Source organism: Acinetobacter sp. 70_2, assembly GCF_056736115.1.
This window is the reverse complement of sequence record NZ_JBWZIP010000015.1, coordinates 1,786,155-1,843,825: the sequence shown is the minus strand read 5'-3', so window position 1 is coordinate 1,843,825 and position 57,671 is coordinate 1,786,155. Positions and strand designations below refer to the sequence as shown.

General features: G+C 36.8%; 53 protein-coding genes, 2 tRNA genes and 2 pseudogenes (2 of these 57 cut by a window edge). 35 read left to right on the top strand and 22 right to left on the bottom strand.

Annotation, left to right across the window (positions count from 1 at the left end; genetic code table 11):
- On the top strand, positions 1-7,395 hold the 3' portion of the coding sequence (locus AC1PJ9_RS17770; protein WP_311087969.1) for a putative Ig domain-containing protein. The gene continues 1,080 nt to the left of window position 1, outside the view; only the last 7,395 of its 8,475 coding nucleotides appear in the window; the start codon falls outside the window, past its left edge; the stop codon is at positions 7,393-7,395.
- A 129-nt stretch (positions 7,396-7,524) separates the two neighbouring features.
- On the opposite strand, the gene trmB is transcribed toward AC1PJ9_RS17770, so the two are convergent.
- Complete coding sequence (gene trmB / locus AC1PJ9_RS17765) at positions 7,525-8,241, bottom strand: tRNA (guanosine(46)-N7)-methyltransferase TrmB (RefSeq protein ID WP_019457446.1); 717 nt, start codon at positions 8,239-8,241, stop codon at positions 7,525-7,527.
- 145 nt (positions 8,242-8,386) lie between these two features.
- On the opposite strand from trmB, the gene AC1PJ9_RS17760 reads away from it, so the two are divergent.
- On the top strand, positions 8,387-10,825 hold the full coding sequence (locus AC1PJ9_RS17760; protein WP_311087968.1) for an ExeM/NucH family extracellular endonuclease: 2,439 nt from the start codon (positions 8,387-8,389) through the stop codon (positions 10,823-10,825).
- A 208-nt stretch (positions 10,826-11,033) separates the two neighbouring features.
- Positions 11,034-11,645 carry a glutathione binding-like protein gene (locus AC1PJ9_RS17755; protein ID WP_000781338.1) on the top strand — a complete coding sequence of 204 codons (612 nt, stop codon included), beginning with the start codon at positions 11,034-11,036 and terminating at the stop codon, positions 11,643-11,645.
- A 62-nt stretch (positions 11,646-11,707) separates the two neighbouring features.
- Here AC1PJ9_RS17755 and AC1PJ9_RS17750 read toward each other — a convergent pair whose 3' ends face one another.
- Together AC1PJ9_RS17750 and ahpF are read right to left on the bottom strand one after the other, a co-directional pair.
- Positions 11,708-12,052 carry a hypothetical protein gene (locus AC1PJ9_RS17750; protein WP_191108487.1) on the bottom strand — a complete coding sequence of 115 codons (345 nt, stop codon included), beginning with the start codon at positions 12,050-12,052 and terminating at the stop codon, positions 11,708-11,710.
- Positions 12,053-12,225: 173 nt separating this feature from the next.
- Positions 12,226-13,791 carry an alkyl hydroperoxide reductase subunit F gene (gene ahpF / locus AC1PJ9_RS17745; RefSeq protein ID WP_005069727.1) on the bottom strand — a complete coding sequence of 522 codons (1,566 nt, stop codon included), beginning with the start codon at positions 13,789-13,791 and terminating at the stop codon, positions 12,226-12,228.
- 255 nt (positions 13,792-14,046) lie between these two features.
- On the opposite strand from ahpF, the gene AC1PJ9_RS17740 reads away from it, so the two are divergent.
- Positions 14,047-14,265: a DUF1653 domain-containing protein gene (locus AC1PJ9_RS17740; RefSeq protein WP_004702746.1), complete on the top strand. Its 219-nt coding sequence runs from the start codon at positions 14,047-14,049 to the stop codon at positions 14,263-14,265.
- Positions 14,266-14,310: 45 nt separating this feature from the next.
- Entirely contained in the window at positions 14,311-14,898 is a 588-nt protein-coding gene (locus AC1PJ9_RS17735; protein ID WP_311071850.1) for an O-methyltransferase, read from the top strand.
- A gap of 62 nt (positions 14,899-14,960) precedes the next feature.
- On the opposite strand, the gene AC1PJ9_RS17730 is transcribed toward AC1PJ9_RS17735, so the two are convergent.
- A complete protein-coding gene (locus AC1PJ9_RS17730; RefSeq protein WP_311071848.1) occupies positions 14,961-15,176 on the bottom strand; it encodes a KTSC domain-containing protein in 216 nt (71 codons plus the stop codon).
- Positions 15,177-15,368: 192 nt separating this feature from the next.
- Complete coding sequence (ahpC, locus tag AC1PJ9_RS17725) at positions 15,369-15,932, bottom strand: alkyl hydroperoxide reductase subunit C (RefSeq protein ID WP_003652649.1); 564 nt, start codon at positions 15,930-15,932, stop codon at positions 15,369-15,371.
- 352 nt (positions 15,933-16,284) lie between these two features.
- Here ahpC and hrpA point away from each other — a divergent pair, with 352 nt between their 5' ends.
- Both hrpA and AC1PJ9_RS17715 read left to right on the top strand, forming a co-directional pair.
- Positions 16,285-20,142, top strand: a complete 3,858-nt coding sequence (gene hrpA / locus AC1PJ9_RS17720) for an ATP-dependent RNA helicase HrpA (RefSeq protein ID WP_311087967.1) — start codon at positions 16,285-16,287, stop codon at positions 20,140-20,142.
- Between the two features lie 95 nt (positions 20,143-20,237).
- Positions 20,238-21,344, top strand: coding sequence for a beta-ketoacyl-ACP synthase III (locus AC1PJ9_RS17715; protein ID WP_199964929.1), 1,107 nt, complete (start codon positions 20,238-20,240; stop codon positions 21,342-21,344).
- 100 nt (positions 21,345-21,444) lie between these two features.
- Here the strand turns inward: AC1PJ9_RS17715 and AC1PJ9_RS17710 are convergent, their stop codons facing one another.
- The 7 genes and pseudogenes from AC1PJ9_RS17710 to benA all read right to left on the bottom strand — a co-directional run bounded on the left by AC1PJ9_RS17710 (position 21,445) and on the right by benA (position 29,605).
- Positions 21,445-22,701, bottom strand: a complete 1,257-nt coding sequence (locus AC1PJ9_RS17710; protein WP_311087966.1) for an OprD family outer membrane porin — start codon at positions 22,699-22,701, stop codon at positions 21,445-21,447.
- A gap of 45 nt (positions 22,702-22,746) precedes the next feature.
- Positions 22,747-24,105 (bottom strand): aromatic acid/H+ symport family MFS transporter, encoded by a 1,359-nt coding sequence (locus AC1PJ9_RS17705; RefSeq protein WP_311087965.1) that lies wholly within the window; start codon positions 24,103-24,105, stop codon positions 22,747-22,749.
- A 477-nt stretch (positions 24,106-24,582) separates the two neighbouring features.
- A complete protein-coding gene (gene benE / locus AC1PJ9_RS17700) occupies positions 24,583-25,776 on the bottom strand; it encodes a benzoate/H(+) symporter BenE (RefSeq protein ID WP_077168210.1) in 1,194 nt (397 codons plus the stop codon).
- 57 nt (positions 25,777-25,833) lie between these two features.
- Complete coding sequence (locus tag AC1PJ9_RS17695) at positions 25,834-26,619, bottom strand: 1,6-dihydroxycyclohexa-2,4-diene-1-carboxylate dehydrogenase (RefSeq protein ID WP_311087964.1); 786 nt, start codon at positions 26,617-26,619, stop codon at positions 25,834-25,836.
- An 18-nt stretch (positions 26,620-26,637) separates the two neighbouring features.
- Positions 26,638-27,654, bottom strand: a complete 1,017-nt coding sequence (gene benC / locus AC1PJ9_RS17690; RefSeq protein ID WP_311087963.1) for a benzoate 1,2-dioxygenase electron transfer component BenC — start codon at positions 27,652-27,654, stop codon at positions 26,638-26,640.
- Positions 27,655-27,706: 52 nt separating this feature from the next.
- Positions 27,707-28,226: pseudogene (gene benB, locus AC1PJ9_RS17685) on the bottom strand (benzoate 1,2-dioxygenase small subunit).
- The gene (gene benA, locus AC1PJ9_RS17680) at positions 28,223-29,605 is read right to left on the bottom strand and encodes a benzoate 1,2-dioxygenase large subunit (RefSeq protein ID WP_001137399.1); all 1,383 of its coding nucleotides are present in this window, start codon (positions 29,603-29,605) and stop codon (positions 28,223-28,225) included. Before benA ends, benB begins: the two are co-directional and overlap by 4 nt.
- A 104-nt stretch (positions 29,606-29,709) precedes the next feature.
- Between benA and AC1PJ9_RS17675 the strand changes: the two are divergent.
- Together AC1PJ9_RS17675 and AC1PJ9_RS17670 are read left to right on the top strand one after the other, a co-directional pair.
- A pseudogene (locus AC1PJ9_RS17675) lies at positions 29,710-29,839 on the top strand (hypothetical protein).
- 44 nt (positions 29,840-29,883) lie between these two features.
- Positions 29,884-30,843 (top strand): LysR family transcriptional regulator, encoded by a 960-nt coding sequence (locus AC1PJ9_RS17670; RefSeq protein WP_000423280.1) that lies wholly within the window; start codon positions 29,884-29,886, stop codon positions 30,841-30,843.
- Between the two features lie 47 nt (positions 30,844-30,890).
- Here AC1PJ9_RS17670 and AC1PJ9_RS17665 read toward each other — a convergent pair whose 3' ends face one another.
- Complete coding sequence (locus AC1PJ9_RS17665; RefSeq protein WP_078210158.1) at positions 30,891-31,091, bottom strand: heavy-metal-associated domain-containing protein; 201 nt, start codon at positions 31,089-31,091, stop codon at positions 30,891-30,893.
- 166 nt (positions 31,092-31,257) lie between these two features.
- Here AC1PJ9_RS17665 and AC1PJ9_RS17660 point away from each other — a divergent pair, with 166 nt between their 5' ends.
- The 3 genes from AC1PJ9_RS17660 to AC1PJ9_RS17650 all read left to right on the top strand — a co-directional run bounded on the left by AC1PJ9_RS17660 (position 31,258) and on the right by AC1PJ9_RS17650 (position 34,641).
- Positions 31,258-33,729, top strand: a complete 2,472-nt coding sequence (locus AC1PJ9_RS17660) for a heavy metal translocating P-type ATPase (protein ID WP_311087962.1) — start codon at positions 31,258-31,260, stop codon at positions 33,727-33,729.
- Between the two features lie 75 nt (positions 33,730-33,804).
- Positions 33,805-34,206 carry a Cu(I)-responsive transcriptional regulator gene (gene cueR / locus AC1PJ9_RS17655; protein ID WP_005070253.1) on the top strand — a complete coding sequence of 134 codons (402 nt, stop codon included), beginning with the start codon at positions 33,805-33,807 and terminating at the stop codon, positions 34,204-34,206.
- Positions 34,207-34,233: 27 nt separating this feature from the next.
- Positions 34,234-34,641 (top strand): GFA family protein, encoded by a 408-nt coding sequence (locus AC1PJ9_RS17650; RefSeq protein ID WP_311087961.1) that lies wholly within the window; start codon positions 34,234-34,236, stop codon positions 34,639-34,641.
- A 600-nt stretch (positions 34,642-35,241) separates the two neighbouring features.
- On the opposite strand, the gene AC1PJ9_RS17645 is transcribed toward AC1PJ9_RS17650, so the two are convergent.
- Positions 35,242-35,598, bottom strand: a complete 357-nt coding sequence (locus AC1PJ9_RS17645) for a four-helix bundle copper-binding protein (RefSeq protein ID WP_263613310.1) — start codon at positions 35,596-35,598, stop codon at positions 35,242-35,244.
- Positions 35,599-36,076: 478 nt separating this feature from the next.
- The gene (locus AC1PJ9_RS17640) at positions 36,077-36,406 is read right to left on the bottom strand and encodes a hypothetical protein (protein WP_016805181.1); all 330 of its coding nucleotides are present in this window, start codon (positions 36,404-36,406) and stop codon (positions 36,077-36,079) included.
- Positions 36,407-36,857: 451 nt separating this feature from the next.
- Between AC1PJ9_RS17640 and AC1PJ9_RS17635 the strand changes: the two genes are divergently transcribed.
- Together AC1PJ9_RS17635 and AC1PJ9_RS17630 are read left to right on the top strand one after the other, a co-directional pair.
- Positions 36,858-37,451: a LysE family translocator gene (locus AC1PJ9_RS17635; protein ID WP_016804773.1), complete on the top strand. Its 594-nt coding sequence runs from the start codon at positions 36,858-36,860 to the stop codon at positions 37,449-37,451.
- A gap of 47 nt (positions 37,452-37,498) precedes the next feature.
- A complete protein-coding gene (locus AC1PJ9_RS17630; RefSeq protein WP_311071823.1) occupies positions 37,499-37,717 on the top strand; it encodes a hypothetical protein in 219 nt (72 codons plus the stop codon).
- A gap of 241 nt (positions 37,718-37,958) precedes the next feature.
- Here AC1PJ9_RS17630 and xseB read toward each other — a convergent pair whose 3' ends face one another.
- Positions 37,959-38,153: an exodeoxyribonuclease VII small subunit gene (gene xseB, locus AC1PJ9_RS17625; protein ID WP_311087960.1), complete on the bottom strand. Its 195-nt coding sequence runs from the start codon at positions 38,151-38,153 to the stop codon at positions 37,959-37,961.
- A complete protein-coding gene (xseA, locus tag AC1PJ9_RS17620) occupies positions 38,146-39,408 on the bottom strand; it encodes an exodeoxyribonuclease VII large subunit (RefSeq protein WP_311087959.1) in 1,263 nt (420 codons plus the stop codon). The genes xseB and xseA overlap by 8 nt, the downstream gene beginning before the upstream one ends.
- 256 nt (positions 39,409-39,664) lie before the next feature.
- On the opposite strand from xseA, the gene AC1PJ9_RS17615 reads away from it, so the two are divergent.
- A tRNA-Met gene (locus tag AC1PJ9_RS17615) sits at positions 39,665-39,741 on the top strand.
- Between the two features lie 179 nt (positions 39,742-39,920).
- Complete coding sequence (locus tag AC1PJ9_RS17610) at positions 39,921-40,151, top strand: hypothetical protein (protein ID WP_025465682.1); 231 nt, start codon at positions 39,921-39,923, stop codon at positions 40,149-40,151.
- Positions 40,152-40,302: 151 nt separating this feature from the next.
- Here AC1PJ9_RS17610 and AC1PJ9_RS17605 read toward each other — a convergent pair whose 3' ends face one another.
- The gene (locus tag AC1PJ9_RS17605) at positions 40,303-40,974 is read right to left on the bottom strand and encodes an XRE family transcriptional regulator (RefSeq protein ID WP_002048763.1); all 672 of its coding nucleotides are present in this window, start codon (positions 40,972-40,974) and stop codon (positions 40,303-40,305) included.
- Between the two features lie 306 nt (positions 40,975-41,280).
- On the opposite strand from AC1PJ9_RS17605, the gene AC1PJ9_RS17600 reads away from it, so the two are divergent.
- The 3 genes from AC1PJ9_RS17600 to AC1PJ9_RS17590 all read left to right on the top strand — a co-directional run bounded on the left by AC1PJ9_RS17600 (position 41,281) and on the right by AC1PJ9_RS17590 (position 42,536).
- Positions 41,281-41,529: a hypothetical protein gene (locus tag AC1PJ9_RS17600; RefSeq protein WP_263613316.1), complete on the top strand. Its 249-nt coding sequence runs from the start codon at positions 41,281-41,283 to the stop codon at positions 41,527-41,529.
- Between the two features lie 95 nt (positions 41,530-41,624).
- Positions 41,625-41,954, top strand: coding sequence for a hypothetical protein (locus AC1PJ9_RS17595; protein ID WP_371508595.1), 330 nt, complete (start codon positions 41,625-41,627; stop codon positions 41,952-41,954).
- Positions 41,955-41,990: 36 nt separating this feature from the next.
- The gene (locus tag AC1PJ9_RS17590) at positions 41,991-42,536 is read left to right on the top strand and encodes a glycoside hydrolase family 108 protein (RefSeq protein WP_263613318.1); all 546 of its coding nucleotides are present in this window, start codon (positions 41,991-41,993) and stop codon (positions 42,534-42,536) included.
- A gap of 90 nt (positions 42,537-42,626) precedes the next feature.
- Here AC1PJ9_RS17590 and AC1PJ9_RS17585 read toward each other — a convergent pair whose 3' ends face one another.
- Positions 42,627-43,244 (bottom strand): LysE family translocator, encoded by a 618-nt coding sequence (locus AC1PJ9_RS17585; RefSeq protein WP_311087958.1) that lies wholly within the window; start codon positions 43,242-43,244, stop codon positions 42,627-42,629.
- A 518-nt stretch (positions 43,245-43,762) separates the two neighbouring features.
- Here AC1PJ9_RS17585 and AC1PJ9_RS17580 point away from each other — a divergent pair.
- From AC1PJ9_RS17580 to AC1PJ9_RS17570, 3 genes are all read left to right on the top strand, one after another.
- A complete protein-coding gene (locus AC1PJ9_RS17580; protein ID WP_236753953.1) occupies positions 43,763-43,978 on the top strand; it encodes a cold-shock protein in 216 nt (71 codons plus the stop codon).
- Between the two features lie 203 nt (positions 43,979-44,181).
- A complete protein-coding gene (locus AC1PJ9_RS17575; RefSeq protein WP_263613320.1) occupies positions 44,182-44,415 on the top strand; it encodes a hypothetical protein in 234 nt (77 codons plus the stop codon).
- A gap of 271 nt (positions 44,416-44,686) precedes the next feature.
- Positions 44,687-45,511, top strand: a complete 825-nt coding sequence (locus tag AC1PJ9_RS17570) for a pyrroline-5-carboxylate reductase family protein (protein WP_311087957.1) — start codon at positions 44,687-44,689, stop codon at positions 45,509-45,511.
- A gap of 150 nt (positions 45,512-45,661) precedes the next feature.
- On the opposite strand, the gene AC1PJ9_RS17565 is transcribed toward AC1PJ9_RS17570, so the two are convergent.
- Positions 45,662-45,781 (bottom strand): hypothetical protein, encoded by a 120-nt coding sequence (locus AC1PJ9_RS17565; RefSeq protein WP_263613322.1) that lies wholly within the window; start codon positions 45,779-45,781, stop codon positions 45,662-45,664.
- A 485-nt stretch (positions 45,782-46,266) separates the two neighbouring features.
- Between AC1PJ9_RS17565 and AC1PJ9_RS17560 the strand changes: the two genes are divergently transcribed.
- The 9 genes from AC1PJ9_RS17560 to AC1PJ9_RS17520 all read left to right on the top strand — a co-directional run bounded on the left by AC1PJ9_RS17560 (position 46,267) and on the right by AC1PJ9_RS17520 (position 53,626).
- Positions 46,267-46,725: a hypothetical protein gene (locus tag AC1PJ9_RS17560; protein ID WP_263613323.1), complete on the top strand. Its 459-nt coding sequence runs from the start codon at positions 46,267-46,269 to the stop codon at positions 46,723-46,725.
- Positions 46,726-47,007: 282 nt separating this feature from the next.
- On the top strand, positions 47,008-47,352 hold the full coding sequence (locus AC1PJ9_RS17555; RefSeq protein WP_002048765.1) for a hypothetical protein: 345 nt from the start codon (positions 47,008-47,010) through the stop codon (positions 47,350-47,352).
- Positions 47,353-47,448: 96 nt separating this feature from the next.
- A complete protein-coding gene (locus tag AC1PJ9_RS17550) occupies positions 47,449-48,555 on the top strand; it encodes a minor capsid protein (RefSeq protein WP_263613324.1) in 1,107 nt (368 codons plus the stop codon).
- Positions 48,556-48,640: 85 nt separating this feature from the next.
- Complete coding sequence (locus AC1PJ9_RS17545) at positions 48,641-48,964, top strand: hypothetical protein (RefSeq protein ID WP_233930160.1); 324 nt, start codon at positions 48,641-48,643, stop codon at positions 48,962-48,964.
- A gap of 340 nt (positions 48,965-49,304) precedes the next feature.
- Positions 49,305-50,069 (top strand): COG4705 family protein, encoded by a 765-nt coding sequence (locus tag AC1PJ9_RS17540; RefSeq protein WP_263613325.1) that lies wholly within the window; start codon positions 49,305-49,307, stop codon positions 50,067-50,069.
- A gap of 1,134 nt (positions 50,070-51,203) precedes the next feature.
- Positions 51,204-51,722 (top strand): antA/AntB antirepressor family protein, encoded by a 519-nt coding sequence (locus tag AC1PJ9_RS17535; RefSeq protein WP_263613326.1) that lies wholly within the window; start codon positions 51,204-51,206, stop codon positions 51,720-51,722.
- Between the two features lie 86 nt (positions 51,723-51,808).
- Entirely contained in the window at positions 51,809-52,378 is a 570-nt protein-coding gene (locus tag AC1PJ9_RS17530; protein ID WP_263613327.1) for a hypothetical protein, read from the top strand.
- A gap of 76 nt (positions 52,379-52,454) precedes the next feature.
- Positions 52,455-52,790 (top strand): hypothetical protein, encoded by a 336-nt coding sequence (locus AC1PJ9_RS17525; RefSeq protein WP_163119961.1) that lies wholly within the window; start codon positions 52,455-52,457, stop codon positions 52,788-52,790.
- Between the two features lie 83 nt (positions 52,791-52,873).
- A complete protein-coding gene (locus AC1PJ9_RS17520) occupies positions 52,874-53,626 on the top strand; it encodes a hypothetical protein (protein ID WP_263613328.1) in 753 nt (250 codons plus the stop codon).
- Positions 53,627-53,716: 90 nt separating this feature from the next.
- On the opposite strand, the gene AC1PJ9_RS17515 is transcribed toward AC1PJ9_RS17520, so the two are convergent.
- Positions 53,717-53,792, bottom strand: a tRNA-Gly gene (locus tag AC1PJ9_RS17515).
- Positions 53,793-53,855: 63 nt separating this feature from the next.
- Positions 53,856-55,277: a cysteine--tRNA ligase gene (gene cysS, locus AC1PJ9_RS17510; RefSeq protein ID WP_311087956.1), complete on the bottom strand. Its 1,422-nt coding sequence runs from the start codon at positions 55,275-55,277 to the stop codon at positions 53,856-53,858.
- 214 nt (positions 55,278-55,491) lie between these two features.
- Here cysS and AC1PJ9_RS17505 point away from each other — a divergent pair, with 214 nt between their 5' ends.
- The 4 genes in view from AC1PJ9_RS17505 to lptA are tightly spaced (at most 37 nt apart) and all read left to right on the top strand, a layout consistent with a single transcriptional unit that may run on beyond the window.
- Positions 55,492-56,469, top strand: a complete 978-nt coding sequence (locus tag AC1PJ9_RS17505; protein WP_039248373.1) for a KpsF/GutQ family sugar-phosphate isomerase — start codon at positions 55,492-55,494, stop codon at positions 56,467-56,469.
- 3 nt (positions 56,470-56,472) lie between these two features.
- A complete protein-coding gene (locus AC1PJ9_RS17500) occupies positions 56,473-57,012 on the top strand; it encodes a KdsC family phosphatase (RefSeq protein ID WP_004709751.1) in 540 nt (179 codons plus the stop codon).
- Between the two features lie 37 nt (positions 57,013-57,049).
- A complete protein-coding gene (lptC, locus tag AC1PJ9_RS17495; protein ID WP_263613331.1) occupies positions 57,050-57,598 on the top strand; it encodes an LPS export ABC transporter periplasmic protein LptC in 549 nt (182 codons plus the stop codon).
- A protein-coding gene (lptA, locus tag AC1PJ9_RS17490; protein ID WP_263613332.1) for a lipopolysaccharide transport periplasmic protein LptA crosses the window boundary here: on the top strand, positions 57,582-57,671 show its 5' portion. 459 nt of this gene lie beyond the right edge of the window; only the first 90 of its 549 coding nucleotides appear in the window; the start codon lies at positions 57,582-57,584; its stop codon lies off the right edge, out of view. Before lptC ends, lptA begins: the two co-directional genes overlap by 17 nt.

Below are 57,671 nucleotides of genomic sequence, written 5' to 3'. Positions count from 1 at the left end.
GATGATATTTTAGTTGATGAGAAAGGTGATGATACTTATATTTTTGATGGAAAATATGGATACGATACCATCTATGATTTAGATGGTAATGGTCAAATAAAAATAGATGGTGTGGCTATATCTGTTGGTGAAAAAATTAATAATAAACTTTGGAAAAGTGCTGATGGACAATACACGATAGCGTTAGTCGATGATTTCGATGGTGTAACGACAACACAAAAAATAGTAATTAGTAAAGAAAATGATAATAAAAGTATTACTGTAAAATACTTTAATAATGGTGAGTTAGGCCTCAATTTTGGTGATTTAGAGAATAATAGTACTCCACCATCTGATACCTCGATTTATGCCTTTGGAACAGACGGTAATAATATTATTTTTGGTGAACGTTATGTGGCAAGTTTTGCAGGAAATGACTTTATTCATTCTACTAATGAAAATGCTGTCATTATTGCCGGTGATGGTAATGACTTAATTTCTACAGGCCAAGGGGATGATGTTATTTATGCTGGAGTAACTACATCAGAACAAGATAATAATATTATATTTTCTGGAATTGGTAGAGATCAGGTTTATGGAGGTGCTGGTAATGATATTATTATGACCTCAAATAGATTGGATGCAGTAAAAGAACCCTTATTAAATCAAATTGGAAATGCAAATAGTGGGGCCACAGAGTTAAATAAAGAATATAATATTTTAAACTTTAATTTTGAACTGGATTTAGATAAGAATAATAAATTTTCATATTATATATATAATAATTTAGGGAAATCTACAGAGCAGATTCTTCCTTTTTTCGATATTTATTATACAGGCCAATATGGTAAATACTATCTTTATAACTTTATAGAAGCTTTAAATTATGGTCATGGTTACGCAGGAAGTGATATTGCTTATGGCGGTCTAGGAAATGACATTATTTTGGGTTCATCTGATAAAGACTTTCTATATGGTGGAGAAGGAGATGATGCTATTTATGGATTGGATGGCAGTGATTATCTATATGGTGGTGATAATAACGATACCCTATATAGTGGGGATGGAAGTGATGAACTAATAGGTGGTAGTGGAAATGATGAGCTTGTTGGTGGGCTTGAGCGAGATACCCTATATGGTGGTGAAGGCGACGATATTATCGAAGCCGATTTAAAAGATTTGGAAGGTAAGTTTGCTCCACCAATTGAATCTGAAAATTATAATCGTTTCGGTGATGATTTAGTTTATGGCGGTGCAGGAAACGATAAGATCTTAGGAAACTTAGGTAATGATGAAATTTATGGGGATGATGGCGATGATGAAATTTTGGGAGATCACCTGACATTAGAAGGGAAATATCATGGCGATGATAGATTATTTGGAGGTAATGGTGATGACAAAATATGGGGGAATGGTGGAAAAGATATAATTGAGGGTGGAAGCGGAAACGATCATATTTCAGGAGATTATGTTTCATTAGATGGTGTATACCATAGCGAAGATACTTTATATGGTGGAGATGGTAACGATACGATTTTGGGGCAAGGTAACGCAGATTTCATTTTTGGAGGCGATGGTGATGATTTAATTACAGGAGATGATTCGGATTTAGATGGACAATATCATGGAAATGATGAGATTCATGGGGATGATGGTAATGATGAGATTAATGGAGATGGTGGAGATGATGAAATCTATGGGGATAAGGGAAATGATAGGGTTTCTGGGGATAATTCAGCTCTAGATTCTCAATATCATGGTAATGATAAAATCTACGGTGGTTTAGGAGATGATCTGTTATGGGGGGATGGAGGTTCTGACATTATTTATGGGGGAGTTGGTAGCGACTATATAGAAGGAGATAATACTCAGTTAGATGGACAATATCACGGTGATGATACGCTTTATGGAGATGCTGGTAATGATAATATCCATGGTGATGGTGGTTCGGATATTTTATATGGAGGTGATGGAGATGATCACCTTGTAGGTGATGTAACTGATGATCGTACTTCCGATGGTAATGATCAACTTTATGGTGGAAGTGGAAAAGATATTTTATTGGGTTTTGATGGTAATGATATTTTAGATGGAGGAGCGGGAGATGATATTATTTATGGTGGAAAAGGCAATGATACTTTTATAAGTAATGAAGGGAATGATCAATTAGCTGGGGGCGAGGGAAATGATACATACCATATTCAAGTAAGAGATTCGGAAATTAATATTTTAGATAGTTCTGGAGAAAACCACTTTTATTTAGAAGGAAATTTTAATCTTTCAAATATAAATATCTATCATTATAATAATGCAGTTAGTCTTATTAGTCCAACAATAAGTCAAGATCCTGATGCTGTTTTACCCCAGTTTAAATTAACTTTTTTTGATGATAGTGAAACTCAACCAACAATTGATGGGGGAATTGTCACAGATGAATATGGAAACAACGTTACGGGTGGTTATAATCAATATCTTCATTTTAATCGTAATGAATATAATATAAATACAAATTTAAATAATACAATTCAGAATGATTATGTTATTCATCTTGATACCTATTTAAAAGAACGTGAAGGATTAAGTTATAAAATTTTGAATACCTCTTGGCATGGAATCCAAGGGTTATATCTAATTTTCACTAATAGTTATATTAAAGATGATAATTTAATTTATGAAAATTCCGATTTAAGTGACATTGTTGATATTCAACAGATTAGAAATAATGTTGTTTCGTATGGGCAATATCAGGCCAATGAATATCACTTGTTAGGAGGAAATGATCAAACAACAGGCTCTGAGAGTGAAGATATTGTTTATGGTGGAATTGGCGATGACACTATCAAAGGTCTTGGTGGTTCAGATCAGCTCTTTGGCGATGAAGGGGATGATAGGTTAGAGGGGAATACTGGCAATGACTTTATTAGTGGGGGCACTGGTAATGATCAACTCTTTGGTGGTGAAGGTGATGATCAGTTAGAAGGTGGTGAAGGTGATGATCAGTTAGAAGGTGGTGATGGAAATGACATTATTGAAGGTGGTGATGGAAATGACATCATTAAAGGTGGAAATGGTAATGATATCATTAAAGGGGGCATTGGCAATGATCAACTTTTCGGTGGTGTTGGTGAAGATCATTTAGAAGGTGGGGAGGATGATGACTATTTAGAAGCTGGCGACGGAAATGACATTATCGAGGGCGGCACTGGCAATGATCAACTTTTTGGAGATATTGGTAGAGACGTGCTTTACGGTGGAGATGGTGATGATAAATTATACGGTGGAGATGATAATGATATTTTAAGTGGAGGAAAAGGTAATAATATTTTAGAAGGAGGAAATGGGGAAGATATTTATTTGTTTGATATATTTAGTCAACAGAATACTATCTATGATGGGGATGATAGTATATTAAAGTTTAATGGAATAACTTCAAAAGATGTAATAATTGAAGTGGTGAAAGATGATTTAAATATTCATTATAATGAAAGTTCATTAGTTACAATTTCTAATTTTATATTGAAAGGGAATATCAAGGAAATTCAGTTTGATGACTTGACTCTAACAAAAGATAAGTTGAATGAGTCAATAACAATAACAAAACTAGGAGATGGTGGTGATAATTACTTGGGTGGCTCTGCTGAGTTTAATAATATCATGTATGGTGGTGATGGTAATGATAATTTATCTGGTGGAAAATTATTAAATTATCTTTATGGTGGAAGTGGTAATGATTCATTCCAAGTAAATTATTCATACTCTCAATCAGAATTTAATTTATTTGGTGGGTTGGGTTATGATTCATACAATTTAAATTTAGGTACAAAAACTTGGATTGAGGATGAAGACTATCTTGGGGTTGTAAATGTTGATTCACAAATCTATTTTACATTAGTAGGTAATGTTTTTATTCGCTCACCAAATAGCAGTTCTGCTGAATTAATATCTCAAAATAATGGACATACAGAATATAAATACACATTGAATAATAGGCCGTTACTTCAAGCAACTTATGATTATCATTCTAAAACATTTACTCTCATGAAGGATGATTTGTTTGTTTTTGGGTTAAAAAATATAAACGCAGCTAGTGATTTAAGTTTATATAAAAATATGAATATTAGAATCGATGGTGAGGATGTTTATCATACTAATGCTACTTATAGTCATTATCTAGCTACTGAATTTAAACTAACAGATTTTATTTCATCTATTGGCGATGTGAAATCTATTTATGATGATAGCGATAATGTAATTGATGGTTTTGGAAATTTAAATAATTTAATTTATGCAGGAAATGGCAAAAATATTATTTTAACTCAAAGTGGGAATGATACCATTTATTCAGGAAGTGGAGCAGACACTATAGATGTTGGTAGTGGAAATAATAAAGTTGAAAGTGGTGATGGTGATGACCAAATAACTATAGGTCAAGGGAAGAATTATATAATAGCAGGCGCTGGAAATGATATTATTCTAGGTGGAAAAGGTGAAGTATATGGGGGTGAAGGCAATGATTATATATCTATAGAAAGTGGTGATGTTTATGGCGGTAATGGTGATGATACTCTTGTTGCTGGAAAATTAGGTAATTATTTAGATGGTGGGGATGGAGCAGATCATCTGATAGGAGGGTCAGGTGATGATATCTTTATTGTGGATGAACAAGATACTTATGAAGAAAATGATCAAAATGGTGGTTACGATACAATTTATATTGCTAAAAATTTTGATCTTGCATTAAATAATTTTGAGGCTGTTACATTATTAGGTAACCAGAATATTAATGCCTATGGAGATGAATTTGATAATAAATTAATTGGCAATAATGGCAATAACTATATTGACGGTCGTGCAGGTAGTGACTATATGCAAGGAGGTATAGGTAATGACTATTATGTTGTTGATACAACCGAAACCATTGAAACTGATGATAATGGTGTTACTTACATTATAGATGGAGACCAGATTGTTGAAGATATTGATGGTGGTATAGATACTCTTGAACGTTGGGAAGATGCACGCTTTATTAGTCAAGATGAAAATGGAAATCCAGTTTTAACAGATAGTTATAAAATATTAGAAAATAACATCGAAAATCTTATTTTAAAAGGTAATGCTAAAACAGGATTTGGTAATGATCTTGATAATATCATTGTTGGAAATGAGCAAGATAATTATATTGATGGTTTAGCCGGAAATGATACTTATATTTTTAGCCGAGGTGGTGGTACGGATACCTACAGCTTTGAAGATAATGTTGATGCTGTAAATATATTAAAAATTCAAGGTTATTCAGCTAATGATGTATCTGCTCAAAAATATGGCGATAGCGTATATCTTAGTTTTAAAGGTACAAATGATCATATTTGGCTTTCTAATTATTATATTGCAGATACCGAAAATACCACCTATAAGATGGATCAGATTAATTTTGATTCTGGAGTGATTTGGGGTGTTGATGATATTAACACATTAGTTAATAGAGCCTTAACAAACCATGCACCAACTGTTAATGCAGCTATACCATTAATTACAAGTAATCAGGGAACTGAATTTAGCTATAAATTTGCTAATAATATTATTGTTGATCAGGATAGCTGGGATTCTTTGAGTTATAAAATTACTTTAACGACTAAAGATAGTAGTGGACAATACCAATCTATTCCATCATGGTTAAGTTTTGATACTGCAACACAAACTTTATCTGGTACTCCTCCTACTAATGTGACTGGCAACTTATCGTTCTTTTATTGGGGAACAGATATGTATGGTTATAGTACCGCCACCTCATTTAATTTAAAAGTTAGTCTACCGAACCAAGCTCCAACATTGTTAAATGCAATTGCAGATCAAAGCGTGACGGATGCTAAAGCATTTAGCTATACCGTTCCTGCAACAACATTCAAAGACCCTGATGGTGATACATTAACGTATTCGGCTACCTTAGAAGATGGCTCTCCATTACCATCTTGGCTTAGTTTCAACCCAACTACAAGAGTGTTGAGTGGCACTTCACCTGATAACACAATGCCGCTAAATATTAAAATTACAGTCAAAGATATTGCTAACCAATCAGTTTCTGATGTGTTTAAGCTAACATTTGTTGTTCAAAATCAAACAATAAATGGAACAAGCAATGCTGATACGTTATATGGAGCTTCAGGAAATGACACCCTAACAGGACAAGCAGGTAATGATATTCTCTATGGGCAGGCAGGTAATGATACTTTAAATGGTGGTACTGGTAACGACACAATGTACGGTGGAAAAGGTGATGACACTTATATTGTGGATAGTACTGCTGATGTTATTAGTGAAAGTGTGAATGAAGGAACTGATACTGTCCAAAGTAGTGTTACTTACACATTAGTAAATAATGTGGAAAATTTAACCTTAACAGGCACTACAGCAATTAATGGTACAGGTAATGCACTCAATAATGTGATTGTTGGTAATAGTGCAATTAATACTTTAACTGGTGGCGCAGGTGATGATTATCTGGATGGAGGAGTTGGTGCAGATAAATTATTAGGTGGAACAGGTAATGACTCTTACGTTATTGACAATACAGGTGACATTGTCACGGAAAATACCGGTGAAGGGATAGATACTGTTCTTAGTTCAATTACTTATACTCTCGGTAATAATCTTGAAAATCTAACATTGACTGGATCAACAGCAATTAATGGTACAGGTAATGCGCTCAATAATGTACTTGTTGGTAATAGTGCAATTAATACTTTAACTGGTGGTGCAGGTGATGATTATCTGGATGGAGGAGCAGGAGCTGATAAGTTACTTGGTGGTTTAGGTAATGATACTTATGTAATTGATAACTCTGGCGATACTGTTACAGAAAATGCTAGTGAAGGTATAGATACGGTTCTGAGCTCTATTACTTATATATTAGGCAGTAATTTAGAAAATTTAACTTTAAGTGGTTCAACAGCCATTAATGCAACAGGTAATACATTAAATAATACTCTTACAGGTAATAGTGGAATAAATGCTTTAAATGGTGGAGCTGGTAATGACATTCTGGATGGACAAGGTGGAAATGATCAACTTACCGGTGGAACTGGGGCTGATACCGCACTATATCAATTATTAGTTCAATCTGATGCTCTGGGTGGAAATGGTACAGATGTCTGGTCTGATTTCACTATTGGTAATACCTCATCAAATACAAATGCAGATAAAATTGATATTGGTGATCTGTTAATTGGTTATTCTGGTACTTATAGCTTTACTAGTTTGGAACCATTTATAAAAACTGTTGTGAGTGGTTCAAATACACAGTTATATATTGATAGGGATGGTGCAGGAACGACGTATAGTAGTTCATTGTTGTTAACATTGAATAATACAAACGTTAATTTAAATGATCTAATCAATAACCAGCAAGTTATTATTTAAAAATTAGGGCGATGAGACCAAAATTATTTTTGGTCTTTATCTTAAGTTATTAATTTATTTAAAAGATTAAAAAAGGCATTAAATACTAATATTTAATGCCTTTATTTTTTTGTCTTTAGTAGTTAAATTTTACTTAATCTTTTTAAAGATAAAGTCATTAATCTTATGACCTGACTCAATACCACGGCGCTCAAACTTAGTCACAGGGCGCCATTCTGGTCGAGGGTAACTGTTGCCTTTACCAGCTAAATTTTCAAGATCTGGACGATTGTCTAGTACATCAAGCATCCATTCTGCATATGGTTCCCAGTCTGTTGCTGCGTGGAATGTACCACCAAGCTCAAGTTTCTGTTCAACCAGTTGCATACGCTCATGAATAACAAAACGGCGTTTGAAATGACGTTTCTTTTGCCAAGGGTCTGGGAAGTAAAGTTGTACACAGTTGATACTGTTGTCAGGCATTTCACGTAAAACTTGAATCGCGTCTGCATCGAGTACACGTAAGTTTTTAAGTTCCGCTATACCTGCTTCATATAAACATTGAGCAATACCAGGTACGTGTACTTCAATACCTACATAGTTGCGTTCAGGGTTGGCTTTTGCCATAAGCACTAATGAACGACCCATACCAAAACCGATTTCAACAGTTAAAGGACGTTCTGGATGTTCGAAGTGCTGACGTAAGTCACCAACGGGGTATTCCAAAATTAAATCGCGATGTTGTTCTAATGCCGTGCGTTGAGACGTATTAAGTGGTGCTGAACGACGCATAAACGTCACAATTTCACGGTGTTCAGGCAAATTGTCTAAGTCTGCAATTTGCGTTTCTAACTGATCGATCGACATAACCTTGGCAATATTGAAATTCAAATGCGGTATTTTAAGTCTTCAGGTGGTCAAGTCAAATATTTCGGTGTTTTTCTTCATGTAGATGTCATGATCAATATTTAATCTAAGAAGCTAATTAAAACTCACATGAACAATTTTACTCATGAAAACTTTTCAGTTAAGAACACTTTCGGTTTTTTTAAGTGCATTTGGTGCATTTTCATATAGCTCAGTTGCTCAAGCACAGCTTATGTTTAGCCAGTATGTTGATGGCAGCAGTAATAAAAAAGGGTTAGAGATTTATAACCCAGATGGAACTACTGTTAACTTAGCAGACTATGAAATTCAACAGTTTAATAATGGTGGTACTGCAAAAACGGTGACTTTCCGTTTACAGGGTACACTTGCGAGTAAGCAGAAGTTTTTAGTGGGCCGCTCAGAGCTGCAAACTGAACTTGGCAATAAAGTAAATCAAGTAGCTGCCTTGTCTTTTAATGGTGATGATGCAGTTGTACTCGTTTATAAAGGCACACCTGTCGATCGTTTTGGACGTATTGGTGAGCGACCTGAGGCAGGTTGGGGAACGGCTGTTTCAAGTTTGGGAAATAGTTTTAAACGTATTGAAACTGAAAATCCAGCTTTAAGTATTGACCCAACCGCAGCATTTGATTTGGACCACTCATGGACAGCATGGGCAAACCGAAATGATTTTTCAAATCTATCGGGTTCTACTACTCAGCCGCCGGTGCAAACGGTGAGTTGTTCGAGCTCAGATACACCCATTGCCGATTTAGCAACGTCAACACAAAACCAGACTTATACAGTGCGTGGCGTGATTACTGCTGACTACCGTTATGCCAATGGTTTCTCAGGCTTTTATATTCAAACACCTGACACCAAAGCACGTGCGAATGTAAGTAATGCCATTTTTGTTTATATTCCAAATAGCAGCACGGTAAAAGGTGGCCAAGTTGGTGATGAGGTTATTTTAAGAGGTCGTTTAACAAGCTATCAAAACCAGCTACAAATTGATCAATTACAGCAGGATATTCAAAGCTGTAATAGCAATATGGCAAATCAGGTTCAGCCGATTAGCCTTGAACTCCCGTTTGCTAGTTTAACGGGCGGCTCAATTAATTCACCGCAGCGTTATCAAGGTATGTTGGTTAAACTACCTCAGACTTTAACGGTGAGTGAGAACTATAATTATGGTCGCTATGGTGAACTCTCATTAAGCTTAGGTCGCTTATACATTCCAACCAATTTATATCCTGCCTTGTCGCCAGAAGCGAAAGCTTTAGCTCAGAAAAATTTATTATCAAAAATCATTTTTGATGATGGGTATAACAACCAAAACCGTACTCCGTGGTTACCGACAACTTTTAGTGCTGCCAATACATTACGTTCAGGTTATCAGCTTAAAAATGTTGAAGGGATTTTAGAGTATCGTTTTAATGGCTGGCGCGTACAGCCAGTACTTGGACGTACGCAACCAGAAGTAGTTACTCAAACCAATCCACGTCAGGGTGTCATCACAAAAAATGCCAATCATATTCGTGTAGCTTCATTTAACGTTTTGAACTATGACAATGGTGCAACAGGCTTCCCAACAGAACGTGGTGCAAACACACAAGCAGAGTTTGATAAACAGCACCGTAAAATTGTGAGTGCATTAAAAGCGATTGATGCTGACGTATACGGTTTGATGGAAATTGCAAACAATGGTTATGGTCCAAACAGCGCAATTGCTCATTTAACAAGTGCATTAGGTCCAGACTGGAAATATGTTGTTCCTGAAAATTTAGACCGTTTAGGTGGTGATGTTATTGCTGTTGCGATTGTTTATAACAGTAAGCGTGTGAAGCCTTTAAATAAAGCTGTTGTGCTTGATTTGGGCGATAAAAATCGAACGACCTTAGCACAAACTTTCCAAGCTGTTCGTGGCAATAAAACGTTTACCGTTATTCCAAACCATTTGAAGTCAAAAGGCTGTACTGGAGTTGATGTTAACTCTACGGATGCGGACCAAAAAGATGGTCAAGGTTGTTGGAACCCAACCCGTGTAAAAGCAGTTGATCAAATCGTGCAGTGGCTCGCGAAAAATCCGACACAAGTTCCTAAGCAAAATGCTTTGCTGGTAGGGGATATGAATAGCTATGCAAAAGAAGAACCTATTTTAGCCTTTGAAAAAGCCAATTATAAAGTCTTACTCAATGACGCTAAGGTTGGGCAAGGCGCTCAGGCATATAGCTATGTGTATGGTGTTGCGAGTGATGCCAACGGTAATGGCGGCGCGGGTAACTTAGATCATGCAATTGCCGATGCAGATTTATATCCAAAAGTAGTTCGTACGTTTGCTTGGCATATCAATGCAGATGAGCCAACGGTTCTAGATTACAACGAAGAATATAAAACTGATGAGCAAAAGGCTCTGTTTTATGGTGAAGATGCCTATCGTTCTTCGGACCACGACCCTGTCATTGTCGATCTAGATTTAAATGGTAAAGATTCAAGTCATCCTGATAATGGCAACAAAAATCCTATTTTGGATTTCTTAAACCAATTAGTGGAATGGTTTAGCCAACTTTTTAAACGTAATTAACGGTAAAAAATGCGTGATGGGAATGTGTTTTATCATATTTTAAACAATCGTCACGCAAGACAACTTGCAAGGTCCAACTTTTTCAAGAATATTAGATAGTGTAAGTAATTTATAAATTTACGCTTTTTTACAATTAAGGAATTGTACAAACCTTGCAGGTTTTTTAGAAGCAATTTAAAACGTTAATGTAAGATAAGAAGGATCAGATATGAAATTATATTATTCGCCAGGCGCATGTTCTTTAGCTGCACATATTATTTTAAATGAAATTAATGTTGATTTTGATTTAGAACGAGTAAATTTAAAAACACATAAAACAGAAAAAGGTGCAGATTATTACGAAATTAACCCGAAGGGCTATGTACCAGCTTTAGAAATTAACCCAGGTTTGATTTTGACTGAAAACGTGGCGATTTTACCGTTCCTTGCTCAGCATGATCCTAAACAAGATTTGATTCCTCCTTCAGGCTTAGGCCGTGCGAAAGTGTTGGAATGGTTGGGTTATTTGAACTCTGAACTACATGATGCTTATGCGGTATTTTTTGGGGCGCCGTTAACAAATGATGAAAAGACCAAAGCTTATGCTGAAATCGACCGTCTTTTAAAATATATCGATAATTATTTGGCTGAGTCGGATTATGACTATTTAGTAAATGATAATTTTGGTCCAGCTGATGCATATTTATTTGTTTTAACAAATTGGTCAAATTCAATTGAGCATGATTTAACGCCGTATAAACATATTATTGCATTACGTAATAAAGTTGCTGAGCGCCAATCTGTACAAATTGCGATGCGTGATGAAGGTTTAATTTCATAAACGATTTTAAACCTATTAAAAAAGGCCCTAATTAATAGGGCCTTTTTTATGTTGAATATAACTTAGTGTTGAGCTTTTTCTTTTACATCAGCAGCTGCATGTTCAACAGCTTGAGCTGTGTCAGCAGTTGCTTTACGCGCAGTCGCTTCAGTTTGTGCAGCAGCATTTGCAGTTTTATCGGCAGCGTGGTCAGCAGCAGCATCAATTTTAGCTGTAGCATTGTCTGTAGCAGTTGCAATATCGCTCGCAGCTTTGTCACCCGCAGATTTAATATCAGCGGTTGCTTGTTTAGCAGCATTTTCTAAATGTTCACCTGTAGTCGCGCCAGTTTCTGGAGCTTTATCTTTATTACAACCAACAAGGGCAACAGTCGCAGCAAGACCTAAAGCAACAAGTAATTTATTCATTGTGTTTTTCCTTCTAATTCATGGCATCCAAAATTATGGATGTCTAAAATATAAACATAAAGTAACTGATTAATAAAGATCAAAAATTGTTAAAAAGTTGTAACTTCAATATTAAAAAAGCCTAGCATTTTGCAATGCTAGGCTTTCGTTCAAGAAGAAGGAGCTAACCAGTTTTACTGCCCAGAACGAATGATGTAATCAAACGCAGAGAGTGATGCTTTAGCACCTTCACCAGTAGCAATAATGATTTGCTTGTAAGGCACAGTGGTACAGTCACCCGCAGCAAATACACCTTGAACATTGGTTTCGTTGCGGTCATTGACAATGATCTCTCCACGGTTGGTTAACTCAACTTCACTGTCTTTTAAGAAGTCAGTGTTTGGTAGTAAACCAATCTGTACAAAGATCCCTGCAAGCTCTACCACATGCTCTTCATCAGTGGCACGGTCTTTATATTTAAGACCAGTCACTTGTGAGCCATCACCTAACACTTCTGTGCTTAACGCATTCATAATTACAGTGGTGTTTGGCAAGCTATGTAATTTGTTTTGCAAAACTTGGTCAGCACGAAGTTTTGTATCGAACTCAACCAAAGTCACATGCTCAACAATCCCTGCAAGGTCAATTGCAGCTTCAACACCTGAGTTACCGCCACCAATCACGGCAACACGTTTGCCTTTGAACAATGGACCATCACAGTGTGGGCAGTACGCGACACCACGGGTACGGTATTCTTGCTCACCCGGTACATTCATTTCTCTCCAACGTGCACCTGTTGAAAGGATCACAGTTTTCGATTCAAGTTTTGCACCGTTTTCAAGTTCAACTTCAACCAAGCCATTTGCTGTTTGGTTTGCACCTGTGATTTTGCTAACACGTTGCAAGTTCATGATATCAACATCATATTCACGAACGTGTGCTTCCATTTCGGCAGCAAACTTAGGACCTTGGGTCTTTTGCACAGATGTGAAGTTTTCAATGTCCATGGTGTCCATCACCTGACCACCGAAGCGTTCAGCTACGATACCTGTGTTAATGCCTTTACGTGCTGCATAGATTGCAGCTGTTGCACCTGCAGGTCCACCACCAATCACCAATACATCAAAAGCATCTTTGGCATTGAGTGCTGCTGCATCTTTTTCAGCAGAGTTAGTGTCGAGTTTCGCCACAATCTCTTCAAGCGTCATACGACCTTGACCAATGTGTTCATTGTCTTGGAACACCATTGGTACAGCCATAATTTTGCGTTGTTCCACTTCGTCTTGGAAGAAAGAACCATCAATCATGGTTGCTGTGGTGTTCGGGTTATAAATCGCGATCAGGTTAAGCGCCTGTACCACATCCGGACAGTTATGACAGCTTAAAGAGACGAACACATCAAAGTTGGCTTTGAGGTTTAGGCCTTTAATCTGGTTGAGCACTTCATCAGAAACTTTTGGTGCATAGCCAGACACTTGTAACAGTGCCAAGATCAAAGATGTAAACTCATGACCCATAGGTAAGCCAGCAAAGAACACACGAGGTTGTTCACCTGCCTTAGCCACACCAAAGCTTGGACGACGTGTATTGTTACCATCAAAACGGGCAGTCACCTTGTCAGAAAGCTCAGCGATTTCTGTCACTAGTTCTTTAATTTGAGCCGCTTTATCTGATTCATCTAAAGCAGCAACTAATTCGATTGGACTTTCTAAACGTTCTAAGTAAGCTTTTAATTGAGTTTTAATGTTTTGATCTAACATCTGTTTTTACTCCAATGCATCCAAATTCTTTCAATAGATGCATAGTACGTTAAAACAATAAATAGGTAAAACAGTATGTTTTTATATATTTGATCGCTTTTTTGAATTGTTAAATCTATTCATAAATAAGATCAATAATTTATCTCTAAATGCTCTTTATTACTCTTTTTTATCTTTTAAAGTGAAAGTATTTAAAAATTTATATATGTTATATGGCTGTAAAGATTTTATGTCATAACATTAAAAGGTACTTTCATGTCATTGCAACGCGGCATTTATCAGCATTATAAAGGTAATCTCTATCAAGTTTTTTCTGTGGCAAAACACAGTGAGACTGAAGAAGAGTTAGTCGTTTATCAGTGTCTTTATGGTGATTATTCAACTTGGGTACGTCCGCTAGATATGTTTACTGAAACGGTGCAAATGGCTGACGGAAGTATCGTGCCGCGTTTCAAGTTAATTCAAAGCACTTAACTCAAACGACCTTCATATAAAATAACGATTTAAAAGGGTGAATATATGCCAAATACTTTTTTCTTACAAAGAGTTGCCGATTTATATGACACCTTTAAACAGCATGATTCACAGCAATCTGATCGTTTACAACGATACCGTAATATAGAAGTAGAATCTGCAAAATTAATTTCGCAATTTATTCGCATGCAACAAGCCAAGGCTATATTAGAAATTGGTACTTCGACAGGGTATTCAACTTTATGGCTAGCTGAAGCCGCTCAGGCCACTGGTGGGCAGGTGACTACGCTTGAAATTGATGCAAAGCGAAGTGCTGAGGCGAAACGCCATGTTGCTGAATTAGAACTCAGTGAAATTGTTCAATTTTGGGTTGGAGATGCAGCCGATTATTTAAAAGAAGCAAACGAAGTTTATGATTTTATTTTGTTAGATGCTGAACGTGACGTATATGAAAGTTATTGGCCAGATTTAAAACGTTTAATTAAGCCTAAAGGTGGAGTTTTAGTGGTTGATAATGTGATTTCTCATGCAGCAGAAGTAAATTCTTTTTTATCTTTAATTAAAAAGGATGCAGATTTCATGAGCAGTATTGTGCCTGTGGGCGCAGGTTTATGTTTAGTAGTCACAAAATAATTTTACTGAAATCGTTTTATATTCCAGTTGGGCCTGTTTTGAACAGGCCTTTTTTATATTTGTTATGAGGCAATCACCAAAGAGAGTCGTGTAAAGTGCAAATTAAATTCTAAATATTTATGTACAAAAGCGGCTTTATCCGTTGAACGTAATAAATTGTCATAAACAAATTCCGGAACAGGATGATATAGTTCTCCCGAACCATCGCTATAAAATATTTTTAAATGACGCGATGTCGCATTGTATTTCCATGAAGTGACGACCGCTGTATTTACCATAAATGTACCCCTTTATTTCACATCAAACTTACTCAAAAATTAACCAGTTGTTTATTTGACATTACTCAATGTTGAGGTCGCGGGGAAGGGCATAATTGTAAAAGTATCAGTAGAAAATGTTATGTGCTTATTCAAAACAAAAGAACCACCCGATAAAGGGTGGTTCTTTGAGTTTTTAAAATCTAAGAGAGATTAGATTTTACCAACTAGGTCGATAGATGGAGCAAGAGTTGCTTCGCCTTCTTTCCATTTAGCTGGGCAAACTTCACCTGGGTGAGCGTGTACGTATTGAGCAGCTTTTACTTTACGAAGAAGTTCAGATGCGTCACGGCCGATACCACCAGCGTTAAGTTCAACGATTTGGATTTTACCTTCTGGATCGATAACGAAAGTACCACGGTCAGCTAAACCTTCAGATTCAATAAGAACGTCGAAGTTTTTAGAAAGAGTCCAAGTTGGGTCACCAACTAATGGGTATTGGATTTTTTTGATTTCTTCAGAAGTGTCGTGCCAAGCTTTGTGAGTGAAGTGTGTATCAGTAGATACAGCGTAAATTTCAACACCAAGTTTTTGGAATTCAGCGTAGTTGTCAGCTAAGTCACCAAGTTCAGTTGGACAAACGAAAGTGAAATCAGCTGGATAGAAGAATACAACAGACCATTTACCTTTAAGGTTAGTTTCGTTAACTTCAACAAATTGGCCGTTGTGGTAAGCAGTTGCTTGGAAAGGTTTAACTTCAGTATTAATCAAGCTCATCATTGTCTCCATGATTGAGGTTTATATTTAAACTTGTTTACGAGATGTAGAATAAATAAAAATTCTTTATTGGGGAAATAGTATTTTTACATGACTAAAATCGGAAAATTGAATAAGTGATAAATTTACGATTTTTAAGTCCCCAAACACTGTATTCGATTTGACTGCAAAAACATGTAAATCAAATGACAGTTATCGTAAAAGAAACTTGCATAACAACATGAAGTCTAGCGAGTCAAAATTCAAGGGTAAAATTTTAAAAAATTAAAAATATATAAAAAACCAACTGTTTTACCTGAAGAGCATTAAAGCGTAAAATAGCGGATTGTTGAATTTTCAGGAAAATTTATCTGTGCTGAATGGTTTAAATATAGATCAATGGGTGATGGCGAGAGATCGTTACCGTTTAAATCGTTTGCGTAAAGATAAAAAAGCCGATACTTCAGAGATTGAAAAATTATTTGAACAGTCTAATGCAAAAGTTAGACAGCGTTTTGAACGACTACCTAAAATTAAACTGAATCAGGATTTACCTGTTTCGCAATATGCTGACCGTTTAATTGAAGCGATTCAAAAGCATCAAGTTATTATTGTGGCTGGTGAAACAGGTTCGGGTAAAACTACTCAGCTTCCTCAAATTGCCATGTTAGCGGGTCGTGGCTTAACAGGTATGATTGGTCATACCCAGCCACGTCGTTTAGCTGCACGTAGTGTTTCTCAGCGTATTGCAGAAGAAGTTGGCGAAAAGCTTGGCGAATCGATTGGTTTTAAAATCCGTTTTAATGAACAAGGCTCGCAGGACTCTATCGTACGGTTAATGACCGACGGTATTTTGCTTGCCGAGTTAGGCAATGACCGTTTCTTGTCTAAGTATGACACGATCATTATTGATGAAGCGCATGAACGCTCACTCAATATCGATTTTATTATGGGTTATTTAAAGCAGTTATTGCCAAAACGCCCAGATCTAAAAGTGATTGTGACTTCGGCAACTTTAGATGTAAATCGTTTTAGTAACTACTTTAATAATGCACCAGTTTTTGAAGTAGAAGGTCGTAGCTATCCGGTTGAAGTACGTTATCGCCCAATTTCAGAGATGAATATTGGCGGCAGTGACGACGATGAGTTTGATGATTTTGAAGAAAATCTACCTCGAGCAGTTGTACAGGCAGTTGAAGAATGTTTTGCTGATGCCGAAGCAAAAGGTCACCCCGAACATGCCGACATTTTAATTTTCTCAAGTACAGAACAAGAAATTCGTGAGTTGCAGGAAACCTTGCAAAAGTATGGGCCGAGACATACCGAAATTTTACCGTTGTATGCGCGCTTAGCTGTTTCTGAACAACAAAAGATTTTTAGTCCAGGTGGTAAAGGCCGTCGTATTATTATTGCGACCAACGTGGCCGAAACTGCGCTAACTGTTCCAAATATTCGCTACGTGATTGATAGTGGTTTTGCACGTATATCGCGTTATAACTATCGTTCACGCGTACAACGTTTACCCATTGAAGCAATTTCTCAAGCAGCAGCCAATCAGCGTAAAGGGCGTTGTGGTCGTATTGCTCCAGGTGTGTGTATTCGTTTATATAGCGAAGAAGACTTTTTAAGCCGTCCTGAATTTACCGAACCTGAAATTAAACGAACCAACTTGGCTTCGGTTATTTTGCAAATGCAAAGCTTAGGGTTAGGTGAGCTAGAAAACTTCGATTTTATTGAGCCACCAGATTTCCGCCTAGTCAATGATGGTCGAAAACTACTCATTGAGTTGGGTGCACTTAACGAGAAGAAAAATGAGCTGACTAAAGTCGGGCAAATGATGGCACGTATGCCAATTGACCCACGACTCGCGCGCATGATTGTGGGCGGTGCTCATTTCGGGGTGCTTAAAGAAATTTTAGTGGTTGTCAGTGCGCTTGCAGTGCAAGACCCACGTGAGCGCCCTGCTGACAAACAAATGCAGGCTGACCAAAAGCATGCCTTATTCCGCGAGGCTGATTCAGATTTTCTGTTTTATTTAAAACTTTGGGAGACTTTAAATCCTAAAGGTGAAGCAGGCATGTCTGAAAACAAACGTCGCCAGTTTGCCAAGCAGCACTTCTTAAGCTGGTTACGCTTACGCGAATGGAAACAGACGCATAAACAATTGGTCGAGTTAGCTGAAGGTTTAAAACTGAGTTTTAATGAAAAACCTGCGAACTATGAAAACCTGCACCGTGCGTTGCTGACAGGTTTATTGTCTTTTATTGCCAATAAAACTGATGAACGTAATATCTTTATGGCAGTGCGTCAACAAAAGGCGAAAGTCTTTCCTGCCAGTACTTTGCACAAAACCAATACTGCTTGGGTGATGGCTTTTGAGATGGTGGAAACCTCTCAGGTTTATTTACGTACTTTAGCCAAAATTGATCCTGAATGGATTTTGCTTGCTGCACGCGACTTGTTGAAATATCACTATTTTGAGCCGCATTGGTCTAAGAAAGCTGGGATTGTAAATGCGTATGCTCAAATTTCGCTGTTTGGTTTAATTATTGAACCAAAGCGCTTAATTAATTTTGAGAAAGTTGACCAGCCTGCTGCTCATGAAATTTTCTTACGTGATGCATTAACCACAGGTAACTTAGGTACAGTTCCGCCATTTTTAAAACACAATTTACTTAAACTTGAAGAAGTTGAACGAGTTGAAGATAAATTGCGTCGCCGTGATTTGGTGGTGGATGAAGAAACGATTTATCAGTTCTATGCCTCTAAAATTCCTGAAGAAATTGCAAGTCGAAGTAGTTTTGAAGACTGGCGTGCAACGGTTGAAGCAAAAAATCCACGTTATTTATTTGTAGAAGATGATGCACTTTGGCTCAATGACCGTCCAACAACACAGCAATTCCCAGATCATTTGCATAATGGGCAGCTACGTTTAGCAACGACTTATCGTTTTGACCCAAGCCATGATGAAGATGGTGCAACGGTTCAAATTCCTGTGCAGGCGTTGCCTCAAGTTGATGAAAATATCTGGTCATGGGGGATTCCGGGTTGGCGACAAGATTTAATCGAGGCATTACTTAAAGCTTTACCTAAAGATAAGCGTCGTAGTGTAGTGCCAATTCCTGACACAGCTCGTAAACTCATGCAAGGTATTGATGCTGTACATTTGCGTCAGCATATTTTTAGTTATTTAGCTTTTGCTTTACGTGGTGAGCAAATTACTGAAAAAGATTTTTCGTTTGAACGTATTGATCCATATTTGGTGCCTTTTATTAAGGTGATTGATGAAAAAGGTAAGTTGATTGCGAAAGGTCGTGATTTACCTGAGTTAAAAGCACGTTGCCGAGTGGAAACACATCGTCCAGTGAAACAGCAAAAAGGCGAATTTAAAACTTTCCCTGAAAACTTTACCTTTGAAGCTTCGCAAAAGGTGACAGGTGTTGTTGTTAAACAATATCAAGCTTTGGTACCGACCAAAACTTTTGCTGAAATTGAAGCTAAAGATGACTCAGGTGTTGTTATTCAGACTTTTAATGATCAGGCTGAAGCTATTAAGCAGCATCGTGAAGGGATTATTCGTCTGGTCCATATGCAACTTGGCGATTTGGTTCGCCAGTTGAAAAAGCAGATTTCAAAACCGCTTGCTTTGGCATATTCACCTTTGGGTGATAAAGCTAAGCTTGAGCAGATGTTGGTCTATGCAACGTTACAAATGGCAATTACAACTTTGCCAATTAATGCAGATGAATTTAACAAACTGCTCGAGCAGGTCAAAAAGCAATTTTTGAGTCATGGTCAACAAGCACTTGAGCAGTTAAGTGATATTTACATTCAGTGGCAGCAAATCCGTCGTCAGCTTTTAGTACTTGATGCAGGAGTGTTTGGGCGCAGTATTGATGATATTGAAGATCAGTTAGATCTCATGTCACTTAGCAATTTTGTTTACTGCCAACCCGTCGATCTTTGGCAAGAATATCCGCGTTATTTAAAAGCGCTGCTATTGCGTTTAGATCGATTGCCAAATAATCTACAGCGAGATCATGCCGCTATTGATGACGTCGATCCATGGATGGACAAGGTATTTAAATTCAAAAACAATCCCAAAATCAAAGAATTGTATTTGATGTTGGAAGAATTCCGCATTTCTTTATTTTCTCAACCGATGAAAACCAAGATGCCTATTTCACCAACTCGACTGCAAAAGTTATGGGATCGTTTGGGAATCAGTTAAGATAGATCGGGGTCTGTTTATGTTGTTGTTTAGCCTACAACGCAATTTATAAATGAAAGATTAACAGACCTTATTCATTTTTTTAGGAGTTTTACATGGGCATTCGTATCACAGGTACTGGGTTATTTCACCCAACAGAAATCATTTCTAATGAAGAACTGGCCGACAGTTTAAATGCTTATGTGGAACAATATAACCAAGAGAATGCAGAGAAAATTGCAGCAGGTGAACTCGAAGAATTACGTGGTTCTAGTGCTGAATTTATTGAAAAAGCGTCTGGTATTAAGCGCCGTTACGTGATTGAGAAATCAGGTATCCTTGATCCAAATCGTTTGCGTCCTCGTTTGTCTGAACGTTCAAATGATGAACTTTCACTTCAAGCAGAGTGGGGCGTCATTGCTGCGAAACAGGCAATGGAAAATGCAGGCGTAACTGCTGAAGATATCGATGTTGTGATTTTGGCATGTTCAAACATGCAGCGTGCTTATCCAGCAGTTGCAATTGAAATCCAGTCAGCACTTGGTATTCAAGGTTATGCCTACGACATGAACGTTGCATGTTCAGCTGCTACTTTTGGTTTGAAACAAGCGGCTGATGCAATTCGTTCGGGTGCTCGCCGTGTTTTATTGGTGAACGTTGAGATTACATCGGGTCACCTAGACTACCGTAACCGTGATTGTCACTTCATTTTTGGTGATGTTGCGACGGCTTCTATTATTGAAGAAACGACTACTAAAACTGGTTTTGAAATTTTAGATATTCATTTATTTACTCAATTTTCAAACAACATTCGCAATAACTTCGGTTTCTTAAACCGTAGTGAAGATGCCGTGGTTGACGACAAGTTATTCCGTCAAGATGGTCGCAAAGTCTTTAAAGATGTTTGTCCGTTAGTGGCAAAAATCATTAATGCGCAGTTGGAAAAAATGCAGTTAACTGCAAACGATATTAAGCGTTTCTGGTTACATCAAGCCAATGCCAACATGAATGAACTAATCTTGAAATATGTGGCTGGTAAAGAGGCAGATCTAAGCCGTGCTCCAATTATTCTAGATGAGTTTGCCAATACCTCTTCAGCAGGTGTAATTATTGCTTTACACCGTACAGGCCATGAAGTAAATGATGGTGAATATGGCGTGATTTCATCTTTCGGTGCTGGCTATTCAGTAGGCTCGATTGTTGTGCAAAAGCATGTCGCTTAAGTTATTGGTTTAATTAAAAACGCTCGTAAGAGCGTTTTTTTATGGGTTAAAAATAATAAAGCAGGCCAAAATTAGCCCGCTTCAGTTGAATCAAAAATAATTAAAACTTTTTAGTGTAGTTTACAAACAAACGATCTTCACCAAAGTCATTGCCATGTTTTACGTTGTAATCAATCCGAATGTATTGCAGGGCAAAGCCTTTTAACAATGGCTGCTGAAACGCATAGTTTAAAATCACGTTCGACTCAGTTTCGTGGTTTTTCTCACCATTGGCTGCTTTAAAGTCATGGCCATACACATATTTCACCATTGCGTTTAAACCAGGTACATAGTTTTTAAAGTCATAGCCATACATGACATGGTAAGACTTTTCATCTTCTTTAAAGAAACCAGTAGCATTCCAGTTAATGAAATAGGTTTCCGGTAAGAAACCATCCGGTAGTGGGTAAGCCGATTCGCCAATAATTTGTTGGTAGCCTAAACCAAAGGTATGGTTTTTCACTTTAAGCGTTTCTAGTACTCCAATGTTTTGTGCATCGATATCAAAAGTATTGCCATCATCTTTTGCATTGAAGTACTTAAACTTAGAAGTAAGAGCGAAATTAGGTTGTTTCCAATTATGTTCAAGCCCAACATAGTGTTTGTTATAGAGGTCTTCTAAATTACCAAAGTAGTATTCACCCTTGAGTGACGGCGTAAATTGGTAGCGCAGGTCAATATAATTTAAGCCATCAGATTCTTTGGTAATTCCATTTGCCGTAAAAGAAAACTTTTTAAAGTCTTCTTCATTTCGAGGCGAGACTTTTTCAACCCGACCAATTTCAGCATAAAGCTGATCTGAAAGTTGCGACTTTAAATTGGTTCCCCAATAAGAAGCGAGCAATTGTCGGCTGGCATCGACAGCGGTTACAGGTAAATCGAGCCAGAGTTCACCGACACTTAAAAGGGTTTTGTCATAGCCCAGTATTAAAGTGGCGCCGTATTTTAAGAAGTCAGATGCTTGTGACTGTGTTTCTTTATTAAAAGGCAAAACCGTGTCCGCAACGTGTTTGTCTGAACTTAAGCGCACGGCGTATTGGACAGAAGCATCTGCACCAATCGTGATGGGCTTGTCTGCAATTTGCAGTGGGGTATCATGCATTTTCGATTTATAAAATAAAGATGCTGCCTGAGACCAGCTGCCTGTGTCTTTGAGTGCATCATTATCAAAATTACGGTTGATGTAGGCATTCTTTAAAGTGAATTTCCATTCATCTCCAGCCTGCTGATTTGGATTTGCAGCCCATGAATTGCCACACATCAATACTAAAGTTGCTATAGCTAAAGTCTGCGGTTTAAAGCGATGTAATAATTCCATAATCCATTTCCGTGATAAATGCGCCAGTCCTAGGCGCATGTATGTTTACTGCTGGGTAAGCGTGTTTTGAGTGTTAAATGTTGATGGCGTTTGTGCGGCAACAGAGGCTTTTAGATTGACCATAAATATTGCAAGTGCAGCAATCACACCCGGAATCGCAATCGCTAAGAAATTCATTTGGTGAGGAAGCTCAAATGTGAGTAGGGCTCCAGTTAAAACTGGACCGATAATTGCACCAATACGACCAATTCCAGATGCCCAGCCCATGCCAGTTGAACGAAGTGCTGTCGGGTAGAACTGTGCAACAAACGTGTAGAGTAAGATTTGTGAACCAATTGTGGCAGCCCCAGCAATAGCAATCAGGCTATATAAAATAAATTGTGGACTATTGATGCCAAGTAAAATTAAAGCTGCTGATCCCACAATAAACATAATGGTAATGACAGGTTTTAAATGGAATCTGTCTGCTAAAGCACCGCCACCAATAGCACCGACCATGCCACCGATGTTAAGTGCAAACAGGAACAACATGCTTGCACCTAATGAGTAGCCTGCTTGCAGCATGAGTTTAGGTAACCAGCTGCCTAAGGCATACACCATGAGTAGGCACATAAAGAAAGCAATCCAGAACATAAATGTGCTGAAGGTACGACCTTGCTGGAAAAGCGCACGGACCGGGGCATCGGTTGTGGTGCTTTCATTTAACACCAGTTGTGTATTGGCGTTTACCTGAGTTTGAGGCGCAATTTTACTCACAATACTTTTCGCCTGCTCGCTATGGTTTGATTTCACTAAAAAGGCGAGAGACTCTGGTAAAAACTTCCAGATGAGTGGGAGCAGTAAAAGAGGAATACCCGCAATTAAAAACATGATTTGCCAGCCCATATCTTTAACCAGCCATGCACCGAGTAGAGCAGATGTCATGCCGCCAATTGCATAGCCACTAAACATGATTGCGACTAAGGTACTGCGGGTTTTTTTGGGTGCGTATTCGGTCATAAGCGCAACGACGTTTGGCATAACGCCACCAATCCCAAGGCCGGCAATAAAGCGTAAAATAGCAAACTCAGTTGGTCCTTTGGCAAAGGCACCTATAAAGGTAAAACCGCTAAATAAGGTGACACAAATCAGGATGGTTTTTTTACGTCCAAGTTTGTCTGAAAGTGTGCCGAAAATCATGGCACCGAACATCATGCCGAATAGAGCAGCACTGGCGAGTAAACCAGCTTCTACCGCAGTTAATGACCATTGCTGCATTAACAGAGGAAGAGCAACCCCATAAATAACTAAATCATATCCATCAAAAATAATAATAAGTAAGCACCAGATTAAAACTTTCCAATGAAAAGATGTAAAACTGGCTTTATCAATTAACTCATTAATATTAACCTTGCTCGTATCCATTTTCTTCACCTCCAATTTGTGAAGCATCGCGTTATTTTTTAATAAACTATTTTGTTATTGGGTTAGAGTCAAAAACCTAATTGATATATCTTTATGTCTTTAAGGTATTGTGCTTTTATTTATTTAATCATTTGAAAAATATATATTTATTTTTATTGTTTTAGCTAACCTTGTTGTATCTTTAAAATAGGGTTAAATATTGTATTGTGAGAATTTTAAGGATTTTATAGATGTTTTTTTATAGATTTTATTGATAATAATCACTCTTAAAAATATCGTTAAATTTATATTATGAATTGAAGTGAAAATATAAAAACAAAATACTAAAGTCTATTATTTAATTATTTTAGAGATTCATCTTGAAAATGAAATTTAATTTATATTTAATAAAAATCGCCAAATCAGAATTAGCAAATTATTTGCATCCTGATTTAGCGATTGAGGCTTTATTTTAGTTTGGGTTTTTAGAGAAAAAACTTAATTTGTAGCTGGCGTTGAGCGTGGTGTGAGAATGAAATGGGCGATTACACCAATACAAATACCCCAAAAAACTGAGCTTAATCCCAGAAAATGCATGCCTGACGCCGTAGCTAAAAAAGTAATAAGTGCAGCATCGCGTTGACTATCATTTTTCATGGCAACAGAAATATTGGTGGCAATTGCTCCAAGTAAGGCTAAACCGGCCAGTGCTGCGACCAGTTCTTTAGGAAGTAAACTAAATAACATGACAATACTGCCAGCAAATAAGCCTCCTAAAATATAAAAAATTCCGTTGGCGATTCCTGCGATATATCGTTTTTCTTTCAGTTCATGTGCATCTTTGCCCATACATAAAGCTGCGGTAATTGAGGCAAGCACAATCGTAATACCACCGACACAGGCAACGGCTAAAGAGGCAATACTAGTGACAGTAATAATGGGTTTGGCTGGCGTGTCGTAACCGCTAAGTTTCATAATCGCCATACCCGGTAAAAATTGGCCGGTTAGGCTGACTAAAATGAGAGGAACGGCGAGATTCAGTGTTGAGTTCCATGTCCATTCTGGGCTAATCCACTGTGGAATAGCTAAACTAAAACTCACATCAACCGGATTCATTTTGCCTAAAAAGAGGCTTAATAAAACTCCGGCAGCTAACACCCAAATCATGGTGTAGCGCGGCATTAAACGTTTGGCAATTAAAAAGACAATGAGCATGCTAAAAACAATAAAAGGCATGCTATCAGACGCGGTAAATAGACCAATACCGAATTGAAAAAGAATACCTGCCATCATGCCGGCAGCGACATCTTGGGGAATCCACTTCAGTAACTTGTCGAAGTAACCTGTAATACCAATTAAAAAAATAACGATAGCGGAAGTAATATAGGCGGCTACCGCTTCATTCAACGAGACATTGGGAAATAGGGTAACTAACAGGGCAGTACCCGGTGCAGACCATGCAGTTATGACAGGCGTTTTATATTTAATTGAAAGATAAATACCTGAAACGGCGGCACCAATTGAGATTCCCCAAATCCATGACACCATCATGTCGGTGGAAACATGGGCACGCTGAGCAGCTTGGAAAAAAATAATCAGTGGGCCTGAGTAAGAAATTAAAACCGCAAGAAAGCCAGCAACTGTTGCTGATATGGACCAGTCATTTTTTAATGTCTTGAACAGGGTTGCCATGTGTGATTGCCTCCATGCAAATCATGTTATTTACCCAATCATATAAAAAGATCAGGGTTAACCCTGATCTCCACCTCCGACCGAAATAACCGATCCGGTCATATACGATGCTTCGTCTGATGCAAGAAATAAAATTGCATTCACTTGTTCTTGAATTGTGCCATAACGGCCCATAAATGTTCGATCTATTGTTTGATCAACCACTTGCTGCATCCAGTTTTTTTCATTTTGACTTAATGGGTTGGCGTTACGCGGTACTTTGCGAGACGGTGCTTCGGTTCCACCCGTCGCAACGGCATTGACTCGGATCCCGTCTTTAGCATGTTCAAAAGCAAGCGATGCTGTTAGCGCATTTACCCCACCTTTAGATGCAGAGTAGGGAATACGATTAATACCACGGGTTGCAATTGAAGATACATTTACAATCACACCCGCTTGTTGCTTAATCATGGCGGGTAACACAGCGCGGCAGCACCATAAAGTTGGAAACAATGAGCGATTTACTTCCTTAATGATCTCTTCTTCGGAAAACTCTTCAAAAGGTTTCATCCAGATCGCACCACCCACATTATTAATCAGGATATCTACCCGACCATAGTGTTCGATGGCTTTTGCAACAACTGCTTGTGCACCTGCATAGGTTTCAAGGTCGGCATTAATCGTGACAGCATCGCCACCTGCACTCTGAATTTCTTTGAGAACGTCTTCAACATATTCAGAGCGGTCAGCCATGACGACTTGTCCACCCTCAGCCGCGACTTGTAGTGCCACGCCACGACCAATGCCTTGAGCGCTACCCGTAACAATCACGACTTTATTGGTAAATCTTTGACGGTTTGACATAGATAACTTCTCCACCTATTAATTCGCAGAGAATTTTTCAAACAAGAAGTTAGCAGGTTTGATATTTTCAGTTTCTAACCAGCCACGTACAGCTTCTACCATTGGTACTGGGCCACATAGATAAACATCGACATCGCCACCGTTTAACCATTCACTTTCAATATGACCAGTGACATAGCCTTTACGTTCATGGTTGCTCTCAGGGCTTGCGACCACAGTTCGATATTCAAACCATGGGAATTTCGCCTGCAACTCATTGAGTTTTTCTAGAGCAACCAAATCAAAGTCATTGGTTACACCAAAGACTAAACGAACTGGCTGTTCCGAACCTTTTTCTTCAAGCACTTGTAACATCGACATAAATGGGGCAATCCCAGTACCGCCTGCGAGCATCAACACTGGACGAGCTACATTACGTAAATAGAAGCTACCGAATGGGCCGGTAAATGTCATTTTGTCGCCAGCTTGGGCATTTTTGCTTAAGAATTCACTCATCTTGCCATTTGGTACATTACGTACCACAAAACCAGTTAAACGATTACCCGGTTTTGAGCTAAATGAATATGAACGGGTTTCGCCAGTTTCTGGAATTGCAACATTTACATACTGACCTGCAAGGAAATGAATATCCGGTTGGCCTTCATCAAGTTGAATGTCAAAAGTGATGGTTGAATCTGATAAGTTTTCAACGCGGGCTAATTTACCTTGGAAGCTATGAATTTCTGTTTTGCAGACATCTGAGGAGGCTTGAATTTGGAATACGGCATCTGAAGTTGGGCGACATTGGCAAGCAAGAATATAGCCTTGCTCAGCTTCTTCTGGGGTTAATGCATCTTCAATATAGGTTTCTTCTGGCATGTCATAACTACCGGACTCGCAAAATGCGCGGCAAGTTCCACATGCACCATCACGGCAATCCAAAGGAATATTAATTTTTTGGCGATAGGCTGCGTCAGATAGGGTTTCGCCTTGAGCTACGCTAATGAAACGTGTAACACCATCTTCAAATTGAAGTGCGATATTGTGGTTTGACATGGCATGTATCCTACAAAATATTTGAAACTTTTACCCTCAGTCAACAGTCCGTTTAACTGAGGGGATATGTCTTAAAGGTGGTAGATATCAATGACTTGATTGATGTAGTCATTTTTCAAAACGACATACTTGCTCAAGATTTTTGGTTGATCACCTGAAAAATCGATCACATAACGTGACATACCGAAATAGCTGTAATTTGTCTTGTAACGGAAACTCAAGGTATTCCAGTTAAAGCGCACAGTAACTTTGTCGCCATCGCGTTCTACGACTTCAACGTTGGCAATATTGTGGCTTGTGCGAGTGTCTGGCATGGTTGCAGATGAGCGCTCGGTTTTAATACGGAACACACGATCTTCTAAACCTTGACGATCTGGATAATAAATAAGTGAAATTTCAGATTGTGGATCTTCAGTTAATCTATCGTCGTCGTCCCAAGCTGGCATCCAGAAAGAAGCTTCCGGTGCGTAACATTCAAGCCAGTCATCCCATTGTTCATCATCTAAGAAACGAGCTTCACGATAGAGAAACTGAGCAATATTTTCTAAAGTTGCTTTGTCTTGAGCACTCATGCTGTTTCTCCCTGATCAGCAATTTCTTTCTCTGATGCAATCGCGTGTTTCATGGTGTGTAACCAATATTGATGTTGGGCAAGATAAAGCCCTTCATCTTCAGTTTTGATACCACTTAACATGGGTTTTAAACCAATTTCATTTGCTGCATCGTCTGGTCCATAAATCCAATGTTTTGAACCACGGCACATGTCATTCCATTCAAGTGCAATCCCTGCATAGCCTGCCTGACAAGCACGGAATTCTTCTAAATCGTCTGGTGTTGCCATGCCTGAGGCATTAAAGAAATCTTCATATTGACGGATACGACGTGCACGAGCTTCAGGTGCTTCACCTTTAGGCGCGATACAGTAAATAGTGACTTCAGTTCGATTAACCGAAAGTGGGCGAAGTACACGAATTTGCGAACCAAACTGATCCATCAAATAAACATTTGGATAGAGACAAAGATTACGTGAACGCTCAATCATCCATTTCGACATCGCTTCACCGTATTTTTCGGTGTATTCGTCTGCTTTTGGGAAGTTAGGACGGTCTTCTGGGTTTGCCCATTGTGTCCACAGCAACATGTGGCCATTTTCAAAGCCATACGAGCCACCGCCTTGTTTACCCCAAGAACCTGCACTCATGGCACGAATGTTATCGGCAGCTTGAGTTTCTTTACGGTGTTGAGTCGTTGCTGCATAGTTCCAGTGAACAGCAGAAACATGGTAACCATCGGCACCATTTTCAGCAGTGAGTTTCCAGTTGCCTTCGTAGGTATAGGTAGATGAACCACGTAAAACTTCCAGCCCATGTTCAGACTGGTCAACAATCATGTCGATGATTTTGGTGGTTTCACCCAAAAATTCTTCAAGCGAAGGAACATCGGGATTTAAGCTACCAAATAAGAAGCCTTTGTAGCTCTCAAAACGAGCTACCTTTTTAAGGTCGTGTGAGCCGTCTTGGTTAAAGCAGTCAGAGTAACCTGCGTCAGTTGGGTCTTTTACTTTGAGCAATTTACCTGAGTTATTAAAAGTCCAGCCGTGGAAAGGGCAAGTATACGTTGCTTTGTTACCACGCTTGTAACGGCAAAGTTGTGCTCCGCGGTGTGAACATGCATTGATCATGGCATTAAGTTCACCGTTACGGTTACGGGCAATGATAATCGGCTGACGACCAATATAAGTCGTGTAGTAGTCATTATTATTTGGAATTTGGCTTTCGTGTGCCAAGTAAACCCAGTTACCTTCGAAGATATATTTCATTTCGAGGTCAAATAAGGCTTCATCAGTAAAAACTGAGCGGTGAAGTTTAAATTCACCTGTATCGATATTGTCTACAAGTAATTCATCAATACGGTCAAGATGGCTGGTATTGATTACAGGAATACGTGGCATGTCCGTTCTCCGACTTTCCAAAGGGTGGAAGTCATCAAGACCTTCGCTACGATTTAAAAGGTCTTGATATCCTAATATGTCAATGAAGCGCATGAGCGCGCTGGGTGTTTAACCGTGAATTGATGAAGATGAATTACTGGAAGATTGGCAAGAAGGCTTTTTCACAAAGCAATTCATCACTTCATCGGTTTGTTGCTTGTATATACCTTAAAAGAATGGTTAAACTGTGTCTAAGACTGAATTTGCATTTTTTTATATCTTAAAGGTATGGAAACCTGATGGAACTAAGACATTTACGGTATTTTGTAGCGGTTGTTGAAGAACAGAGCTTTACAAAGGCGGCCGAAAAACTATTTATTGCTCAACCACCTTTGAGTCGACAAATCCAAAATCTGGAAAGTGAGCTTGGAATTCAACTGTTTGAACGAGGAAGCCGTCCTTTACAGACAACCCCAGCCGGACATTTCTTTTATCAGCACGCTGTTAAACTTTTGTCGAATGCTGAAGAAATAAAAAGTATGACCAAACGTATTGGTCTCATCGAAAGAAGTATGACCATTGGTTTTGTTGGGTCTTTACTCTATGGTTTGCTGCCTCGAATCATTTATTTATTTCGCCAACAGCAACCTCATTTGAATATTCAGCTCATGGAGTTAAGTACGACCGAACAGTTACAGGCATTAAAAGAAGGGCGTATTGATGTCGGTTTCGGACGTTTAAGAATCAGTGATCCTGCTGTGAGAAGAATTCTTTTACGTAAAGAGCGTTTGGTAGTGGCAGCACATACCAGCCATCCAATTGCACAGCGCACGGAAGGGGTATATCTAGCTGACTTGATTGATGAAAAGATGTTTATGTATCCCACTTCGCCGAAACCCAATTTTTCCACCCAGCTTTTGAATATTTTTGCCGAACATAGTTTGGTTCCCAAAAATATGCATGAGATACGAGAAATTCAATTGGCTTTGGGCTTAGTCGCAGCGGGAGAAGGGATCTGTATTATTCCAGCAAGTGCCGATACCATTCGGTTTCCACACTTAAACTATATTCCGATTTTAGATAACGGCGCAGTCAGTCCGATTTTTATTACTGCTCGTGCAATGGACCGAAGTGAAGATTTACAGTCACTGTTTGATTGTATTTATCAGGTTTATGACTTAGAAGGGATACCTTATCAACGGACGGTTTTTACACTCGATCAAAATCCAATAGATGATTCAAACGGTATCGACTTTTAAATAAGCAGAGCATAGCCTCAAAAGCTGAAGCTATGCAGTTTTATATCTTATTGCACTTTCGCTGGGAAACCATCTTCTTCAAGTGCTTCGGTAATTTTGTCGATGCTTTCACTGCTTTCAACAGTCACGATTTTGGTCGCTAAGTCTACATCTACTTTTGCATTTGGATCGACGTCCTGAATCGTCGCAGTCACTCCACGAGCGCAGCCACCACAAGTCATATTTTCAATAAGTAGTTTCATGTTCATACTCCATCAAGAATGAGATATTTGTTTGGATAACACTGAATCTAAACCTTGTCATGATTGTAAGGTCAAGACCAAATTTTTAAAAAAATATGCTTGACCTTCCCATGATGGGAATCTGTATGCTCAATACAGAATATTAAATTTTGCAGATTTGTAGAGGTGTTTGATGGACTCAAAAACCACAAAATTGCCAGCATATAGTGAAACACTCTCAATTGAGGGCATGACTTGTGCCTCTTGTGTAGGACGTGTCGAAAAAGCCCTTAAAAAAGTTGAAAATATTGAGATTGCCAACGTTAATTTGGCAACAGAAAAAGCGGTTGTTTATTCAAATCAACCGATTCAGCGTGAAGCACTGGTTAAAGCTGTTAAACGAGCAGGTTATGATGTTCCTAAAGCTGCGCCATTTGAGTTATCTATTGAGGGTATGACCTGTGCATCTTGTGTTGCACGTGTTGAAAAAGCCCTCAAAAAAGTAGACGGCGTTCAAGAAGCTACGGTCAACTTAGCAACAGAGCAGGCTTGGGTACAAGCAGATGCATCAGTTAATGTTGAAGACTTAATTCGCGCTGTTAAAAAAGCAGGTTACGACGCGAAAGCATCTGAAAAAAATCAAGATGAGCAACTCGATAAAAAAGCGTCAGAGTTAGATCAGCTTAAAAAAGATTTGATCATTTCGATTGTGTTGGCCTTACCTGTGTTTATTTTGGAAATGGGTTCACATCTCATTCCAGCTTTTCACATGTGGGTCATGGACAAGATTGGTCAATACAATAGCTGGCTTTTACAGTTTGCTTTGACCACACTAGTGCTCGTTTTTCCAGGTCGCCGTTTTTACCAAAAAGGGATTCCAGCCCTATGGCGTTTGGCACCTGATATGAACTCGCTAGTGGCTGTTGGAACTTTGGCTGCCTACAGTTTCTCGGTCGTAGCAACCTTTATGCCGCATGTGTTACCTCAAGGCACGGTCAATGTTTACTTTGAAGCGGCTGCCGTTATTGTCAGTTTAATTTTACTCGGACGATATTTTGAAGCCAAAGCCAAAGGACGAACCTCGCAAGCGATTCAACATTTGGTAGGAATGCAGCCTAAAACAGCCCATATTCAACGTGACGGTCAAGTGGTTGAAGTTGCTGTTGCTGAAGTAGTCAGTGGAACTATTGTAGAAATTCGTCCGGGTGAGCGTGTGCCTGTTGATGGCGAAGTGGTTGAAGGACACAGCTACATTGATGAATCTATGATTACGGGTGAACCTGTCCCAGTCGAAAAAGTAGTGGGACAGCAGGTGGTTGGAGGCACGGTCAATCAAAACGGAACACTGAACATTCGGGCAACCGCAGTGGGAGCCTCATCTGTGCTTTCACAAATTATTCGCATGGTTGAACAAGCCCAAGGTTCTAAACTTCCGATTCAGGGTTTGGTCGATAAAGTCACTATGTGGTTTGTACCTGTAGTGATGTTAATTGCTGCAATTACTTTCTTGGTTTGGTTTATTTTTGGGCCAGAACCTGCGCTCACTTTTGGATTGGTGAATGCCGTTGCAGTACTGATTATTGCATGTCCTTGTGCGATGGGACTTGCAACACCAACTTCTATTATGGTCGGTACCGGACGTGGTGCTGAGTTAGGTGTCTTGTTCCGTAAAGGTGAAGCTTTGCAGCTTTTACAAGAAGCTCAAGTAGTTGCAGTTGATAAAACGGGCACACTCACCGAAGGCAAACCGACACTGACTGACTTTAATGTGCAATCTGGCTTTGAACGTAAACAAGTGCTGACTTTAGTGGCTTCGGTCGAAGCTAAGTCTGAACACCCGATTGCTCTCGCGATTGTTCAAGCAGCAGAAAATGAAGGCCTAAACCTATTACCAGTAACAGCATTTAACTCGATTACAGGTTCAGGTATTGAAGCGGAAGTTTCAGGCCAAAAAGTACAAATTGGTGCAGATCGTTATATGCACCAACTTGGTTTAGATACCAGCTCATTCCAAGCGATTGCTGCTCAGTTAGGTGAAGAAGGTAAAACACCGCTTTATGTTGCTATCGATCAGAAACTTGCAGCAATTATTGCCGTGGCAGATCCAATTAAAGAAACAACCTATGCTGCGATTGAGGCCTTGCATCAATTAGGTCTTAAAGTTGCCATGATTACAGGAGATAACCGTCATACGGCGCAAGCGATTGCTAAAAAGCTGAATATTGATGAAGTTGTAGCAGAGATTTTACCCGAAGGCAAAGTGGACACAGTTCGCCAACTGCAAAAACAATATGGTCGCTTAGCTTTTGTTGGTGATGGTATTAACGACGCACCAGCCTTGGCGCAAGCAGATGTTGGCTTAGCCATTGGTACAGGAACAGATGTTGCCATTGAAGCTGCCGATGTTGTGTTGATGTCAGGTAGTTTAAAAGGCGTACCGAACGCAATTGCATTAAGTAAAGCAACCATGCGAAACATACGTCAAAACCTGTTTTGGGCATTTGTATATAACGTTGCACTTATTCCAATTGCAGCAGGTGCGCTTTATCCAGCATTTGGTGTGTTACTTTCACCGATGTTTGCAGCAGGCGCGATGGCACTTTCTTCGGTTTTTGTTTTAGGCAATGCATTACGCTTAAAACGTTTTCATGCGCCAGTACAGTAAGGGTGCTGAAAATCAACTTTTAGTTTAAGATCATGACAGCAGGTCTTAAACCAAATTTAATATTTGAGGTGTGAGATGAATATCGGTCAGGCATCCAAACATTCAGGCATTTCGGCGAAAATGATTCGCTACTATGAAGAAATCGGTTTACTTGAAGCAGCTCAGCGTTCTGCTTCTGGCTATCGCATTTATTCAGAAACAGACCTTAAAACTTTAAACTTTTTAAAACATGCCAGAGAGTTAGGTTTTTCATCCGAACAGATGAAAGAGCTTATTTCGCTTTGGAAAAATACCGATCGACATAGTGCAGAGGTGAAAGCTTTAACCGTAAAACACATTGCCGAATTAAAGCAAAAAATTGCTCATTTACAGGAAATGGTTAATATTTTGCAGGCTTCAGCCGATGATTGCTGCGGTAACCAGCAAGCTTCTTGTGCGATCTTAGATCATATTGAAAAAGGTGTGGGTGTAAGCTAAATCCCATAAAAATAAAAAGGTAAAATCATGATTTATACAGCTTCTTGTCTTTGTAATGGTGTTCAACTCAACATTAATGCTGAATTAAATCCAATTATGGTTTGTCATTGTAAGCAATGCCAAAAAGCACAAGGGGCTGCTTTCGCTGCCATTACTCAAGTACAAAAAAGTGACTTAAATATTGTGCAGGGTGAAAACCTGTTACAGGCTTATTTTGCATCGCCTAATAAAAAGAGAGTGTTCTGTAAAACCTGTGGTTCACCGATTTGGAGTGAACGTTTAGATAAACCTGATGTGGTACGTTTAAGGGTAGGACTCATTAATGAAGAAATATCGACGCGAGTTGTCTCTCATGCTTTTGTCAATTCACAAGTGAAGTGGTATCCAATTTGTGATGACGCTCGCCAATATCCAAATGGAGTAGAAAACCTTTAAATATTAAGGTTAGATCGTATTTTATTCATTTGTAAAAAAACGTGAACAGCACTAGCCATGAATAAATAATGTGCTATAACTGTACCTAAGGTAATCGTAATATCTCCTCGATCCACAGGGAAACTTGGGACAGGGCAAAAGATACGATAAGACCTTACATATAGCTAGCAAAGAGCATGTAAGAGATGGATAGACACAAATCTTAGATTGCTCACCGTTGCAGAAAAGCCCGTGAAACGGGCTTTTTTAATGCCTGTAAAAGCTATTTCTTATTTGTGAAAATCATAGATTTTTAAACTATTTATGAAAAAGTAATGTAAAAATAACAAAATATTTTAAATATACAGACTATTCTGTATTGAAATTTATTTTTATTAAAGGTACATTGAGTCAACGGTTTAAAGTTCAAGCTTAATAATGAACTCATGGTCGTTGTGGGAGATCTAAGAGCCTGCATTTTCCCCAAGATGCGGGTTTTTTTTATGCCTAAAGAAAAGTAGTTATTCATCTCATCTAAAATTTTAATTTTCTAATTCTTTGTTTTTAAATTTTTAAAACCTACGAGCCAAATAGGTCGTAGGTTTTTACGCTAACTAGAAGTTAAGCACGATATGCCTGACAAGCTTGGGCGCATGCTAAACATGCTTTTGCACAAATCTGGCAATGCTCATGTTCGTGTTTACTACATTCAGCTGCGCAAAGTTGGCATGCACTGGCACATAATTGCATAGCTTGTTCAGCAAGCTCCGAATGTCTTAACTCTAAAGATGTGCATAGCTGACAGGTTTCTACACACGTTAAACAGTGTTTAATACATTCACGCATCATATGCACATGTTCTTCTTGTAAACATGCTGAGGCACAATGTTTACAAGCAAACATACATTCAATGCATGCTTGAATAGAGGTAGATGCTTGACTAAACAGAGAAGGGGTTGGTTCTTGTGAGCTATTCATTTTAATATTCTCCTTTTGAAAGGCTATTATTAAAAAACCGAATATTTTTATCTTTTTTCATTTTATAAAATCATTTTTCCTATAGGGCACTTTGAAATGAAAGGTCTACAAATGCTCAATAAGTGATTAACCTCGTATAAGAATGTTACATGTACTTTTCTAATTAAAGTTTTGAAAAATGATGAAGTACGAAGAAAAAACTCTTCAAACAAGACATAAAATTTATTTCGATATAATACTTTTGGCTAATTTTTTAATGAATGAAAATTAGGCAAATTATCAGTGTGAACTTTAAGAGCACACGTAATGGAAAACATTGAACAGTACGCTCACGGAGCTGAGCATGAAGTCCACGTACACTGCAAACGATCATTAAGTACATTAATACTGAGTCTGTTTGTGTTAATTGCGACTGGTCGTTAAACGAAAAAGCACCCAAGGGTGCTTTTTCTGTATCTACTGACTTTGCTAGATAATTTTAAGAGCTTGTAAAGCCGCGCCGTTTTTTATAGGCCTTACGATCATAAGAGGGTATATTGGACTTTTGAAGGTCAATAGCCAGTTGTTTCTTACGTTGAAATTGCACTTCATTTAAAAGTGCATCATAGATTTTGGGACGGTCAGTTTTAAACTTTTCTACATCCAATGGAATTTTACTTTCCTCTTTAACAATATACAAAACAGAACCATTGGCATTCGTTTCATATATTGTCCAACCAACCCGTACTGTATAAAGACCGGTTTTCTGATCCTTTCCTAAATAAGATTTAAAACCATCCGGATGTGGGCGAACATAAGCATTCATCATGCATCCTCCATCAACTATTTAATTCGATGAAAGCGGCGATTAATGAATTGATGGGGAACAATACATCTATTCAGTAAAATCACGATTTTCACTTGTATATATATTGATCAATTTAGCAATTTCAAGGCGTATGATATTTCTTTTCGATGGAGGAAAAATAAGAGAAGTTGATTGAAAAGTACTCAAAAATAACGACTTAATTTTAAAAGATAAATCATTAAGTAGTTTGAAGCCATTTTAAAATTAGAGTAGTATTTTTAAAAAATGTGTGACGAATTTTGCAAATTTAAAATTGAACAAATTATAATGAACCAAGATTCACTTTTTAATAAGCTACTAATTTTAAAAAATAAAAAGTATTTGTAATATTTCTTGTTACAACGATTTTGTCGACAATATAGGACTGTTTTTGACATATTTCGCCTAGCGTAATCAATCGAGTTTTTGGCCTATGGTGTCATTTTTATTTATTGGACTTGTGGTCACTATTTTGCTGACTCCAGGACCAACAAATACATTATTAGCCTCGGCTGGCATACAGGCAGGGGTAAAGCATTCACTTAAGTTAATTCCGGCAGAGGTAATAGGTTACCTAATCGCAATTACCTCTTGGGGTGTTTTACTTGAGTCAGTATCTCATTTCATTCCATGGCTTCCAGCCATATTAAAGCTGATCAGTGCGGGTTTCATCCTTTATCTTGCTTTTAAACTCTGGATGACATCGACTGAAGATATTAAATTAGACCGACCACTCATTACGCCAAAAGCTTTATTTCTTGCAACACTTTTAAACCCAAAAGCTTTACTCTTTGCTTCGGCGATTTTTCCACATGCAGCGTGGGAAAATCCGCATTTGTATTTTATTCACATTGTTGTGTTTTTATCTTTAATTACTCCAATTGCTTTTTTATGGATTATGTTTGGAACAGTCCTTATTTCAAATAAAGTAACTTGGTTAAATCAACGCAATTTACAACGTACAGCTGCATTTATTTTAACTTTCTTTGCCATGCCAATCGGCTATTCTGCGATTAGCTCATTTTAAACTTAACCCATTATTTATATTAAAAAATTTATTTTCAGGAGATTTTTATGAAAAGATTAAAAGTAATTATCAAGGACCAATTTGATAAAGAATTAATTGCTTTGGCAAAAGTTAGACCCATGAATGATCATGTGCTTGAGCTTCATAAAAGTGTAGAACATATTGAAATTGATGATGAAATTATTCTACCCAATATGGATTTACTTTATGAAAATCCAAAAGATGGGAAAATTTATAAATTAGTTGGTCCATTCAGTGAGGAATAACTCTTAAATTAAATTTAACAATAACCATGAGTAGATGTTATGTTTTTAGGGTCTTAGATGGTGAAAATTAAGCCAAACTAACGTATAGACACAATTAAAATATTGAACATCGAAGGTCGTTATGGGACTATGTTTTTGCAAAAATGTGACCTAATCCTCATTTTTGCATTTCAGGACTAAGTGGTGTTCACTAAGCCCATTTCTTCAATGAGAAGTAGAAATGGGCTTTTTTTATTGCAAATTATTCTTTAAATGTTTCATCTAAAGCCTGTTGAACAGCTTCAATTCGAGATTTACACGCTTTATAAGCACTAATCGATTCTTCAACAATTTTCATTAAATTATCAATATCTGGGCTTTCCTGAGAATCAAGTAATTCAGCATTTCGTTTTAAGATGGCATGACCTTCTTTGAAAGACAGTTCTTTTTCATTCATTAGGAATTACCTCGGTAATATTGGCCTCAATAGCGCCATCTTGCATTTCAATAGTAACGGCAGAGCTTGAGATTTGATGAACAGAACGAATTGCTTTGCCTTCAGATCTTACAATTGCATAGCCTTTCGCTTGAATCTGTTTCGGGTTTTGCAGAAGAATTTCTCGCATAAGCGCTTCGGTTTGCGTTAAAGAAAATTTAACCTGTTGCTGTGAAACAAATTGAATGCGTTCTTTCATTTGTTCGAGGAACTGGTGAGCAGAATTAAGTTGGCCTTGGGCAGAAGATTTAATATGTTGTAAATATTGATCACTCTTACTTTGATAAGTCGTAATTTGATGTTGAGACAAAAGTTTAATTGTTTGTAGGTTGTCTACAGCTTCTTGTACACGTTCAACAATATGGTTGCGAATACCCGCAATTACTTTACTTGGAGTATCAAACGAACGGTGTGCGATCTCATCAAGGATAGTACGGTCTTTTTCATGTCCGATACCAACCCAAATCGGTACGCTACGTTTACAGAGTAGGGCAGCAAGCTCATAATCATTTAAATAAGCTAAATCATTTACAGCACCACCACCACGAATAATTACAATCAGATCGGGTGCAAAGTTATAACTATTTGCCCATTGCTTTAACCCTGTTGCCAACGACTCCATAAGGCTAACGGCAGCCGTATTTCCCTGAAAAGTCGCACTTTGATAAACAAAATGGCAGACCCCATTTCGCTCAAGAGCATCTGCATCTTTTTTAAAGTCCCCCAATCCTGCAGCATTTTGAGGAGCAATCACTAAAACATTTTGAATATCAAAAGGAGTAGGGAGAAGTTTATTCTTATGAATTAAACTTTCTTGAGTTAAACGCTCCACAATTTGTTGATAACGTTTTGCAATTTCCCCAAGTGTAAAACTTGAGTCAATCTCTTCGATATTGACTGAAAATCCATATTGAGGATCAAAACGCGCTCTAATTTTAATTAAAACGTTTAAGTCGCTTGCTAACTCAATTCCTGTTTCTCGTTCAAACTTAAGAACAATTTTACTCGCTGAAAATTTCCAAATGGTTGCTTTACAACTGGCGATGACTTTATCCGTATCTGCATCTTTCTCTGCAAGCTCTAAATAGTAATGTCCACCTTTAATATTTAAATTCCGAATCTCTGCTCTAACCCATACCGGTTCGTCAAATGTCAGGCGTATCACTTCCTGCACAGTGCCGAGATATTCGCTGAGTGAGAACTGGGGATCAGACATATAAACTATAAATAATTGGATGAAACTAGATAGTATAAAAGCTATCCAAGCAAGGCAATTGATGTCTATGAATATCGGGTTCTATTTAAAATAAATACAACAATTTAAAGAACTAAAAGTTAGAAATTGATATGCTAATTTAGACTAAATGGTTAAAATGAAAAATTAATAAAAAGATAATTGTTAATAATTACAACCGATTAAAAAATAAAGTTTGCTTTATAAAATATATAGGCGTATAAAGCTTACTTCCAATTGCGGGGTGGAGCAGTCTGGTAGCTCGTCGGGCTCATAACCCGAAGGTCGTTGGTTCAAATCCGACTCCCGCATCCAAAAATATTATGCTCTGTGATGTACTACTTTTCGTGATACGAACTCATGAAAAGCAATTAGCTTATAAATAACCCTATATCAAGCTAAATATTAAATTCTAGACGAATTGTCCATACCTTAAATCTAGCGTTCTAATTAAATACCGTCAAATCACATGAGCTCAGTAATGAGTGAATACGATTGTGAATATAGTAAATGAATGGCAAATTGCCACAGCCGTAAATGGCAATGAAATTAATGTGAGGATCATTCCTCACGTGCGTAAGCAAAACTCACTTGATGGCTATCGTTGGGTAGAAGTTGGAAAGAAAATTCAGCTTCAAACTGGTGAAGAAATTGAGTTAAACCAAGATGGTAAAAGCTTCTATGCCGGATTTAACCAACTTTATCGTTTAAATACATATTGTTGATAAAACTATGGTAATAAAGCAAAAAAACCTATCCCTTTTAAAAGAGATAGGTTTTTTTATATCTAATGGAAAAATAAATAATAAAAGTTATAAACACGTAAACTATATGAAAACGATGAAATTATTATTTTAACTATATTTAATAACTAAATTAACCGGCCCGCCAGAACTGACGGCCCATCACTTTAAAGTTTTTCCCGTTCTCTTCAGTGACACGGCGATCTCTAAATTTTTCATTTAAGCTATGCAAAATTAAAGAGCCATCTGCTTCTTTAAAAATTTGTTTAATCATTCCCTCGCCAGCGAAATAAACTGCATAGATTTCTCCATCAATCACTTCTGTTTGGGAAATATCAATACCGACCAAATCTCCATCTTTGATGTAATCGGTCATACTATCGCCCTTAGCTTTAATAATGCGCATGCATTCCTGAGGAACACGCTTTTCTTTAAAGAAAGAAGCAGGGAAAGGAATTTTTCCATTAATTGCATCAAAGTGGAATTCGATTGATTCGCCTGTACCACAAGAAAAACTTGCTTCAACGACTTCAATCCACACATATTGATCTACTACATCACTACTGACAACGGTAGGACTAAATACATCACTTTCTCTAAAAGAATCTTCTGTGTTACCAGTAGTGAGCCAATAAGCGTCTACACCTAAAAACTGTGCAATGAGTGGAAGAAAAGCAGATTTTAAGTTCTTTCCCGATTCTAAAGCTTGATAAGCAGGCTGAGACATTTTTACTGCTTCAGCAACTTCTGCCTGAGTTTTCTTAGCTTTAATCCTTGAATCTTTTAAACGGTCTTTAAGAGCCATAATGATCGCACCAGCTAACTTATAACAAATATATAACTTAAGTTATATCTAGTAAAACAACTATAGTTATTGACTAATAATAACTATAGTTATAATATCAGTTATAAGAACTCATTGATAGAACGAATCAAATATTTTACTTAAGTATATTTTTAATTTTTATCAATGGCTTAGTAAGTAGTGATATTTATTCTGCCTCACTGGATGACAGAATATAAAAAATGGCGATAGTGAATCAGTGGTAGAGATCGGCTATCAAAAACAAAAAATGAAATAAAAAAAGCCCGATTCCGTGGATCAGGCTTAATGTTCGTCGATAAAGGGTATCAAGAACATGAAGAATCTAACAAAGAATTTAATGGCTCACAAAAGTTTCCGATATACGGCAGCATGTTATGTCAAATTTTTGGTCAAAAAAGTGAAGCAATTCATCAACTTTACTCTTTTTTCTTGTTCTTATGCCAATGCTTAAGTGCTGGTAAAAAGGTTTATGAGATTGAGCGATTTTATTTAAATAGTTTCTCTAAAAAGGTATTAAATAACATTGGTTTATAAGATTTTATCCTTTTAGAGCGTGTGAGGATTGAGTTATGGAAAATTTTTTAACATTAAATGGACTAGCTTCTGCTTTTAAGCTTTATGGTACGGTCATGATGATTGCTTTAGCAGTGAGCTTAGTCGTAGCAGTGGTTCTAATCATGCGTTTTCCTCGTTCACCTCAAGAATGGGTAGTCGGTTTAATTTGTACTATTGTCTCAAGCTTGACTGGTGGCTCATTCATTATCATGAAATGGAACTTGCATGAATGGGTGACAGATATATGGGGCATGATCACTTTAGGTGGATTCTTCTTTATTTGTGGCCTACCTGGCTGGGCAATTGTGAGATGGATATTTAACTTCATTAATAAACAAGAAGGGAAAACCATTGTTGAAGTAATGAAAGACTTAAAAAAAGCAAAAGATGATATTCAAAGTTAATACCTAACAGTGAGTTTTATAAATGAGGACAATCCCATGAATATTGAACAATATTTAGATGCACTTATAAAACGTGAAGGTGGTTATGTAAATGACGTCCTTGACTCTGGCCATGCTACTAAATATGGAATTACACAAGCTGTTGCACGTAGTTATGGATATCAAGGTGAAATGAAGGATTTACCTTTAGAAATCGCAAGAGATATTTATAAGAGCCAATATTGGCTGGAGCCGCGATATGATCAAGTTAATTTGATTAGTCCGATCATTGCTGAAGAGCTACTCGACACAGGAGTAAATTGCGGTATTGGTTTTACAAAACCACTTCTACAGCGTGCTTTGAACTTGTTAAACCGGCAAGGGAAAGAAGGTTGGGCGGATCTTAAATTGGATGGGGAATATGGACCCTCTACATTACAGGCTTTATCAATCTATATAAAGAAGCGCGGTAATGAAGGTGAACGGGTATTAGTACGTCTTCTGAATATTATGCAAGGCCAACGCTATATTGCAATTACCGAGAAAAATCCAAAGTATGAGCAGTTCTTTTATGGATGGCTTGCTAACCGTGTGAACTTATAAAAAGACCAACTTGTTAGAGCTGTTTTAAGCATAGGCTACAAAACATTTAACAAGCTGGTCCATTCTGCTTTTTATAGGAGTACAAACTTTTTATTGAGTAATAAGTAAAATAGCGAGAAGAAAGAAAATACAACCACTGACTTTATTCAGTTTTGCAAAATTATTTCCGGCAAGCATTTTCTCTTTAAAAATAGAAGAAAAGTTGGCATAAACTAAATGAATTAAAAATCCAATGAAACAGAAGGTTAAAGATAAAACCAGAAACTGATTTAATATTTCTTTTTTAATATCAATAAACTGTGGAAAAAGGGCAATGAAAAAGACAATTGTTTTGGGATTAAGTAGTGAGGCAAACAATCCTTGATAGAAAAGTTTTGATTTCTTTATACCTTTCTCATCATGTTCAGTTTCGAGTAAATCTTGTGTTGGGGATTTTTTTATGAAATTTTTATAACCTAAATACATTAGGTAAAAGGCCCCAATAAACTTTAAGACCGTGAAGATCGTAGGATTACTGGTAATGATAAGCCCGACTTCACTTGCAGAAATCACAGCGATAATGAACATACCAATGATTAAACCGCTAATACCGAATAAAGCGGTACGGACACCATAGTTAATTGAATTTGTTACTGTAAATAAAACGCCTGGTCCTGGGCTTGATAATGTAAGAAAAGCAATGGTTATAAAAACTAAGAGACCATTCACGGAGTTACTTCCTGTTTATCATCAACATGTTAAGCTGCACACGTACTTTAAAGTAGAATAGGTGAAGTGTATATAGACAAGTCTGTATATTTTATAAAAAAGTAAAATATTTTAATTATTCCTAAAAGTAAGTGTTTGAGCTTATAGCAAAGCTTAAAAATCTATAGAAGACAAAATTTTATCTTGTAAAAAATAAGATATATTTAATTAATATATTGATGTTAAATCAATAAAATAACTTGTAAATAATTTTTTAAAATCAATGAATAAGATAAGAATGGAGGGTCTTAAATTAAGTAAAAAATCAATTAATCAAGATAGAGATTGCAATTCGTTAAGAAGCGTGTATAGTCGACTTTAACTACAAAAATATTCATGTAACCCTAAATCTCTCTTTTCGCAGTTTTATTTATAATCCTCCGTATATTATTAGATATTTAAGTAGAGTGTATATTTTTTAGTTCAATTGGTTCACCCAATAACAAATGATAATGTTTTTAAAAAATTAGGATTAATTTATGTCTAATACTACTGGTACAGTAAAATGGTTTAATGAAACTAAAGGTTTTGGTTTTATTCAATCTGATGAAGGTAAAGATGTTTTTGCACATTTTTCTGAGATTCAAACACAAGGCTTTAAAGTTCTTTTAGAAGGTCAGCGTGTTCAGTTTACTGTGACACAGGGTAAAAAAGGCCCACAAGCTTCGAACATCACAATTGTGACGAATGCTTAAATAACGTAATTTGATGATTTTATTTGGTTTATTTTTTGGCGATTTGCTCAATTAAATAACATGAAATCATCTACGTAGTTAAAAAACCCACTTCTTCCTTTGTGGGTTTTTTATATAAAATATTAAATAAGTTGATTATTTGTTTTATATAATATAAAAATTAAATTTATGTTTTATAAGTTAACATTATAACTGGTATAAAAATGGATATTTGTATTGGCGGTATTTTAAACGGTAAAGTAAGAAAAAATAATGAAAATTGTTTCTGTGTTGGAAACCCTCATTCAGATGATGTCACTGAGTACCATAAGCAATACTTTCATTTAAATGGAAAGCTTTTGTCATTTTGGGTGTGCAGTGAAATCAATTTTCAAGAAGCATCACGAATAGCCGAGAGTTTCTTAAAAAAAGAGCAAAGATCGTTAAGTGAATGTTAAATAAAAACACTTTAAGCTTGGCAACTATAATGCTTAAATCAGATAAGCTAAAAATAATTTTTAATTACATATTTTTAACAATTTAGATTAATTTGTTATTCATAACGTCATAAGTAATAGGGTAATCTTAGCTCAAAATATGATTTTGTTGTAAAATTAAACTTAACATTCATAAAAATTTATTAAATTTTTATTGTATTAACGGTCCATGACTTAAGTCATAAATAATATTTCTTTTTGTAGTATATCTAAAGGAAGGAAATAATTCTAAATGTTGAATATAGTACAACCTAATATTTGCTTTATTGGCAGCAGTAATTTGTCTTTAGCTTTAATTGGAGGTTTGGTTTTAAAAGGATTCCAAAAAGAAAAAATTAATCTTATAGAGGAAGTAAAGTTTGATAATGAGATTATTCTAAAGCAAAAACAGCATGAGGTAAAAAAGGCTGATATCGTTGTTCTATTACTAGACCAAAAAAACCTAAAAGCTATACTGGCGCCATTAAAAAAATGGCTAGCTGATAAAACAATAGTATCGATGATGGCTGGGGTTAATATTAAACAACTAGTAAGTATTACGGGTTCAAAAAAGATTATAAGAGTCATTTCTAACCCACCAGTATTAACTTATACGGGTACCCATGTGCTGATTGGTTCAGAATATCTAGAGCCTTTAGATAAAGAAGTAGTTGAGACAATTTACTCAGCAACAGGGAAGACCTATTGGGCAAACTCAGAATCGGAAAGTGATGCCATTATTGCTTTATCAGGTTCAGGCCCAGCGTACTTCTTTTATATTCTCGACAGTATGGTCAAAACAGGTGTTTCAATGGGGCTAGATAAGCAGTTCGCTTTAGATCTCGCACTACAAGCAGCCTCAGGTGCCGTAGACATGGTCCGTAAAAGTAACGTTCAGCCAAGTGAACTATGCGGGAAGGTGACACTGGCTAATGGAATTACCGAATCTGCTTTACGAATGTTTGAACTAGGAAACCTTTCCGACGATATCCGACTGGCTTTGAGAGCAGCTTATCATCGTAGTAAAGAAATAAGTCTCGAGATTAATGCTGAGATTGCTAGGCATAGCTTTAACTGATAACCAAGTACCTTTCAATTTGGAGATAACTTATATTTTGAAAGGTACTTTTTATACTTAATAAGTCATTTAATGCCCTAAGAATGAAGCATATAATTACTTATACTGGTTCATAATCAAAGCTGTTTTTATATGAGTATCTAGTTTAAATTATGGAATTTGCAAGAAATATTCCCAAATAATGTAGCCCAAACCAAACCCTAGCATTGAATAGAGTGTGATAATAAATAATACAAAACTAGCTTTATTTTTCTTTCTTAAAAAATTCATGTTAGCTACCTCGTGTCTAGATGTTTACTATCATGAAGAAATACAATGTGTAATCATAGATACAGAATTTTTTCAAAAAAATATAACAGATGAAGAAGTGTTATAAATTACTCTTTAATTAAGTTTTTCTTTAAATTTGTAAATCGAAAGACGTTAGGGATCTTAAGTCTAATTTTCAGTAGAAAAAATATAAAAATGGGTTTCCTATTGATTTATAAAAATATTATATTGAACTAGCTGTTGAAAAACAATCATTTACAATTGAAAGGAAACATTTCTAATTGGTTAGAATTATTAAATAAAATTGCGGATCAGTTAACGGAATTTTAATTTTTTTGTGGTTCATTTTGGTGCCATTTTACATAATACAGATAGTTTTTACATTGAAATCAAATTTGTTTTCACTCCATTACAATTAATTCTTCATAATCAAACTATGAATTTTTTTATTTTCAATTGTTTATAAGAATATTGAGGAGGAAGAAATGCCAAAGTATTTAGCTATAGCAGATAAAGTATACAAGGAAATTAAAAAAGACAATTTATTTACAGAAGACACCATTCAAAATTTAAACTGTTTAATTAGCTTAATTCGTAAAGCAATTAAAGGTACTGAGTTCAAACTGAAGTACAATTTTATAAATTTTGAAGAATGCTTAAATCAATTTAATAAAGAAAAGTCAGTTCATATTGATTTAAGTCTGATGCCAAAGTTTCAAAATGAAGGTGAGTTTATTTTATGGCTTGCTGGTTTCATTGAGCGAATGACAATTGGAGGTAAAGAAAAGTTGCCTCCAATTTCAAACTATATTCCGAAAGGCTTTAGAATTGATAAAGCCGAGATTCCTGTTGCTGCTGAACCAGCTAAAGAAGAAAATGCAGAGATGATCATTAATTACTTTAAATCTGAGGACTATATTAAGAACAATAAAATATCCTCATAAAATATAGAAGTATTCATCCACCATACTTCTATATCTCGCTGATAAAATTCAGCTACCGCCTTCTGGGGCGGTTTTTTTGCTTTAGAAATCTTGATTATATAGATTAAAAATGTCAGAAAATATGGAAATGTTCTATAAAGAAATAATAATGATTTAAAAAATAGTAAGTTAAAGATTATATTGTTATTTTTATTAAAATATTTTTCACATAAAAATACGCTTAAATTACGTATAGAAACATTTACTCGTACATAATTTTCAAAAAAATAGGAAGATGACGAGATGAATGAGAATGCTGAACTCATTAAATATTTAGATATTGCTGAAAATGTTTATGCAAATATTTATGAAAAGTACCAGATTACGGATAACCCTGTGACAAATCTCAATAGGGTTATGGCGGAAATTAGAAAAGAAGCTGAGCAAATCAATTTAAAGTTAAAATATAGTAAAATTGATTTCGAAGAATGTTTAAGTAAGCCTCTTTCTGAAAGAGAGATAAAAGTTGACTTAAGTCTACTGCCACGCTTTGAGTATCGAGATGAATTTATTTTATGGCTAGCTAATTTTATTGGAAATATTAGCGTGCAGAAGAAATTTATAAAACAAAACTATCAGTTTAATTAGCGCTATAAATTTTTAGTTCCCTAAAGCCTTAAATAAGTTTCTATAGATTAGCGATATAAAAAGAACAAAAAAGTGCACCTTTTAGAGGTAACTTTCATGAAGAATATTACGGAAAAATCGCTTTTTGATGTCTTTACACAGCATCAAGCCTATCTTTATCGAGCATCCTCAAGATCGGTAAATGAGCTTTTTAGATTTTTTAACGATGAAACACTCGTTATGCTTGATCTTTTGGCTGATTTAATAAAAGAGCTTAACCAGACTGAAAGGGCAGCTCTTGCGGGTGGCGAATACACAACTCGTCACCTTAAAAATATCCAACTTGTTATTTCTGATTGGTTTAATTCAGTGAGCGATGTTCTACCAGAAATGTTTGCTCATTCGGCAACTAGTTTGGCTGTTTATGAATCAAATTATATGGCTAAGCTATTTGGTAAAGTCATTAAAGATTTAGAGGGAGAGTACCTCTATAAATTAATAAAACGAGTTCCACTAGCTGGGGGTGCCTTAGTTGATGAGTCTTTGGCTCAAATTAGTGAGAATGCCCGTCAAAGAATTGAATATGTTATTCGAGATGGAATGAATACAGGCATGACACCTCAGCAAATTATTAGACGTATTACTGGTACGAAACGTCTTAAATATGAGGATGGATTGCTCAACAGTACCAAAATTGATATTGAACGTATTGTCAGAACCCTACGGAGCCATATTTCAAATCAGGTTTATTTATATAACTTTAAAAAATTTAATTTTGAATATGTCGGATTTGTGAGTGTGTTAGACGGAAGGACATCTAAAATTTGTGCCGCAATTGATGGTTCAATTTGGAAATTGAATGACCCAGCGAAAAGGGTTCCACCTTTGCATCCCAATTGCCGGAGTATTCTGGTACCAGTAAGTAAGGATGGCAGGCTTATTGGGAACCGATCTTTTATTATGGATGAAAGGAGAGTGCGAGACATTCCTAAAGATGAACGGGCTCAATTAATGGGCCAAATAGATGCAAATATTTCCTTCAAAGAGTTTTTCAAACTGACCGATAATTTTTTCCAAAAAGAATGGTTAGGTCCTAAACGCTATAAATTATATAAAGAAGGACAATTTGATTTTGATAAATTCTTTGATCCAAAGGGGCGGCTTTACACTCTGGATGAGTTGAGGGAACTTGATGAGCGAACGTTTAAAGTACTTGGACTGTAGCTTGGTAGAGACCAAAATTAACCTTTTGCAACTTAATTTTTAAAGGAGAGCTTGTTACCCTTGCGCGTGAAATTAAGGTGAGACTATGAAATTTATATTCCTCTTTATGAGCGCTATTACTCTTCCATGCTATGCAGCATCTGAAACTATGCAAATGCATTATTGTCATCTTGTGGAAAATGCGGCAAAAGGAGTTATGGATGCAAGACAACATGATGTGCCAGTGACTGAACTACAAGAGATTGCTAGCCATCTTGAAGAAGCAGAGGCAAAGCAACTTTATCAACAGCTCATTGATACAGCATATTCTTCAAAGTTGTTTGAAGATCCTTTAACTAAGACAAAAGCTGTTGAAGACTTTCAAACTACATGGCATGAAAAATGTTTAACGAAAAGTTCTATAGGCTGAGCTATACATGTAAATCGAACCTACTCATGGAGTAGGTTTTTTTGTTTAGTTAATACAATAAAAAGAAAAGTACTGCAGGTGAAAACATAGATGGGGCTAGCTGTTATAAAAAATAAATTCCAAGCTTAGCATTGCAAAACGGATTTAACGTTTATGACATCATGATGAAAAGATTCTACATAAAAAATATCTATAACAAATTAAAGACTAACCCTGTCATTTAACAATTAAAGGTATGCATTATAGAGAAGCTTTGTAGCTTATTTTTACTCTTAATTTAAGCTTAAGGCTTGGGCTTTTAGATATCGGCTAATCGTTAAGTATGTTTGGAGAACATACAATGATGAATCATGAAAGTTTATCTAAAAGTCTAAGTAAAGCTCCAGAAGTTACATTACTGTTCTGGATCATTAAAATTGCAGCTACAACCTTAGGGGAGACTGCAGGTGATGCGCTATCTATGTCCCTTAATTTAGGATATGTAATTAGTACAGCAATTTTCGCAGTGATATTTGCAGTTTTTGTTGGTCTGCAAATTAAAGCCAAGCAATATAATTCATTTTTCTATTGGGCGACCATTATTGCTACGACTACGTTAGGAACTACAATTGCCGATTTTGTGGATCGGACTTTATGCGTGGGCTATGCAGGGGGGAGTTTAATATTACTTATTTTATTAGGCCTGTCTCTGTTTGTCTGGTATTTAAGCTGCGGCACAATTTCGGTAAAAAGTATTCAATCTGCTAAAAGTGAAGTTTTCTATTGGTTAACTATTATGTTCTCTCAAACATTAGGGACAGCATTAGGTGACTGGACTGCGGATACTCAAGGGTTAGGGTATACGAGCGCTGCTTTAATTTTTGGTACTTTATTGCTGGTATTAGCGATCTGCTATTTTTATACCAAAATCTCAAGAACCTTATTATTCTGGTTGGCCTTTGTTCTTACTCGACCACTCGGGGCAGTTTTAGGTGATTTCCTCGATAAACCTATTGCACATGGTGGATTAGATCTAAGCAGATTTAGTGCATCTTTCGTATTGTTGGTTTTTATTGTAGTTTGTTTAATGGTCTTTAAACCTAAAGCAGCAGAGACAGTGCATTAACTTAACTTTTAAAAAAAAGCCACATTATTCGGTTGGGTGATGTGGTTTTTTAATGTGAGTGCAAAAGATTCAATTAAGTATCATTTATATTTTTTAGAGCGTAAAAAAGCCCTTGCTCGAAAGCTAAGGGCTTAGTCATTCATTGATCTAGCAATGAACTATATAAGGCTCATCTCATACTGAGGCCAGTATATATGAAATTGAGTCAATAAAGAAGGTAGGTGTGACATAACAGAAATATAGAGCGTTTGGATAAGGTTCTAATTTGGTCTTGTGGAGATAAAAGCAATTGTTAAATCGAGAAGACTAAATGCTTATAAAAACTCACGGTTGGCATAAAGACGGAATTTGATTTAAAGATTTAAATAATTGTGGTTACGCTAGCAGGGGTAATTCATTCTGATCTTCAATTTTCACCACTCGAAAGAATGGTAATTTTGTAATTAAATATTTCAAAAAAGATCATTAAATTATTTATTTATGAGTGATAACAAGATTATTAGTTCTAATTAATTTATTGGAAAATTCATCAAATGAGCAGACTAATACGGACTAATACAGATTAAAACAGACAAATCTAAGCAAGCCTAAACAAATTAAAATTAAGCTTTGTAAAGAGACTAAATTTATATTTAGTAGATAAAAGCATTATTCAAGTGTGAAAAATTTTATGACGTGATCTGTCGTAGTTGTTAGGTAAAGAGGTGGTCATTTAAGCAAAACTCTTATAAAGTAAAAAGATAGAACCAATTCAATGATTAAGCGTGGCATTTTTTTGCTCGTTTTAAGAGAAAAAGGACCAAGTACGCTAATACTTGATCCTTTTGCTGGTTCAGGTGGTATCTCGTAACGGCAATTACGGAATACCGAAATTTTTAATCGCCGTCCGAAGGCACAAACTAAGAGAACTTAGATGTAAAGATTAAAAACTAACTTAACTTAGTAAATATTAGACCACTGGTTTAAACAAGTAAACATTTTGTTTACTTCGGGAAACCTACAGTTTATTTCACTAAACATAATGTCTTGGTGAAGTAGATTATTACGGTTTAATATTCTGCATTAGAAAATTTATCTTTATTTCTATTTCTCTTAATTTGTAGCTTGGCGTAACTCTTTTTAGAGGTTTCGCATATGCACAAAACTCAAACATTAAACAATGCTTTAATTCCAGTTGTGGACGCCACAATTGGTGGAGAGGTTCAACCTTGTGTTGATGCCCGCATTTTACATCAATGGCTGAAAAGTGAAGATCGTTTTGCTGATTGGATAAAGAAGCGAATCAAAACTTATCGATTTGTTGAAAATGAAGACTACATTGTTTTTTCGGTAAAATTCGAAAAACTCTATGGTAGGCAGACTTCTCAAGAGTATTTATTAACACTGGACGTTGCCAAAGAACTATCAATGGTAGAAAACAACGAGCAGGGGCGAATTGCACGTCGTTACTTTATTAGCTGCGAGAAAGCCTTACGTCAATCAGCTTTCCATTTAATAGATCAGTTTAATAGAGCTACATTCGACCTTGAGAATTTAACGGATATTGCTTCTAAAGCTGGTCGGACTTTATGTTTAGTTGGTAAGCAACTTAAACCGAGAGCAAAATATAAAGTTGAAGAGTTAAAGCAAAAGATGCAACCACTTTTAATCTAAGTGATTAAAGAAGAAACCACCTTTCGAGGTGGTTTTTTAATATCTTAAATGTTAGATTTTGACCATTAGTAATAAAGAGTAATTTCATGAAAAAAATAATTTTATTAGGCGGTGTATTAGTCTTATCGCCTTTCATTAATGCTTCAACTGAAATCGAAGATAAACAAAAAATTTTGAATATGGTAAAACAATATTCTGGACTTGTTTCATGTATGAGTTCTTTTGAAAAAGATCCTGAAAATGGCAGGCCAACAACTATTAAGGATGTAACAACAGTTAAATATGATAAAGAAAATAATGAATATGTATTTTATGTATTGTGGGGCGGAGATATGGGATGCTTAGGTGGTTCGGGAACCATGTCTAGTTTTGTTACTGAGGTGGCTAGATATGGCGGAGACTGGAAACCTTATACTATTCAAACTGATTTTGCTTTTGGTCAGAATGTTGATATCAATTATGGATACATTGAATCAATCAAAAAAATTAATGCTAATAAATTTGAAGTTATAAGTTGGGACCATGCAGATAGTAAGTACGGTGGAGTAGATGGAGGTAGTAATTTTCCTGCTAATAAATTTAAGTATACGGTAGAGCGAGAAGGATATTCGAGATGGAGAGTTACTCATCAAACATTACTTGAACAAAGAAAGTAAAATGGGAAATCGTCTATTGATATTTTTTTATTATCTGAACTATTAAATTCTACTCATTATTAAAGGGGTGATTATTATGAATAAGATTATTTTATTGGGTTTAGTAATTTTAAATACGTCATCTGTATATGCTTTAGCGCCTAAAAATGGTGAACAACCTACCTATTGCGAGCAGATAGTTGCTGTTCATGGATTGCTTACGAGAGCACAAGTTGAATGTGGATATAGCAAGTATAATAAAGAAATGATTTCAGAGACTAAAAAATGTTTTAAGCATGAGCTTGGAGAGGAATATGGAATGGAAGTACTTAAATTTGGTTTGATGGAATATGATCGCCATGTTAGAGAAGAAGGAAAAGAACTTACCTGTAAATCTATTCTAAAAGAATTTCCAGAATATGTTCAAAAGTAAAAAATAAAAACTACCCTTGGGTAGTTTTTATTGTGCCTTTATTAACCACTTGTTAAATATTATTAAGAAATATAGGTAATTTCATGAAAAGAATAAATTTAATATTTGGTCTATTATGCATTTTTTATTTTTCAAACTCTTATGCTGAGGATTGGGATAGGCTGAGTAATTTAAGTAAAACACTTTCGGAAGGTTCATATACTCATCCAGCCAATTCAGAGTCGACAACTTTAAGAGAGAAGCTAGAAGATAAGCAGAGAAAAACTGAATTTGAAGATGTGTCAAGAAGTGAACTGAAAAAACTGGGGATGTTGCCAGCATATGGGGATTCAATTATTAAGAAAGATACTGAGAAAAATGAGTATTTTGAGATAAAAGAATTTCCTGATGGAAATTACATGTATAGAACTTTAAGTCAGAAAGAAATAGTGGCTGTATTTCCAGTTGCTGGTGAAGATGATCCTTTTGGCGACGGCTGGAAAGTTGTTTGCTATATAGATCAAATAACAACTATCAGAAATTGTTCGATAACAAAATATGCAATTATGATCTTAAAATCTGCCAAACATGGCTTAGTTTTTTCAGTAAGTAATGAGCCAGATAAGCTTAATCCTTTAATCGATCACTATGTAAGAGTTGATAAAAATACTCCTTTAAAAACTACATCTATTTTTATCGGTTCACAAGCTGCCAATATCATAGAACAGATGAAGAGAGGAGAAATAATGAGGACTAGATTCCATGAATTTGGTGATACATATGAGGAGACTATTTATCTTGATGGTTTTACAAATGCTTATAATTTTATGAATTTGATGTATCCACAAGTTAAGTGAAATGTCGCAAATATTTTTTAATTAATCAAAGCTAATTAATAGCCAATAAAAAACCACCTAATTCTTTCGAATTAAGTGGTTTTCAAATTTTGGAGCGGGAAACGAGACTCGAACTCGCGACCCCAACCTTGGCAAGGTTATGCTCTACCAACTGAGCTATTCCCGCAATGTGAGCACATTATAGAGTGTTTCATTAAAGTGTCAACACTCTTGTGATCTAATTGAACGTTTAATCAGCACGACGCCAAACTGTACCTTGGCGAGTGTCTTCAAGTACAACACCTTGGTCGAGCAAAGACTGACGAATAGCATCTGCTTTCGCAAAGTCTTTAGCTTTTTTCGCATCAACACGTTGTTGAATGAAATCTTCAATTTCAGCATCAGACAAAGCAAGCGCTTCTTGTCCAATATCTGATTTTAAGAAATCATCTACATTGTGTTGTACCAAACCTAAAATGTTGGTGAGGTGACGTAATGTCGAATAAAGCACAGTCGCTTGGTCAGCTTGCTCTTCTTTTACAGCACGGTTTAACTCTTTGTTGAGTTCAAACAATACCGCCATTGCTTCAGCAGTATTGAAATCATCACACATCGCATTGTTAAAACGTTCAATAAAGCTTTGATCAAGCGTTTCAGTTGTCGTTTGACCATACACTTGTTGATAAGCTTTAAATGAATGATAGAAACGAGTTAAAGAAGTTTTTGCTTCTTTAAGCGCTACATCTGAGAAATTCACAGGACTACGGTAGTGTGAAGACACAATAAAGTAGCGGATCACTTCAGGGTGGAACTTCTCCATCACGTCACGAATCGTAAAGAAGTTGCCTAAAGACTTAGACATCTTTTCGCCATCAACATTAATAAAGCCAACATGCATCCAGTAATTTACATACTGTTCACCAGTCGAAGCTTCACTTTGCGCAATTTCATTTTCATGGTGCGGGAACATTAAATCTGAACCACCACCATGAATGTCAAAGTGATTGCCTAGGCAGCAAGTCGACATTGCGGAACATTCGATGTGCCAACCCGGACGACCATTACCCCAAGGAGATGCCCAAGATGGTTCATTTTCTTTAGCATGTTTCCAAAGTACAAAGTCAAAAGGATGTTTCTTTTCAACTTCTACATCAACACGCTCACTTGCGCCAGCTTGCATATCATCAAGCTTACGGCCAGAGAGGCGACCATACTTTTCAAATTTGGTAACTTCAAAATAAACATCGCCGTTTGAAGCAGGGTAAGCAGAACCTTTATTGACTAGATTGCCAATCATATTTTGCATCTGCTCAATATATTCAGTCGCTTTCGGTGCTTCATCTGGAGCTAAACAGCCTAAGTTTGCTGCATCTTCATTCATAGCGTCGATGAAACGAGTGGTGAGTTGTTGAATTGTTTCACCATTCTCATTTGCACGTTTGATGATTTTGTCGTCAATGTCGGTAATGTTGCGAATGTAGCGAACTTTCCAGCCTTGACTACGCAAGAAACGAATAATGTAGTCAAATGCAACCATAACTCGAGCGTGCCCGATATGACAGTAGTCGTAAACGGTCATACCGCAGACGTACATATCGATGTGACCTTCTTTGCGAGGTACAAATTCAACTTTTTTTCGTTGCTCAGAGTTATATAAAACAAACGGTTGCATAAGGGTTTTCAAACACTCAACAAAAATAGTGTTACATCATAACTTAAGCATCATTTTTAAAAAAGTTTTATGCATTAATTTTATAAGCTTGTGAAATCTTATACATTTAAAAACGTGTAACTGATTGAGTTATGCTAGAATGCCCCCAAATCTTTTGATTAAAATCACCGATCTCAATTGAGAGATCAGATCAATTATTTTGAGTCAAACTCGTATGCCTAATCCTACAGATTTCCAAAGCAGTGCATTAGCTACATTGCGTATTGAGCAACAAGCCATAGATGTATTAGCAACACAAATTGATGACCGTTTTAACCGTGCTTGCGAAGTACTGTTGCAGTGTAAAGGTCGTGTTGTGATTACAGGGATGGGTAAATCTGGGCATATTGGTCGAAAAATGGCGGCAACATTTGCCTCTACAGGTACGCCGTCTTTCTTTATGCATCCTGGTGAAGCAGGCCATGGCGATTTAGGCATGCTAGTTCGCGGTGATGTACTTATTGCAATTTCCAATTCAGGAAAAAGCGATGAAATCATGATGCTGATGCCTCTTATTAAACATCTCGGCGTACCGATGATTACCATTAGCCGTGATGATAAAGGCCCAATGCCGCAAAATGCTGATATCGCTTTAACCTTAGGTGAGTCCGACGAAGCTTGTCCTTTAGGCTTGGCACCAACTTCAAGTACGACAGCGACTTTGGTTTTAGGCGATGCATTAGCGGTTGCTTTGCTTGAAGCACGGGGTTTTACTGCTGATGACTTTGCACGTTCGCATCCGGCAGGTGCATTAGGTAAGCGTTTGCTTTTACATGTAAAACATTTAATGCATACAGGTGAAGAGTTACCAAAAGTTTCACCTGAGACTCCAATGAATCAAGTGCTTTATGAGATTTCAAATAAGCGTTTAGGTTTAACAACAATTGTTGATGAACAAGACCACTTGCTTGGTATTTTTACAGATGGGGACTTACGTCGTCTCATCGATAAACAGCAAGGGTTTGATGTGAATTTACCTGTGTCTGAAGTAATGACAAAAAAACCGTCAACTATTTCTCAAGAAGCACGTGCTGTAGAGGCATTACAACAACTTAACCAGAAAAAAATCAGTCAGTTTGTGGTGGTCGACGACCAAAATAAAGTGATTGGTGTAATTAGTATGCATGATCTTATTCAGGCAGGGGTGAATTAATCCATGGCATCGTATGCATTGTTAGAACAAGCACGTCATTTGCAGGCATTGGTTCTGGATGTTGATGGTATTTTGAGTGATGGCTTTGTTACGTTAACCAACACGGGCGATGAAATTAAATCATTCGATATTCGTGATGGTTTGGGTATGAAACTTGCGCAGCAAGCGGGTATGAAAGTCATCATCATAACAGGCCGAAAAAGTAATATCGTCGATAAACGCATGTCTGACTTAGGTGTTGATTTAGTTTTTCAAGGTCGTGAAGATAAAGGCTCAGCACTTCGCGAAGCTTGTGCACAGTTTAATATTTTGCCTTCAGATTGCTTATATATGGGCGATGATTGGCCAGATCTCTCAGCATTTGCGATTGCCGGAATGAGTGTTACGGTTCCAAATGGACATGAAGAAGTACGCCGCCGTGCGCACTTGGTGACCCAAGCAATGGGTGGTCGTGGAGCTGTTCGTGAAGTCTGTGATATGTTGCTGATCGCAAAAGGCATTTACCAAGAACTTCTTGAAAAATATCTTGCAGTACCGCATTAATAACAAGATTACTTAAAAAGGTAGGCTATTCCTGCTCATGGATACCAGAGTTTTATATATTGTTGCTGTAGTCGTTGCTGCTGTGAGTGGTGGTTACTACTACTATAGTGGCAAGGCAAAAAAACTGGACATTGGTTCGGCGAAGAATATGACTTATTCGGCGCAGGGCGTCCATTTGACTCAAACTGATGACAAAGGCAATTTGTATATTCGTGCTGAAGTTCGTCAGCTTGAGCAGGATATGCAACAAAAAACGTCAAAGTTGGATCAACTTAATGCCTCTATGTATAAATTAGGTAAAGTTGATGCAACATTCTTTGCTAAACAAGCTTATGGCTATGATGATAATCAAAAGGTTGTTTTATCGGGTGATGTGGTCGCAACCAAGATTGCACCTCAAGGAACAATTGAGTTCCAAACTGATGAATTAACTGGTTATCCAAAGACTCGAGATATTGAAACAAATCATCAAGTGATTGTTCAATCTCCGCAAGGCGAGTTTGTGAGTAAAGGATTAAAAGGCAATTTGAATAACGGTCAGTACGAATTTTTTAATATTCGAGGAAAGTATGCACCAAAGTCTTAATTTAAAACGTTCTTCAGCTTTCCTAAAACAAGCTGCGGTAATTACATTCGTTGCTTTATCATCTGCTTCGACT

Bases quoted from the DNA above. Each gene is read 5' to 3' on its own strand.
- trmB (WP_019457446.1), bottom strand. From the start codon at position 8,241: ATGTCGATCGATCAGTTAGAAACGCAAATTGCAGACTTAGACAATTTG.
- AC1PJ9_RS17760 (WP_311087968.1), top strand. From the start codon at position 8,387: ATGAAAACTTTTCAGTTAAGAACACTTTCGGTTTTTTTAAGTGCATTT.
- AC1PJ9_RS17755 (WP_000781338.1), top strand. From the start codon at position 11,034: ATGAAATTATATTATTCGCCAGGCGCATGTTCTTTAGCTGCACATATT.
- AC1PJ9_RS17750 (WP_191108487.1), bottom strand. From the start codon at position 12,052: ATGAATAAATTACTTGTTGCTTTAGGTCTTGCTGCGACTGTTGCCCTT.
- ahpF (WP_005069727.1), bottom strand. From the start codon at position 13,791: ATGTTAGATCAAAACATTAAAACTCAATTAAAAGCTTACTTAGAACGT.
- AC1PJ9_RS17740 (WP_004702746.1), top strand. From the start codon at position 14,047: ATGTCATTGCAACGCGGCATTTATCAGCATTATAAAGGTAATCTCTAT.
- AC1PJ9_RS17735 (WP_311071850.1), top strand. From the start codon at position 14,311: ATGCCAAATACTTTTTTCTTACAAAGAGTTGCCGATTTATATGACACC.
- AC1PJ9_RS17730 (WP_311071848.1), bottom strand. From the start codon at position 15,176: ATGGTAAATACAGCGGTCGTCACTTCATGGAAATACAATGCGACATCG.
- ahpC (WP_003652649.1), bottom strand. From the start codon at position 15,932: ATGAGCTTGATTAATACTGAAGTTAAACCTTTCCAAGCAACTGCTTAC.
- AC1PJ9_RS17715 (WP_199964929.1), top strand. From the start codon at position 20,238: ATGGGCATTCGTATCACAGGTACTGGGTTATTTCACCCAACAGAAATC.
- AC1PJ9_RS17710 (WP_311087966.1), bottom strand. From the start codon at position 22,701: ATGGAATTATTACATCGCTTTAAACCGCAGACTTTAGCTATAGCAACT.
- AC1PJ9_RS17705 (WP_311087965.1), bottom strand. From the start codon at position 24,105: ATGGATACGAGCAAGGTTAATATTAATGAGTTAATTGATAAAGCCAGT.
- benE (WP_077168210.1), bottom strand. From the start codon at position 25,776: ATGGCAACCCTGTTCAAGACATTAAAAAATGACTGGTCCATATCAGCA.
- AC1PJ9_RS17695 (WP_311087964.1), bottom strand. From the start codon at position 26,619: ATGTCAAACCGTCAAAGATTTACCAATAAAGTCGTGATTGTTACGGGT.
- benC (WP_311087963.1), bottom strand. From the start codon at position 27,654: ATGTCAAACCACAATATCGCACTTCAATTTGAAGATGGTGTTACACGT.
- benA (WP_001137399.1), bottom strand. From the start codon at position 29,605: ATGCCACGTATTCCTGTAATCAATACCAGCCATCTTGACCGTATTGAT.
- AC1PJ9_RS17670 (WP_000423280.1), top strand. From the start codon at position 29,884: ATGGAACTAAGACATTTACGGTATTTTGTAGCGGTTGTTGAAGAACAG.
- AC1PJ9_RS17665 (WP_078210158.1), bottom strand. From the start codon at position 31,091: ATGAACATGAAACTACTTATTGAAAATATGACTTGTGGTGGCTGCGCT.
- AC1PJ9_RS17660 (WP_311087962.1), top strand. From the start codon at position 31,258: ATGGACTCAAAAACCACAAAATTGCCAGCATATAGTGAAACACTCTCA.
- cueR (WP_005070253.1), top strand. From the start codon at position 33,805: ATGAATATCGGTCAGGCATCCAAACATTCAGGCATTTCGGCGAAAATG.
- AC1PJ9_RS17650 (WP_311087961.1), top strand. From the start codon at position 34,234: ATGATTTATACAGCTTCTTGTCTTTGTAATGGTGTTCAACTCAACATT.
- AC1PJ9_RS17645 (WP_263613310.1), bottom strand. From the start codon at position 35,598: ATGAATAGCTCACAAGAACCAACCCCTTCTCTGTTTAGTCAAGCATCT.
- AC1PJ9_RS17640 (WP_016805181.1), bottom strand. From the start codon at position 36,406: ATGATGAATGCTTATGTTCGCCCACATCCGGATGGTTTTAAATCTTAT.
- AC1PJ9_RS17635 (WP_016804773.1), top strand. From the start codon at position 36,858: ATGGTGTCATTTTTATTTATTGGACTTGTGGTCACTATTTTGCTGACT.
- AC1PJ9_RS17630 (WP_311071823.1), top strand. From the start codon at position 37,499: ATGAAAAGATTAAAAGTAATTATCAAGGACCAATTTGATAAAGAATTA.
- xseB (WP_311087960.1), bottom strand. From the start codon at position 38,153: ATGAATGAAAAAGAACTGTCTTTCAAAGAAGGTCATGCCATCTTAAAA.
- xseA (WP_311087959.1), bottom strand. From the start codon at position 39,408: ATGTCTGATCCCCAGTTCTCACTCAGCGAATATCTCGGCACTGTGCAG.
- AC1PJ9_RS17605 (WP_002048763.1), bottom strand. From the start codon at position 40,974: ATGGCTCTTAAAGACCGTTTAAAAGATTCAAGGATTAAAGCTAAGAAA.
- AC1PJ9_RS17600 (WP_263613316.1), top strand. From the start codon at position 41,281: ATGTTCGTCGATAAAGGGTATCAAGAACATGAAGAATCTAACAAAGAA.
- AC1PJ9_RS17595 (WP_371508595.1), top strand. From the start codon at position 41,625: ATGATGATTGCTTTAGCAGTGAGCTTAGTCGTAGCAGTGGTTCTAATC.
- AC1PJ9_RS17590 (WP_263613318.1), top strand. From the start codon at position 41,991: ATGAATATTGAACAATATTTAGATGCACTTATAAAACGTGAAGGTGGT.
- AC1PJ9_RS17580 (WP_236753953.1), top strand. From the start codon at position 43,763: ATGTCTAATACTACTGGTACAGTAAAATGGTTTAATGAAACTAAAGGT.
- AC1PJ9_RS17575 (WP_263613320.1), top strand. From the start codon at position 44,182: ATGGATATTTGTATTGGCGGTATTTTAAACGGTAAAGTAAGAAAAAAT.
- AC1PJ9_RS17570 (WP_311087957.1), top strand. From the start codon at position 44,687: ATGTTGAATATAGTACAACCTAATATTTGCTTTATTGGCAGCAGTAAT.
- AC1PJ9_RS17565 (WP_263613322.1), bottom strand. From the start codon at position 45,781: ATGAATTTTTTAAGAAAGAAAAATAAAGCTAGTTTTGTATTATTTATT.
- AC1PJ9_RS17560 (WP_263613323.1), top strand. From the start codon at position 46,267: ATGCCAAAGTATTTAGCTATAGCAGATAAAGTATACAAGGAAATTAAA.
- AC1PJ9_RS17555 (WP_002048765.1), top strand. From the start codon at position 47,008: ATGAATGAGAATGCTGAACTCATTAAATATTTAGATATTGCTGAAAAT.
- AC1PJ9_RS17550 (WP_263613324.1), top strand. From the start codon at position 47,449: ATGAAGAATATTACGGAAAAATCGCTTTTTGATGTCTTTACACAGCAT.
- AC1PJ9_RS17545 (WP_233930160.1), top strand. From the start codon at position 48,641: ATGAAATTTATATTCCTCTTTATGAGCGCTATTACTCTTCCATGCTAT.
- AC1PJ9_RS17540 (WP_263613325.1), top strand. From the start codon at position 49,305: ATGATGAATCATGAAAGTTTATCTAAAAGTCTAAGTAAAGCTCCAGAA.
- AC1PJ9_RS17535 (WP_263613326.1), top strand. From the start codon at position 51,204: ATGCACAAAACTCAAACATTAAACAATGCTTTAATTCCAGTTGTGGAC.
- AC1PJ9_RS17530 (WP_263613327.1), top strand. From the start codon at position 51,809: ATGAAAAAAATAATTTTATTAGGCGGTGTATTAGTCTTATCGCCTTTC.
- AC1PJ9_RS17525 (WP_163119961.1), top strand. From the start codon at position 52,455: ATGAATAAGATTATTTTATTGGGTTTAGTAATTTTAAATACGTCATCT.
- AC1PJ9_RS17520 (WP_263613328.1), top strand. From the start codon at position 52,874: ATGAAAAGAATAAATTTAATATTTGGTCTATTATGCATTTTTTATTTT.
- cysS (WP_311087956.1), bottom strand. From the start codon at position 55,277: ATGCAACCGTTTGTTTTATATAACTCTGAGCAACGAAAAAAAGTTGAA.
- AC1PJ9_RS17505 (WP_039248373.1), top strand. From the start codon at position 55,492: ATGCCTAATCCTACAGATTTCCAAAGCAGTGCATTAGCTACATTGCGT.
- AC1PJ9_RS17500 (WP_004709751.1), top strand. From the start codon at position 56,473: ATGGCATCGTATGCATTGTTAGAACAAGCACGTCATTTGCAGGCATTG.
- lptC (WP_263613331.1), top strand. From the start codon at position 57,050: ATGGATACCAGAGTTTTATATATTGTTGCTGTAGTCGTTGCTGCTGTG.